44 protein-coding genes, 5 tRNA genes and 1 pseudogene (1 of these 50 running past the window's edge) are annotated in these 57,671 nt (G+C 73.2%); 5 read left to right on the top strand and 45 right to left on the bottom strand.

The genetic code is table 11. The annotated features are described in order from the left end of the window. From AB0D08_RS12670 to AB0D08_RS12655, 4 genes are all read right to left on the bottom strand, one after another. On the bottom strand, nt 1–2,010 hold the 5' portion of the coding sequence (locus AB0D08_RS12670; RefSeq protein WP_359888284.1) for a ComEC/Rec2 family competence protein. The gene continues 774 nt to the left of window position 1, outside the view; 2,010 of the gene's 2,784 nt are visible here — the first part of the coding sequence; the start codon lies at nt 2,008–2,010; its stop codon lies off the left edge, out of view. Between the two features lie 58 nt (nt 2,011–2,068). Further along, a complete protein-coding gene (locus tag AB0D08_RS12665; protein WP_359888281.1) occupies nt 2,069–3,094 on the bottom strand; it encodes a ComEA family DNA-binding protein in 1,026 nt (341 codons plus the stop codon). A 140-nt stretch (nt 3,095–3,234) separates the two neighbouring features. After that, nucleotides 3,235–4,080: a DegV family protein gene (locus AB0D08_RS12660; RefSeq protein WP_033820966.1), complete on the bottom strand. Its 846-nt coding sequence runs from the start codon at nt 4,078–4,080 to the stop codon at nt 3,235–3,237. 102 nt (nt 4,081–4,182) lie between these two features. Then, entirely contained in the window at nt 4,183–4,977 is a 795-nt protein-coding gene (locus AB0D08_RS12655; RefSeq protein WP_359888278.1) for a hypothetical protein, read from the bottom strand. 220 nt (nt 4,978–5,197) lie between these two features. Between AB0D08_RS12655 and AB0D08_RS12650 the strand changes: the two genes are divergently transcribed. Continuing rightward, nucleotides 5,198–6,205 (top strand): YafY family protein, encoded by a 1,008-nt coding sequence (locus AB0D08_RS12650; protein ID WP_033820968.1) that lies wholly within the window; start codon nt 5,198–5,200, stop codon nt 6,203–6,205. Between the two features lie 81 nt (nt 6,206–6,286). On the opposite strand, the gene leuS is transcribed toward AB0D08_RS12650, so the two are convergent. The 3 genes from leuS to AB0D08_RS12635 all read right to left on the bottom strand — a co-directional run bounded on the left by leuS (nt 6,287) and on the right by AB0D08_RS12635 (nt 10,986). Continuing rightward, the gene (gene leuS / locus AB0D08_RS12645; protein WP_033820969.1) at nt 6,287–9,169 is read right to left on the bottom strand and encodes a leucine--tRNA ligase; all 2,883 of its coding nucleotides are present in this window, start codon (nt 9,167–9,169) and stop codon (nt 6,287–6,289) included. Between the two features lie 300 nt (nt 9,170–9,469). Beyond that, nucleotides 9,470–10,759 (bottom strand): hypothetical protein, encoded by a 1,290-nt coding sequence (locus tag AB0D08_RS12640; RefSeq protein WP_051812634.1) that lies wholly within the window; start codon nt 10,757–10,759, stop codon nt 9,470–9,472. 154 nt (nt 10,760–10,913) lie between these two features. Then, nucleotides 10,914–10,986 (bottom strand) — tRNA-Ala (locus AB0D08_RS12635). 309 nt (nt 10,987–11,295) lie between these two features. Here AB0D08_RS12635 and AB0D08_RS12630 point away from each other — a divergent pair. Continuing rightward, the gene (locus AB0D08_RS12630; protein WP_359888274.1) at nt 11,296–12,237 is read left to right on the top strand and encodes a helix-turn-helix transcriptional regulator; all 942 of its coding nucleotides are present in this window, start codon (nt 11,296–11,298) and stop codon (nt 12,235–12,237) included. A gap of 69 nt (nt 12,238–12,306) precedes the next feature. On the opposite strand, the gene AB0D08_RS12625 is transcribed toward AB0D08_RS12630, so the two are convergent. The 8 genes from AB0D08_RS12625 to AB0D08_RS12590 form a co-directional block, all read right to left on the bottom strand. Then, nucleotides 12,307–12,379: transfer RNA gene (locus AB0D08_RS12625), tRNA-Ala, on the bottom strand. Nucleotides 12,380–12,415: 36 nt separating this feature from the next. Further along, nucleotides 12,416–12,488: transfer RNA gene (locus AB0D08_RS12620), tRNA-Ala, on the bottom strand. A gap of 107 nt (nt 12,489–12,595) precedes the next feature. Continuing rightward, complete coding sequence (locus AB0D08_RS12615; protein ID WP_033820979.1) at nt 12,596–13,243, bottom strand: histidine phosphatase family protein; 648 nt, start codon at nt 13,241–13,243, stop codon at nt 12,596–12,598. Next, nucleotides 13,240–13,686: a ribosome silencing factor gene (rsfS, locus tag AB0D08_RS12610; RefSeq protein WP_033820980.1), complete on the bottom strand. Its 447-nt coding sequence runs from the start codon at nt 13,684–13,686 to the stop codon at nt 13,240–13,242. The genes AB0D08_RS12615 and rsfS overlap by 4 nt, the downstream gene beginning before the upstream one ends. A gap of 110 nt (nt 13,687–13,796) precedes the next feature. Further along, nucleotides 13,797–15,683 carry a LytR C-terminal domain-containing protein gene (locus AB0D08_RS12605; RefSeq protein ID WP_359888271.1) on the bottom strand — a complete coding sequence of 629 codons (1,887 nt, stop codon included), beginning with the start codon at nt 15,681–15,683 and terminating at the stop codon, nt 13,797–13,799. Between the two features lie 16 nt (nt 15,684–15,699). Further along, nucleotides 15,700–16,326 carry a nicotinate-nucleotide adenylyltransferase gene (gene nadD / locus AB0D08_RS12600; protein ID WP_033818956.1) on the bottom strand — a complete coding sequence of 209 codons (627 nt, stop codon included), beginning with the start codon at nt 16,324–16,326 and terminating at the stop codon, nt 15,700–15,702. A 98-nt stretch (nt 16,327–16,424) separates the two neighbouring features. Beyond that, the gene (locus tag AB0D08_RS12595) at nt 16,425–16,580 is read right to left on the bottom strand and encodes a hypothetical protein (protein ID WP_199520276.1); all 156 of its coding nucleotides are present in this window, start codon (nt 16,578–16,580) and stop codon (nt 16,425–16,427) included. 186 nt (nt 16,581–16,766) lie between these two features. After that, nucleotides 16,767–16,913, bottom strand: coding sequence for a hypothetical protein (locus tag AB0D08_RS12590; RefSeq protein WP_199520277.1), 147 nt, complete (start codon nt 16,911–16,913; stop codon nt 16,767–16,769). Nucleotides 16,914–17,169: 256 nt separating this feature from the next. Here AB0D08_RS12590 and AB0D08_RS12585 point away from each other — a divergent pair, with 256 nt between their 5' ends. Further along, the gene (locus AB0D08_RS12585) at nt 17,170–18,255 is read left to right on the top strand and encodes a M48 family metallopeptidase (RefSeq protein ID WP_033818957.1); all 1,086 of its coding nucleotides are present in this window, start codon (nt 17,170–17,172) and stop codon (nt 18,253–18,255) included. A 70-nt stretch (nt 18,256–18,325) separates the two neighbouring features. On the opposite strand, the gene AB0D08_RS12580 is transcribed toward AB0D08_RS12585, so the two are convergent. From AB0D08_RS12580 to AB0D08_RS12470, 23 genes are all read right to left on the bottom strand, one after another. Further along, entirely contained in the window at nt 18,326–19,381 is a 1,056-nt protein-coding gene (locus AB0D08_RS12580) for a hypothetical protein (protein WP_033818958.1), read from the bottom strand. A 129-nt stretch (nt 19,382–19,510) separates the two neighbouring features. Next, nucleotides 19,511–20,095: a hypothetical protein gene (locus AB0D08_RS12575; protein WP_033818959.1), complete on the bottom strand. Its 585-nt coding sequence runs from the start codon at nt 20,093–20,095 to the stop codon at nt 19,511–19,513. A 156-nt stretch (nt 20,096–20,251) separates the two neighbouring features. Further along, nucleotides 20,252–21,562: a glutamate-5-semialdehyde dehydrogenase gene (locus AB0D08_RS12570; RefSeq protein WP_033818960.1), complete on the bottom strand. Its 1,311-nt coding sequence runs from the start codon at nt 21,560–21,562 to the stop codon at nt 20,252–20,254. An 85-nt stretch (nt 21,563–21,647) separates the two neighbouring features. Next, complete coding sequence (locus AB0D08_RS12565) at nt 21,648–22,151, bottom strand: hypothetical protein (RefSeq protein ID WP_033818961.1); 504 nt, start codon at nt 22,149–22,151, stop codon at nt 21,648–21,650. Between the two features lie 78 nt (nt 22,152–22,229). Further along, entirely contained in the window at nt 22,230–23,366 is a 1,137-nt protein-coding gene (gene proB, locus AB0D08_RS12560; protein WP_033818962.1) for a glutamate 5-kinase, read from the bottom strand. Between the two features lie 126 nt (nt 23,367–23,492). Beyond that, nucleotides 23,493–24,968: a GTPase ObgE gene (obgE, locus tag AB0D08_RS12555; RefSeq protein ID WP_359888266.1), complete on the bottom strand. Its 1,476-nt coding sequence runs from the start codon at nt 24,966–24,968 to the stop codon at nt 23,493–23,495. Nucleotides 24,969–25,079: 111 nt separating this feature from the next. Beyond that, nucleotides 25,080–25,337 carry a 50S ribosomal protein L27 gene (gene rpmA / locus AB0D08_RS12550; protein WP_033818964.1) on the bottom strand — a complete coding sequence of 86 codons (258 nt, stop codon included), beginning with the start codon at nt 25,335–25,337 and terminating at the stop codon, nt 25,080–25,082. A gap of 12 nt (nt 25,338–25,349) precedes the next feature. Beyond that, nucleotides 25,350–25,667, bottom strand: coding sequence for a 50S ribosomal protein L21 (gene rplU, locus AB0D08_RS12545; protein WP_033818965.1), 318 nt, complete (start codon nt 25,665–25,667; stop codon nt 25,350–25,352). A gap of 232 nt (nt 25,668–25,899) precedes the next feature. Further along, entirely contained in the window at nt 25,900–29,508 is a 3,609-nt protein-coding gene (locus AB0D08_RS12540) for an Rne/Rng family ribonuclease (protein WP_359888263.1), read from the bottom strand. Nucleotides 29,509–29,961: 453 nt separating this feature from the next. Further along, the gene (locus AB0D08_RS12535) at nt 29,962–30,726 is read right to left on the bottom strand and encodes a TIGR03936 family radical SAM-associated protein (protein WP_033819998.1); all 765 of its coding nucleotides are present in this window, start codon (nt 30,724–30,726) and stop codon (nt 29,962–29,964) included. Between the two features lie 155 nt (nt 30,727–30,881). Continuing rightward, nucleotides 30,882–32,198, bottom strand: coding sequence for a hypothetical protein (locus tag AB0D08_RS12530; protein ID WP_359888259.1), 1,317 nt, complete (start codon nt 32,196–32,198; stop codon nt 30,882–30,884). 147 nt (nt 32,199–32,345) lie between these two features. After that, complete coding sequence (locus AB0D08_RS12525) at nt 32,346–34,271, bottom strand: TIGR03960 family B12-binding radical SAM protein (RefSeq protein ID WP_033820000.1); 1,926 nt, start codon at nt 34,269–34,271, stop codon at nt 32,346–32,348. Nucleotides 34,272–34,390: 119 nt separating this feature from the next. Continuing rightward, on the bottom strand, nt 34,391–35,590 hold the full coding sequence (gene rodA, locus AB0D08_RS12520) for a rod shape-determining protein RodA (protein WP_033820001.1): 1,200 nt from the start codon (nt 35,588–35,590) through the stop codon (nt 34,391–34,393). Continuing rightward, the gene (gene mrdA, locus AB0D08_RS12515; RefSeq protein ID WP_033820002.1) at nt 35,587–37,830 is read right to left on the bottom strand and encodes a penicillin-binding protein 2; all 2,244 of its coding nucleotides are present in this window, start codon (nt 37,828–37,830) and stop codon (nt 35,587–35,589) included. Before mrdA ends, rodA begins: the two co-directional genes overlap by 4 nt. 28 nt (nt 37,831–37,858) lie before the next feature. Continuing rightward, nucleotides 37,859–38,506, bottom strand: a complete 648-nt coding sequence (mreD, locus tag AB0D08_RS12510) for a rod shape-determining protein MreD (protein WP_033820003.1) — start codon at nt 38,504–38,506, stop codon at nt 37,859–37,861. A 2-nt stretch (nt 38,507–38,508) separates the two neighbouring features. Then, complete coding sequence (gene mreC, locus AB0D08_RS12505) at nt 38,509–39,453, bottom strand: rod shape-determining protein MreC (protein ID WP_359888254.1); 945 nt, start codon at nt 39,451–39,453, stop codon at nt 38,509–38,511. A gap of 121 nt (nt 39,454–39,574) precedes the next feature. Next, on the bottom strand, nt 39,575–40,600 hold the full coding sequence (locus AB0D08_RS12500) for a rod shape-determining protein (RefSeq protein ID WP_033821861.1): 1,026 nt from the start codon (nt 40,598–40,600) through the stop codon (nt 39,575–39,577). A gap of 397 nt (nt 40,601–40,997) precedes the next feature. After that, on the bottom strand, nt 40,998–41,411 hold the full coding sequence (gene ndk / locus AB0D08_RS12495) for a nucleoside-diphosphate kinase (RefSeq protein WP_033821856.1): 414 nt from the start codon (nt 41,409–41,411) through the stop codon (nt 40,998–41,000). A gap of 110 nt (nt 41,412–41,521) precedes the next feature. Next, on the bottom strand, nt 41,522–41,857 hold the full coding sequence (locus AB0D08_RS12490) for a DUF4233 domain-containing protein (protein ID WP_033821855.1): 336 nt from the start codon (nt 41,855–41,857) through the stop codon (nt 41,522–41,524). A gap of 2 nt (nt 41,858–41,859) precedes the next feature. Further along, a complete protein-coding gene (locus AB0D08_RS12485) occupies nt 41,860–43,224 on the bottom strand; it encodes a folylpolyglutamate synthase/dihydrofolate synthase family protein (protein ID WP_033821860.1) in 1,365 nt (454 codons plus the stop codon). Between the two features lie 328 nt (nt 43,225–43,552). Further along, nucleotides 43,553–46,339: a penicillin acylase family protein gene (locus AB0D08_RS12480; protein ID WP_359888251.1), complete on the bottom strand. Its 2,787-nt coding sequence runs from the start codon at nt 46,337–46,339 to the stop codon at nt 43,553–43,555. Nucleotides 46,340–46,486: 147 nt separating this feature from the next. After that, on the bottom strand, nt 46,487–47,014 hold the full coding sequence (locus tag AB0D08_RS12475; RefSeq protein WP_033821853.1) for a hypothetical protein: 528 nt from the start codon (nt 47,012–47,014) through the stop codon (nt 46,487–46,489). Between the two features lie 539 nt (nt 47,015–47,553). Beyond that, complete coding sequence (locus AB0D08_RS12470) at nt 47,554–50,208, bottom strand: valine--tRNA ligase (protein ID WP_359888249.1); 2,655 nt, start codon at nt 50,206–50,208, stop codon at nt 47,554–47,556. Between the two features lie 194 nt (nt 50,209–50,402). On the opposite strand from AB0D08_RS12470, the gene AB0D08_RS12465 reads away from it, so the two are divergent. Continuing rightward, nucleotides 50,403–51,290, top strand: a complete 888-nt coding sequence (locus AB0D08_RS12465; protein ID WP_359888247.1) for a hypothetical protein — start codon at nt 50,403–50,405, stop codon at nt 51,288–51,290. Nucleotides 51,291–51,359: 69 nt separating this feature from the next. Here AB0D08_RS12465 and clpX read toward each other — a convergent pair whose 3' ends face one another. From clpX to AB0D08_RS12440, 5 genes are all read right to left on the bottom strand, one after another. Beyond that, nucleotides 51,360–52,649 carry an ATP-dependent Clp protease ATP-binding subunit ClpX gene (clpX, locus tag AB0D08_RS12460; protein ID WP_033821851.1) on the bottom strand — a complete coding sequence of 430 codons (1,290 nt, stop codon included), beginning with the start codon at nt 52,647–52,649 and terminating at the stop codon, nt 51,360–51,362. A 346-nt stretch (nt 52,650–52,995) separates the two neighbouring features. Then, entirely contained in the window at nt 52,996–53,655 is a 660-nt protein-coding gene (locus AB0D08_RS12455) for an ATP-dependent Clp protease proteolytic subunit (protein WP_033821850.1), read from the bottom strand. Nucleotides 53,656–53,711: 56 nt separating this feature from the next. Next, nucleotides 53,712–54,335: an ATP-dependent Clp protease proteolytic subunit gene (locus AB0D08_RS12450; RefSeq protein ID WP_359888243.1), complete on the bottom strand. Its 624-nt coding sequence runs from the start codon at nt 54,333–54,335 to the stop codon at nt 53,712–53,714. A 237-nt stretch (nt 54,336–54,572) separates the two neighbouring features. Next, nucleotides 54,573–55,970: a trigger factor gene (gene tig, locus AB0D08_RS12445; RefSeq protein WP_359888240.1), complete on the bottom strand. Its 1,398-nt coding sequence runs from the start codon at nt 55,968–55,970 to the stop codon at nt 54,573–54,575. Nucleotides 55,971–56,306: 336 nt separating this feature from the next. Continuing rightward, a tRNA-Pro gene (locus AB0D08_RS12440) sits at nt 56,307–56,380 on the bottom strand. Between the two features lie 178 nt (nt 56,381–56,558). On the opposite strand from AB0D08_RS12440, the gene AB0D08_RS12435 reads away from it, so the two are divergent. Next, nucleotides 56,559–56,632: transfer RNA gene (locus AB0D08_RS12435), tRNA-Gly, on the top strand. 63 nt (nt 56,633–56,695) lie between these two features. Here AB0D08_RS12435 and AB0D08_RS12430 read toward each other — a convergent pair. Both AB0D08_RS12430 and AB0D08_RS12425 read right to left on the bottom strand, forming a co-directional pair. Next, the gene (locus AB0D08_RS12430; RefSeq protein ID WP_359888237.1) at nt 56,696–57,364 is read right to left on the bottom strand and encodes a hypothetical protein; all 669 of its coding nucleotides are present in this window, start codon (nt 57,362–57,364) and stop codon (nt 56,696–56,698) included. Between the two features lie 103 nt (nt 57,365–57,467). Continuing rightward, nucleotides 57,468–57,671: pseudogene (locus tag AB0D08_RS12425) on the bottom strand (hypothetical protein); the annotation flags it as partial.

Below are 57,671 nucleotides of genomic sequence, written 5' to 3'. Positions count from 1 at the left end.
CACCAGCCGCCAATCCGGCGGCGGCCAGCCGGTGGCGAGCCTGCTGAGAACCGGCGGGCGCAGCAGCGCGATCGGCAACAGCAGCGCGCAGACGACCGCCGGTAGCCAGCGGAGCATGGGGCTTCGATGCCCTGGCTGCGCCGGCCACGGCCGACGTCGGTGCCGGGACCAGAGCCGGAGCCGGAGCCGGGCCCGGCGCCGGGGTTCGGGCCGGCGATCCGAACAGAAGTGGTCCGGACGGAGGTGGTCCAGACGGAGGCGATCCGGACGGAGCTGGCCCGGACGGAGCTGGCCCGGACGGCGGCCGGCGGACCCCGGTAGCAGGGCCGGTGCGGCCCAGACGAGTGCCAGGACCGTCCCCGCCAGCAGAGCGGCGCCGGGCAGGCCCGCGGGCCAGGCCAGTTCGGCGCCCGGTAGGTCCGCGCCGTGGCGGGCGACGAGGAGCAGCCAGCCGGTGGGCACCGCCGCCAGGTCCGCGAGCAGGGCGGCCGCACGGTGGGAGACCGGATCAACGACGAGCGCGGCGAAGCCGAGGAGTGTCGCGGGTGCGACCGCGGCTTCCGCGAGCAGGTTGCAGGGGATGGCGATCAGGCTGACCCGCGGCGCCAGCAGAATGGTGACGGGTGCACAGAGTGCCTGCGCGGCGGCCGTCGCGGCGGCCGCGGCGGCGAGGTGGTGCGGCCAGCGGCGGGCGAGCAGCGCCGCCGTCCACCGCGGCCCGAGGGTGAGCAGGCCGCTCGTGGCGAGGACGGACAGCAGGAAGCCGAACGAGCGGGCCAGCAGCGGATCCCAGAGGAGCAGGACCAGGACGGCCCCGGCCAGCGCGGGCAGCGCCTGGCGCGGGCGGCCGCAGGCGAGCGCGAGCAGGCCCACGAGGCCGGTGGCGGCGGCGCGCAGCACGCTCGGCTCCGGTCGGCAGACCGTGACGAAGGCGAGCGTCAGCGCGGTGCCCAGCAGGGCGGTGGTGCGCAGCGGGATTCCGAGCCGCCGGGCCAGCCCGCCCCGCTCGGTGGTGCCGGACCGCCCGGGGACGCCGAGCAGAACCGCCAGCACGATGGCGAGGTTGCCGCCGCTGACGGCCGTGAGGTGCCCGAGGTCGGTGGCCCGGAAGGCGTCCGCGAGGTCGTCCGGGATGTGTGAGGTGTCGCCGACGACCAGTCCGGGGAGCAGACCGCCGACGTCGGGCGGCAGCTGGGCGCAGGCCGCTCGCAGGCCGTCCCGCAGCTGGGCGGCGACCCGTTGTGGGAGGGCCGGCGGCGCGAGCAGCCGTGGCGGGCCGTGGGCGAGCAGGAGTGCGGCGGTGTCGTACCGGCCGGGGCCGGCGGGCAGCACCCGTACGTCGGCGCTGAGCCGGGTGGACGGGACCAGCCGTTGCCAGGCGGCGGCGTCCTGGACCCGGACCATCAGCGTGACCGGGGTACGGGTGGTGACCGTGCGGGGTTGCCCGGGCCCGTCCTGGCGGACCTGGTCGACGACGGCCGCCACGGTGAGCACGGAGCTGGCCGCCGCCGTACCGCGGGACGGGGAGTTGTGGGAGCGCGGGTCCCCGGCCACGGTCAGCTCCACCGTCACGTCGGGCGGCACCGGGGGAAGGTCGGACGGGCCGGAGGCGTCAGGGACGGAGGACGCGGGCACGGGGACGGCGGGTGGGTCGGCGAGCGCGGGGAGTGGGCCGCGGTGCAGGTCGGCGGTGTGCAGCACGGTGGTCGTGGTGGTCGCGGCGCCGGTGAGCAGGGTGGCGGCGAGCAGCAGACGTACCGGTTGACGCCGACGACGGGACGGAAGGGCCAGCAGGACGAGGGCCAGCGCCGCGCCCAGGGCTGCGGCGAGCAGCAGGAGCGGGTGGCGGCGCGGATCGCTGTCGAGCACGGCCGCTGTGACGGCCCAGGCCGAGACGGCCGGGAGGAGCAGCCGGAGATCGGCGGCGGGAAGGGGCCGGGTGGCGGTGGGCAGGGCGGTGCGGAGGGCGGCAGTGGGAGGGGTGATGGCGGGCAGGGTGATGGCGGGCACCTCGCTGCGGTCCGAGGCGGTTGGTGAGGGGGGTGGACCGATGGCTGACGGCACGCCGTCAGAGGGCGAGCAGGGCTTTGAGCTCCTCGTACTTCCGGGCGCCGATCCCGCTGACCTGGCGGAGCTGGTCGATGGAGCGGAAGGACCCGTGCTCCAGCCGGAACTGGACGATGCGCTGCGCCAGCGTCGGGCCGACCCCGGGCAAGGTGTCGAGTTGCTCGACAGTGGCGCGGTTGAGGCTCAGCGGACCGGCTCGGGCTGCCGGGCCGGTCGCGGCGCTCTGGACGGCCGGGGCGCCGACCAGGATCTGCTCGCCGTCCGTCAGCATCCGGGCCAGGTTGAGGCTCTGGGTGTCGGTGTCCGGCAGCGGACCGCCGGCGGCTGCCAACGCGTCGGCGACCCTGGCACCGGCCGGAAGCCGGCGCAGGCCGGGGTGGGCGACCCGGCCCGCCACGTCGACCACGACGCCGATCCCGGGGCCCGTGGCGGCGGCGGCGGTGGCGGTGGCGGTGGCGGTGGCGGTGGCGGTGGCGGTACCCCCACCAGGGCCCAGGTCCTCGGCGGGCGCCGCCCCGGCGCGGGTGGCGGGCGGCGGTCCGGCTCCCGCGGGCCGCTCCGGTCCCTCGGCGACCGTGCTCGTGGGCACGGTCACCGGCTGCGGGCGGCCCAGCCAGAAGTGCTGGACGGCGTACCCGACGGCGAGCAGCAGGAGGACCGTCAGCCCGATGACCGCCCGCCGGTCGAGCGTGACCCCGGGAGGCAGCGGCGGCAGCAACCGGCGCGGGCCGGGCGGGGACCCCGGGGGCTGGTACGGACGCGGACGCTCCGGCCGGGGATCCGGGACCGCGTCCGCCAACTCCTGGGAACCCGCACCCACGCCCTCGTCGTCGTCCGCAGCGGGTGGTGACGCCTTGCTCCGCCACGGCGCCCCTGGTCTCCCCGGTGCCGGCGCGGACGTCAGGACGGACGGGTGGGGCGGGTGGTACTCCGCGTCCTGTGCTGCGGCGAACAGGTTGGCCATCCGGTGGCGGACGGTCTCGGTGGTCTGGCGGCGACGGGCTGCACCCGGGGTCATGGTCCTCATGCCCAGGACGGTAGACCCGCCGCCGGCACCTCACGGAGAACACCGAATTCCCTGTGGAAAACCCGGGGTTGTGGATAACTCAGGTACCTCGGACGAGTGAGTTTGCGGCCCGGCAGGCCACGGCTCCCGGTGCCGGGGGCTCAGCGCGGCGAGACCACGACCGCCAGCAGTCCCGGCCCGACATGCGCGCCGATCACCGCACCCACCTCCGCCACCTGGAGGTCGCGCAGCCCGGGCACCCGCTCGCGCAGCCGCTCCGCCAACGGTTCGGCCCGGTCCTCGGCCGCGAGATGGTGGACCGCGATGTCCACCTCCCGCTCCCCCGCCTCGGCCACGGCGATCTCCTCCAGCCGGGCGATCGCGCGGGAAGCGGTCCGGACCTTCTCCAGCGGCTCGATCCGCCCGCCGGACAGGTGCAGCAACGGCTTGACGGCCAGCGCGGAACCCACCAGCGCCCGGGCCGCGCCGATCCGACCGCCCCGGCGCAGGTACTCCAGGGTGTCCACGTAGAAGAAGCCCCGGGTCAGCTCGGCCCGCCGCCCGGCCTCCGCGGCGGCCTCGTCGGCGTCCGCGCCCGCCTCGGCGGCCTCGGCGGCAGCCAGGACACAGTGTCCGAGGGCCATGCCCACCAGGCGGCTGTCGACCACCCGGACGGGGATGCCCACCTCGGCGGCGGCCAGCCGGGCGGCCTCGAAGGTGCCGGACAGCTCGGAGGAGATGTGCACCGAGACGATGCCGCTCGCTCCTGCCTCGGCGGCGGCCCGGTAGGCCGCGGCAAAGGTCTCGGGACCGGGCCGCGAGGTGGTGACCCGCTGCTTGCCGCGCAGCGCCTCGGCGACGTCCTTCGGCGAGATCTCGACACCTTCGGCCAGTACCTCGTCACCCACGACCACACTGAGCGGGACGATCTCGATCCCGTGCCGGTCCACCGCGTCCTGCGGCAGGTAGGCGGTGGAATCGGTGACAAGAGCGAGGTGGCCGGGCATGAGCCGGAGGTTACTCCCCGTTGGTCGCGGAGGACAGCGCGGCCGTCCCCCGCGGGCCGGGGCCCGCACCACGCACCACCCGCAGCACCCACCCCACCCGCGCTACCCGGCGGACGAACCGCCGGCGTTCGGCTTGCGCAGGCGGTCGGCCAGCCGGGCCAGCGGCTCGGCGAGACCGAGGACCTCCTCGGCGCTCGGCCGGCGCCCGGCGGCAAGCCCCTTCCGTCCGTCCGCCCCGGCCCCACCGCCATCACCGGCACGAACACGAGCATCGCCATCACCGGCACCCGCACCCGCACCCGCACCCGCACCCGCACCAGCACCCGCGTCACCGGCCCCGCCCCCGGTGTCCCAGTGCCGCAGCGCGCCCGCCTCGTTGGCGCACTCGTCGGTCAGCCGGCTCAGCTCGTCGTCGGCGAAGCGTCGCATCCGGTCCTGGGCCGCCCAGCGCAGCGACTCCGCGGAGTGCGTGATGCGCCCGGCCCGCTCGCGGAGTTCGGCCAGCTTGGCGGTGACCCGGGCGGCGTCCGGTTCGCGTTCCAGCATCCGCATCTCGGCGTCGAGTTCGGCGGCGTGCGCGTCGAGCCGGGTGAGCAGCTGCATGGCTTCGCCGAGCTGGCCGTCCTGCGGCAGGCCGCCCGCGAGCACCTGCCGGGTGCTGTCCAGTGCGGTGCGCAACGACAGCCGGACGGCGGCGAGTTGGCCGTGCGGGCCCGGCTTGGTGAAGGTCTTCGCCTTCAGCGTGACGTTCTCCACGGCACGGCGGGCGTTCGCCTCGTGGCGTTCCAGCTTCACGGCCGCGGCCTTGGCCGCCTTCACCGTCCCGATCACCGCGGCCGCCACCACCGCGGCGCCGAGCAGCAGGACCATCACGACCACGATTCCGAGCGCGTCCATGGCGAGCCCACCTTCCTCCACCGCTGCCACCGGGCCCGGCCGCCCGTGCGGTCCGCCGTGCTCTGCCGAGACCTCCACCGTAGCGGTCCGGCAGCAGGGCGAGGGCGGTGGAAGCCCTCGGCCGCCGCAGAATCAGGGAAGGCTCAGGGCTGCCGGGGGCGGGTCTCGGGGTCGCCACCGAGGACAGCATCCGTCCGCGATCGGTGCCAGACTGGCCGGCATGCTGGAGACCTCGGCCCGACTGCTACGGCTGCTCTCACTCCTCCAGGTCCGCCGGGACTGGCCCGGTGCGGACCTCGCGGACCGCCTCGGTGTGGACGTCCGCACCGTCCGCCGGGACGTCGACAAGCTGCGCAGCCTCGGCTACCCGGTGGACTCCACGCCCGGCGTGGCCGGCGGCTACCGGCTCGGCGCCGGTGCGCAGATGCCGCCGCTGCTGCTGGACGACGAGGAGGCGGTGGCGGTGGCCGTCGGCCTGCGTACGGCGGCGGGCGGCACCGTGTCGGGGATCGAGGAGTCGTCGGTGCGGGCGCTGGCCAAGCTCCAGCAGGTGATGCCGTCGCGGCTGCGGCACCGGGTCGACGCGCTCGCCGCCACCACGGTGGCGCTGGCCTCGAACGGTCCGGCCGTGGACGCCGTCGTCCTGACCGGTATCGCCGCCGCCTGCCGGGCGCACGAACGGCTGCGCCTCGACTACCGCTCGCACGACGGCAGCGAGAGCCGGCGCGATGTCGAACCGCACCGGCTGGTGCACACCGGCACCCGCTGGTACCTGGTCGCCTGGGACACCGGGCGCGCCGACTGGCGCAACTTCCGGGTCGACCGGATCACGCTCCGGCCGCCCGCCGGGCCGAGGTTCGCCCCTCGACGGCCGCCCGACGAGGACGTCCGCTCGTTCGCGTCCTGGGAGATCGCCGTCGGCCAGTACCGCTATCAGGCCCGGGTCACCGTCCGGGCGCCCGCCCACGTCCTGGCGGAGCGGATCCCGCCGACCTCCGGCCTGGTGGAGCCGCTGGACGAGCACAGCTGCACCCTGCGGGCGGGTTCCAACTCCCTCGACGGGCTGGCCGTCCACCTCGCGGTCCTCGGGTTCGGCTTCACCGTGCACGAGCCGCCGGAGCTGGTCGAGCACGTCCGTACGCTGGCCGACCGCCTCGCCGCGGCCGCACCCGCGGCCCCGGCACCGGCCACGCCCCCGCCCCCGCACGCGCCCGCGGAGGAGCCGTGAGTCAGGAGTGAGTCAGCCGCGCACGGACGGACCGGCCGCCGCTCCCCGAGGAGCGGCGGCCGGTCCGGTTCCCACGACGCGTCAGCCGGTGACGATGTTCACCAGCTTCGGCGCCCGCGCGATCACCTTGCGGACCTGGGCGTCGCCGATGGCGGCGACCACCGCGGGCTCGGCCAGCGCCAGGGCCTCCAGCTCGGCGTCGGAGATCGACGGCGCGACCTCCAGGCGGGCCTTGACCTTGCCCTTGATCTGGACCACGCAGGTGACGGTCTCGTCCACCACGTACGCCGGGTCGGCGACCGGGTAGTCGGCGAAGGCCAGCGAGTCCTCGTGGCCCAGCCGGCGCCACAGCTCCTCGGCGATGTGCGGCGCCAGCGGGGCGATCAGCAGGACGATCTGCTCGGCCACCGGGCGGGGCGTGGAGCCTCGCTTGACCAGGAAGTTGTTCAGCTCGATCGCCTTGGCCACGGCCGTGTTGAAGCGCAGGCCGGCCAGGTCCGCGCGGATGCCGTCGATCGCCTTGTGCAGGGCGCGCAGGGTGGCCTCGTCGGGCGTCTCGTCGGTGACCACCAGCTCACCGGTGGACTCCGAGACGATGTTGCGCCACAGCCGCTGCAGGAAGCGGAACGAGCCGACCACCGCGCGGTCGTCCCAGGGGCGGGAGACGTCCAGCGGGCCCATCGACATCTCGTACAGGCGCAGCGTGTCGGCGCCGTACTGGTCGGCGATGGCGTCGGGGGCGATGGCGTTCTTCAGGGACTTGCCCATCTTCCCGGCCTCGCGGGTGACCGGCTCGCCCTGCCAGAACCAGGCGCCGTCGCGCTCCTCGACCTCGGCCGCGGGCACCGGGAAGCCCCGGTCGTCGCGGTACACGTCGGCGGTGATCATGCCCTGGTTGAACAGCTTGTGGAACGGCTCGACCGAGGAGACGTGGCCCAGGTCGTGCAGCACCTTGTGCCAGAAACGGGCGTACAGCAGGTGCAGCACCGCGTGCTCGGCACCGCCGACGTACAGGTCGACGCCGCCGGCCGGCTTGCCCTCCGTCGGGCCCATCCAGTAGGCCTCGTTGGCCGGGTCGACGACCTTCTCGCTGTTCACCGGGTCGACGTAGCGCAGCTCGTACCAGCAGGAACCCGCCCAGTTGGGCATGGTGTTGGTCTCGCGGCGGTAGGTCCTGACGCCGTCGCCCAGGTCCAGCTCGACGTTGACCCAGGCCTCGTTGCGCGACAGCGGGGTCTTGGGCTCCGAGGTGGCGTCGTACGGGTCGTAGGTGTGCGGCGAGTAGTCGTCGACCACGGGGACCTCGACCGGCAGCATCGACTCGGGCAGCGCGTGCATCACGCCGTCCTCGTCGTACACGATCGGGAAGGGCTCGCCCCAGTACCGCTGACGGCTGAACAGCCAGTCGCGCAGGCGGTAGTTGACCGTTCCCTCGCCGATGCCGCGCTCGGCCAGCCAGGCGGTGGCGGCGGCCTTGGCCTCGACCACGCCCAGGCCGTTCAGGGACAGTCCGTCGTGGGCCGAGTTCACGATCACCGAGTCGTAGGTGTCGAAGGCGTCGTCCCAGGTGTGCGGGTCGTCGCCGCGGCCGTCGGTCGGCTGCACGACACAGCGCATCGGCAGCGCGAAGGCGCGGGCGAAGGCGAAGTCGCGGTGGTCGTGGGCGGGCACGGCCATGATGGCGCCGGTGCCGTAGCCCATCAGCACGTAGTCGGCGATGAAGACCGGGACCGGCTCGCCGCTGACCGGGTTGGTCGCGTACGCGCCGGTGAAGACGCCGGTCTTGACCTTGGCGTCGACCTGGCGCTCGACGTCGGACTTGGCGGCGGCCTCCGCGCGGTACGCGGCGACGGCCTCGGCCGGGGTGGCCGCGCCGCCCGTCCAGTCGTCGTGGGTGCCGGCCGGCCAGGCGGCCGGGACGATCGCGTCGACCAGCGCGTGCTCGGGCGCCAGCACCATGTAGGTGGCGCCGAACAGGGTGTCGGGGCGGGTGGTGAAGACGGTGATCGCCTGGTCGCCGGGGACGGCGAAGTCGACCCGGGCGCCCTCGGAGCGGCCGATCCAGTTGCGCTGCTGCAGCTTGATGGCCTCGGGCCAGTCCAGCTGGTCCAGGTCCGAGATCAGGCGGTCGGAGTAGGCGGTGATCCGCATCATCCACTGCCGCAGCTTCGACTTGAAGACCGGGAAGTTGTCGCGCTCGGAACGCCCGTCGGCGGTGACCTCCTCGTTGGCCAGCACGGTGCCCAGGCCGGGGCACCAGTTGACCGGCACCTCCTTGGAGTACGCCAGCCGGTACTCGCTCAGCACGGCCTCGCGCTCGGTGGCGGACAGCGCCTCCCAGGTGCGGCCGTCCGGGGTCGGGCGGGTGCCGTCGGCGAACTGGGCGACCAGCTCGGCGATCGGGCGGGCCTTCTGGGCCTCGGTGTCGTACCAGGAGTCGAAGATCTGCAGGAAGATCCACTGGGTCCAGCGGTAGTACTCCGGGTCGATCGTGGCGATCGAGCGCCGCGAGTCGTGACCCAGGCCCAGCCGGCGCAGCTGGCGGCGCATGTTGGCGATGGCCGCCTCGGTGGTGATCCGGGGGTGCTGGCCGGTCTTGACCGCGTGCTGCTCGGCGGGCAGGCCGAAGGCGTCGTAGCCCAGCGTGTGCAGCACGTTGTGACCGGTCATCCGCTGGTAGCGGGCGTAGACGTCGGTCGCGATGTAGCCCAGCGGGTGGCCGACGTGCAGGCCGGCGCCGGACGGGTACGGGAACATGTCCATGATGAAGCTGTGCGGCTTCGCGGAGACCTCACCGGCCGAGGGGTCGGCCAGCGGGCCGACCGGGTTGGGGGCGTCGAACGTCCCCTCCTTCTCCCACAGGTCCTGCCAGCGGGACTCGATCTCGGCGGCCAGCGCGGCGCCGTAGCGGAAAGGCTCGGTGGCGGCGTCGGCCGCGCCGGAAGCAGGGGTCGTCTCGCTCATGGTCCTTCGGGCTCCATCGTCATCGTTAAGCGAACCGGGCAGCGTCCCCGGGCAGGCCACCGGGCCTCGAGCCGGGCCTGAAAACAAAAATGCCCCTCGCAGGAGGGGTCGCCACGCCGACTCCGGCCCCCGCCCGGGCTCGTCGGCCGGTCCTGGTCAGCGCGGCCGGCTAAGGAGCAGGCGCACGGTTCGCATGGGGTCAGGGTACCGCAAGGCCGGCCGCCCGCCGGGCCGATGTCCGGCCCGTGGAGGCCCGGCCGCCCGCGCCCGCTCCACTCCGGGCGCCCCGCGGCGCCGCTGCTACCCGGCGCGCACCGCCGCGTCGAACTCCCGCAGCGCCCGCGCCACCCGCCCGGACTGCATGCCGGCCGCCAGCAGCCGGGCCTCGTCCGCGATCCGGTCGGCCTCCTCCTGCTCCCCGGTGCGCCGGTAGGAGTCGGCCAGCCGGACCATCAGCAGCGCCCTGGCCCGGGCCCGCTCCGGCGAGAGCGCGTCGACGGCCGAGGTGAGCAGCCGGCGGGCCGGCTCGTGCTCGCCCAGGAACAGGTAGCCCTCCCCCACCATGCCCTCCAGGTCTGCCTGTTCCTGGACGTGGTCCGGTTCGCCGTCGAGGACCTGGAACGCCCGCTCGGCGACCGCCTCCGCGCTGATCTGCTCGCCCTTCTTGCCGTGCGCCCGGGCGATCCGGCCGAGCTGCAGGGCCCGCTCACGGGGGGTCAGCACCTCGTCGGCGGCGCGCAGCGCGGTGGAGAGCATGGCGACCGGGTCCAGTCCGCGCCCGCCGGAGTTGTAGGTGGCCTGCACGGCGAGGCAGCCGACCACGCTGACCCCGAGCCGCGGGTCCCCGGAGACGTGCGCGGCGCGCAGCGCCGCCACGAAGGCCCGCTGGGCGGCGGCGTCGTTGCCCATGTCGTAGCTGGCCCAGCCGACCAGCCGGGCCAGCCGCCCGGCCGCGCCGTACAGCTCCCGGCCGAGGCCCTCGCCGTAGCGGCCGAGCTCCAGCAGCTTGCCGACCATCGCCAGCTCGGCCCGGGCCGGGCCGAGGATCAGGCCGCCGCCGTAGGCGCGCTCCAGGCGCTGCTTGCTGTCGTACGAGAGCCGCAGGTCGGCAAGCTGCTCGGGGGCGATCCGCAGGGCGCCCTCGCCGCCGGTGACCTCGGGCGGCGGGGAGGCCCAGTGCCGGGCCGCCTGCTCCAGCTCGTCGCCGCGGAACAGGTCGGTGAGCCGGACCGGCGCCGCGTCGGCGCCCGCCTCGCGCAGCGCGGTCTGCGCGGTGTCCGCCGTCCACGGGTCGGTCAGCAGCCGGGGCGAGAGCACCTTGGCGCCGCGGCTGCCGCCCATCTGGCCCCAGAGCTGCTCGTAGGTGACGGCGATGCCGACGGTGCGGCTGAGCACCTCGCAGACGGTCTGGTCGTGCGGGGAGCGCGGCACCATACCCCGGTCCCGCCACTTGTACGGTGCGGTGGAGCTGATCGCGAGGCCGGGCGGCAGCATGGCGCTCACCTCGCGGGCGAGCCGCTCGGGGCTCCAGCCCAGCTGGTGGAGTATCCGGGCCAGCTCTTCGTTCCGTTTGCGCGCCAGGTCGGCCATGGCACGACCGTATCCGGCGCACCGCGCGCGCCGGTAGGGCCCCCACCACGCCCTGCCGGAGCCCGGTGGACGCCGAACGGCGGTCTGACGGGCCGGCCGGCTGACGGAACGCCAGAAGGGCCGCCTCCCGCAGGAGACGGCCCTTCCGGAACTGTGGAGCTATGGAGAATCGAACTCCAGACCTCCTGCATGCCATGCAGGCGCTCTACCAACTGAGCTATAGCCCCTCGTTACCGCTGTCCCCGGCGTTTCCCCCGGCGACATCGCCAACAATACACGGTCCCGGGGGTGCCTCCCTAATCGCTTTCCGACCCTCCCGCACCCCTCTGATCAGCACCCCGAGGGCCCGCCCCCGCCGCGGCGAGCGCACGCGACGGTGCCGCCGGGGACGGCGGGGGCACGGGGGGCACCGGGGCGGGACTGAAGGTCCGTCAGGGAACACGCCCGCGGGGCTGCCGTGACCGGTGGTGAAGGCCTGCCGGCCGGGCTGCCGCAAGCGCCTCTCGCACCGCACCGCGGCGGGAGAGCATGGGTGGATGACGACGACGTCGGACCACCTCACCGCCGGTACCCGGCCGCCGCCGCGCCGGGAGCAGCGGCGGGACGAGCTCGCCACCTTCCTCAGGGCCCGCCGGGCGCGGATCCAGCCCGAGGACGTCGGCCTGCCGGCCGGGCAGCGCCGCCGGACCCCGGGGCTGCGCCGGGAGGAGCTGGCGCAGCTCGCGGGGGTGGGGATCACCTGGTACACGCGGCTGGAACAGGGCAGGCCGGTCGACGCCGCCGAACGGGCGCTGGACGCGGTGGCCCGGACGCTGCGGCTGGACCGGGTCGAGCGCGAGCACCTGTTCCGGCTGGCCGGGGTGGAGCCCGCCGGACCGGCCGGACCGCGGCGACCGGCGCCGGACCCGGCGGTGGAGCTCACCCTCGCCCAGCTGGACCCGCTGCCCGCGGCGGTCGGCAACAGCCGCCACGACCTGCTGCTCACCAACCGCTCGTACGACCTGCTGTTCCCCCGCACGGTCGCGCCCGCCACCCCGGACGGCCGCCGCAACAGCATCTGGTGCGCGTTCACCACGCCCGCGTGCTGCACACCGTTCGTGCGGCCGGACGAGGAGCTGTCCCGCATGGTGGCGGCCCTGCGCGCCGCGTACGGGCGGCACGTCGGCGAGCCGGCCTGGGAGGGCTTCCTCGGGGCGCTGGCGGGCGTCAGCGCCCGGTTCCGCACCCTGTGGGAGCGCCGGGACGCCGCGCCGCCGTACGACGGGCCGACGGTCCTGCGGCACCCCGGGATCGGCGAGGTGCGGCTGCGGGCGGCCCGGCTCGGGGCGCCCGCCGGGCCGGAGGGCCGGCTGACCGTCTACACCCCGTGGACGCCCGGCGACCGGGCGCTGCTGGAACGGCTGCACCTGCGCCCGCCGGCGGCACCGGCCCCGCACGCGCACGGACCCGAGCACGGCCTGGCGCCCGACGCGGGGTGAGCACGGGAGCGCCGGCCGGGTACGACGAAGGCCGCCACCCGGATCGGGTGGCGGCCTTCGGCTCCGCTGTGGAGCTATGGAGAATCGAACTCCAGACCTCCTGCATGCCATGCAGGCGCTCTACCAACTGAGCTATAGCCCCGCGACGTGTGCGCCCTTGCGGACCACCGGTGCGGAGTGGAGCTATGGAGAATCGAACTCCAGACCTCCTGCATGCCATGCAGGCGCTCTACCAACTGAGCTATAGCCCCGCGTTCCCGCGATTCCCGCTTCCCTTTCGGTCTGCGTTCCTCGCCTGCGAACGAGGAAGACTCTAGCTGGTCAGAGCCGGAACTGCGAAATCGCCCCTGGTTCACCCTCAGGTCTCGTCGCCGATGACCGGTTGCGGGAGGGTGCCCGCGTTGTGCTCCAGCAGCCGCCAGCCGCGTGCGCCCTGTCCGAGCACCGACCAGCAGCAGTTGGAGAGGCCGCCGAAGCGCTCCCAGTGCACCGGGTCGAGGTCGAGCAGCCGCCCGAGCATGGTGCGGATGGTGCCGCCGTGGCTGACCACCACCAGCGTCCCGTCCTGCGGCAGCTTCTCGACCGCGGCCAGCACCACCGGCACCGCGCGGTCGGCGACCTCGGTGGCCAGCTCGCCGCCCCCGCGGCGGACCGGCTCCCCCTGCGCCCAGGCCTCGAACTGCTCCGGGTAGCGGGCCCGGATCTCGGCGTTGGTCAGCCCCTGCCACTCGCCCGCGTAGGTCTCCCGCAGGCCCTCGTGGTGGTCCACCCCGAGCCCGGTGACCTGGGCCAGCTCGGCGGCGGTGTGCCGGGCGCGCTGGAGGTCGGAGGAGATCAGCAGGTCGGGCTGGAGGCCCGCCAGCAGCCGGGCGGACCGCCGGGCCTGCTCGACGCCCTGCTCGGTCAGCGGGATGTCGGTGCTGCCCTGGAACCGGGACTCCAGGTTCCAGGACGTCTGGCCGTGCCGCCAGAAGACGATGCGCGGCCCCCGCGCGGCGCGGCTCAGCTCTCGTCCTCGGGGCCGGCGGACACGGCGTTGCCCGCGGCGTCGGTGACGGCGTCCTCGGGCCGGTTGCGGGTGGCCACCGCGTCGGCCGGCAGCGGCACCTCGGGGCAGTCCTTCCACAGCCGGTCGAGGGAGTAGAACGAGCGCTCCTCGGAGTGCTGGACGTGCACCACGATGTCCAGGTAGTCCAGCAGGATCCAGCGGCCCTCGCGCTCGCCCTCGCGGCGCACGGGCTTGATGTCGAGCTGCTCGCGCAGCTGGTCCTCGATCTCCTCGGCGATCGAGCGGACCTGGCGGTCGTTGGCCGCCGACGCGATCAGGAACGCATCGGTGATCGACAGCACCTCGCTCACGTCGAAGGCGATGATGTCGTGCGCCAGCTTGTCCGCGGCCGCCTGGGCGGCGACGTTGAGGAGCTGCTGGCTGTGGTCTGTGACGGTCACGGTGTACTTCCCGCTCGATGGCATTAACGCCTTCCAGGATCTCACGAACGGGCCGGGGCCCGGATCGCACGGATCCGGGCCCCGGTCGGGCACCTCGACGGCGGCTGCCGCTACGCCTTGGGCGCCTGGTAGTCCTTGCCGAGGACCACCACCAGGTCCGCGTTCTGCGGGTCGGTGACCTTCTTCACCACGGTCTCCGGCAGGCCGAGCGCACCCGCCAGGGCCTTGGCGTCCGAGGCCTTCGCGTCGTCGGTGTAGCGGATCTCGCTGGCCGCCTGGGCGGCGGCCTTCGCGGTGCTGGGCACCAGCTCCAGGCCGGCGTTGGTCACCTGGACACCGGCGGCGGTGGCGTTCTGGTCGTTGCCCGAGGCGTTCACCACCGACACCCGCGAGGTGCCGCCGGTGCTGGTCACGGCCCCGGCCTTCACCGTCCCGCCGAGGATCTCCTTCACCTGCTGGCCGGCCGTCGCCTCGTCCAGGGTGCCGTCCGGCTTCGTCTTCAGGGTGCTGCCGGACAGGTGTCCGGCCTTGGCCTGCCCGGCCAGCAGCGCCAGCACCCCGCCGAGCTTCTTCTCCGGCAGGGACGGGTCCAGCACCGCGTTCATCCGGTGCACGTCGTCGGTGGACTCCGCCAGGTCGGTGGGCATGGTGCGCAGCACCGCCTCCATCACCTTGCCGAAGCGGGCGAGCTGGGCGTCCCGGCCCTCGGTCGGCGCCTGGTAGGTGGCGTACGCCACCGAGGCCTTCCCGCTCAGCATCACGCCCTTGCCGGCGGGCGCCAGCACCCTGCCGTCCGGCTTGTTGCCGTCGCGCACCTCGACGTCGGTGTCCACCGCCACCCCGCCCAGCTGGGCGACCAGCAGCTCCAGGTACGGGGTGTCCAGCCGCCAGGTGCCGGCCACCGGGGCGCCGAGCACCGTGCTCAGGCCCTCCCGGGTGGCGGAGGCGCCGATGGCGTCCAGTGACTGGCCGACCGTGGTGACACCGGTGTCGCCGGTGCCGGGCAGCTTGAGGGTGTCCGGCAGCATCAGCACCGAACCCTTGTGACCGGCCGCGTCGTTCACCAGCAGCGCGGTGGAGACCTTCCCCTGCAGGTCGCGCAGGTGCACCACGGTGACCTGCCGGTCGCCCGCGACCGCGGCCGCGTCGCTCCCGCCGAACCGGCCGTCCCACCACAGGTAGCCGAAAACGCCGCCGGCCAGCACCGCGAGCACCACCAGCACGCCGACCAGCCGGTTGCGCAGCCGGCGGCGCCGCTCGGCCCGGACCTCGCTGCGCGACTCGGCGAACTTCAGCCAGTCGATGACGTCCTCGGACTCCTCCGCCTGCTCGTCCACGAAGGTGAACTCGCCGGTGGCGTAGTTGTCCTTGCTGTCCTTGCCGTCCTGGGGCGGCCGCGCGTTCCGGCGTCCGCCGACCTGCTCGGACGGCTGCTCGGGCGCGGCCGGGGCGGCGGGCGCCGCCGGGCGCGGCCGCGGCGGCGCCTGCTGCGGTACCTGCTGCGGCACCTGCTGGGCCGGGGGCGCCGCCTGCGCGGCCTGCTGCGGCGGAGCCGCCGCGTACGGGTCCTGCCCGTACGCCTGCGGCTGGACCTGCTGCTGGACCTGCTGGTGGGCCTGCCGCTGCCCGTACTGCGGGTAGCCGCTCTCCTGCCGGTAGGCCTCCGGCTGGTACGGCTGCTGCTGGTACTGGCCCTGGGGGTAGTGGCCCTGCTGGTAGTGGTCCTGGGCGTACCCCTGCGGCTGGGCGGGCTGCTGACCGTACTGCGGGTAACCCTGGTCGGGCTCGGGCCGGTAGGTCTGCGGCTGCTCGTAGTACCCCTGCTGGTACTGGTCCTGGGCGTACCCCTGCCCCTGGTAGGGCTGCTCCTGGTACGCCCGGTCCTGGTAGTGGTCCTGGTACGGCTGCTGCTGGTAGGGCTGCTGCTGGTAGGGCTGCTGCTGGTGCGGGTACCAGGCCTCGTCGTCCTGGCCGCCTCGGTTCGCGGATCCGGTCACGCCGCCCCTCCCGGGTTCATGGCTGGGCCGGCGCGTAGAGCGCCCGCTTGTCGATGTAACGGACGACGCCGTCCGGCACCAGGTACCAGACCGGTTCGCCCTTGGCGACCCGCAGGCGGCAGTCGGTGGAGGAGATGGCCAGCGCGGGCACCTCGACCAGGGAGACCCCGCCGACCGGCAGTCCGGCGTCGGAGAGAGTGTGCCCCGGGCGGGTGCAGCCGATGAAGTGGGCGAGCTCGAAGAGTTCTTCGGAGTCCCGCCAGGAGAGGATCTGCGCGAGGGCGTCGGCGCCGGTGATGAAGAACAGCTCGGCGTCGGGGTGGAGCGCCCGCAGGTCGCGCAGGGTGTCCACGGTGTAGGTCGGTCCGGTGCGGTCGAGGTCGATCCGGCTGACCGAGAACTGCGGGTTCTCCGCGGTGGCGATGACCGTCATCAGGTAGCGGTCCTCGGCGGCGGAGACCGTGCGCTCGGACTTCTGCCACGGCTGCCCGGTCGGCACGAAGATCACCTCGTCGAGGTGGAACGCGCTCGCGACCTCGCTGGCGGCGACCAGGTGGCCGTGGTGGATGGGGTCGAAGGTGCCGCCCATCACGCCGAGTCGCCTCTTCGCCGCGCGCTCCGCGGTCCCGGCCTGCTCTCTCATGGCGCCACACCTTACGCGACCCGGATGACCACCGGGACAGCCCGAGTCCGTACCCGGCCCGCGGGGCCCCGGACCGGGGCCCCGAGCGGCCGCCCGGATCAGCGGTCGCGGTTGAAGCGGGTGGTCACGAAGAGCAGGAGCAGCAGGATGAACAGCGCGGACCCGCCGGTCAGGTACGGGTTGAGGCTGTCGTGGTTGCCCCCCTCGGACTCGGCGGCGAGCTGGGTGAGGGCGGACAGTGCGGCGTGGCTCATGGTCGGCAGGACCTTCTCGGCTCGGTGACGGACCAGGGGTGCGGGCCGGGTCGGCCTGCGGGCTCATCGTACGGGGGCCGTCACCGCAACCGCTCGGCGGCCCACCGCGTCCACCCGGTGGAGCGGGTGTGCTGGCGGACCGTCGGCCCGACGGGCCGTCAGTGCGGACCGGGCGGCCCGCGGGGTTCAGTTGTCGCGGCCGGCCCGGACCAGCAGCCAGGCCAGCAGGCCGACGCCGACGAAGGACGCCACCACGATGATCCGCAGGAACAGGCCCGGGCCGTTCTCGGTCGAGATCGGGCCGGCCAGGTGGGCCAGGGTGGCAGGGGACATCGTCGGGCTCCTCGGGCTTGCTACGGGCTGCTGCCCGGCCGCCCGGTCGGGTCACCGGGGCCGGCCCTGCCAGGGTAGACGGGTTTACGGCGGCCCGGCGCCCGGGCCCCGCACCGGGCTCCGCGCGCCGCACCGGCCGGGCGTAGCGTGTCGGGCCGGGGACGAGTACACGCCCACGGGCGTTGAAGCCAGTTGGAGCCAACAGCAGCGGGGGCCGGGGAGCCGGTGCCGGCATCGACCAGGAGGTACTCAGAGCATGTCCGATCTCACCAAGGAGACCGCGCCGAGCCGGCGCCGCCAGCGCTTCCCGGAGATCTCGACCCGGGCCTGGGAGCACCCGGCGGACCGTTCGGCGCTGGTCGCCCTGCGCCGGCTGAGCGGCTTCGACGACGTCCTGAAGAAGCTCGCCGGCCTGGTCTCCGAGCGCAGCGTCCGGCTGATGTTCCTGGCCACCGCCGTGAAGGCCTCCGAGCGGCAGTTCCCCGAGCTGTACGACATGGTCCGCGACGCCGCGTACGTGCTGGACCTGGAGCAGGTCCCGGACCTGTACGTGACCCAGGACCCGGCGGTCAACGCGATGTGCATCGGGATGGACACCCCGATCATCGTGCTGACCAGCGGTCTGGTCGACCTGCTCGACGAGGAGGAGCTGCGCGCCGTGGTCGGCCACGAGGTCGGGCACGCGATGTCCGGCCACGCCGTCTACCGGACGATGCTGCTGATCCTCACCAACATCGCGGCCCGGATCGCCTGGCTGCCGCTGGGCAACCTGGCGATCACCGCGGTCATCACCGCCCTCAAGGAGTGGTTCCGCAAGGCCGAGCTGTCCTGCGACCGGGCCGGCCTGCTGGCCGGCCAGGACCTCCAGGCCTCGATGCGCGGCCTGATGAAGCTGGCGGGCGGCCACAACCTGGCCGAGATGAACGTGGACGCGTTCCTGGAGCAGGCCGAGGAGTACGACCGGGCGGGCGATCTGCGCGACGGCGTGCTCAAGCTGCTGCAGGTGCTGCCGCAGACCCACCCGTTCGCGGTGGTGCGGGTGGCCAAGCTGAAGAAGTGGGCGGAGAGCGAGGAGTACCGCTCGATCCTGGCCGGCGCCTACCCGCGCCGCGGCGACGACCCGAACACCTCGGTCGGCGCGCAGTGGAAGGCCGCGGCCGACTCCTACTCGCAGTCGGTCAAGGACAGCAAGGACCCGCTGATGGGCCTGCTGCGCGACGTCGCCGGCGGGGTCGGCACGGTCGGCGGCAAGCTGCGCGACACCTTCGCCGGTGCCCGGGGCGCCGCCGGCTCCCCGGCCGGGGACGGGCGCCAGGGGGACGGCGCCGACAGCGCCGGCTGACCACCGCCGCGCCACCGCGGGCCCGGGAGCGGCTGCTCCCGGGCCCGTTCGCGTCGTGGTTCCGCCGGGGTCAGCCCGTCGGCGGCCCGAGCACCCCGCACACCTGCCACGCCGGGTGGGTGTGGTCGGCCGGGCTGACCGGCACCGGGGCGGTCCCCGCCGCACCGGCCGGCAGCGGCTGCAGGTAGCCCGCCGTGAACGCGCCGCAGGAGGTCGGCCCGGCCTGCACCACCGCGTCGACCAGCCGCAGCCGGGCCACCGCGACGTCGCCGTGCTCGAACTCGAAGCGCAGCTCCCGCCGGACCGTGAACAGGGCGGCGGACGACTGCGCGGTACCGGCCGGCCGCAGCGCGTACACGAAGGTGTGGTCGGCGGCCACCTCCAGCGTCCCGCTGTCCGCCTCGGTCACCACCATCGAACCGGCCGCCTTCACGGTCTGCGACGCCAGCGCCACCTGGCCCGGGTCGAACCGCACCAGCCAGCCGGTGGCGGCGTGGCGGCGGTCGTCCCGCGGCGCCTTGACGCTGTCGTCGTACTGGGTCAGCTCCCCGGCCGTCACCAGCGCCCTGGCCTGCGCCGTGTCCGACTGCACCAGCGTCGCCGGGGAGAGCGCGGAGGCCACCAGGTAGCTCTGCACGGTGTCCAGCGCCCGGGCCACCTCGGTGCGGGTGAAGTGCGCGGTCGCGGAGGCGGCCGGCACCCCGAGTCCGGCGGCCCCGTCGGCGTACCCGGTCGGCAGGCCGGCGAACGGGTCGGCCTGGTCGGCGACGGCCGGGACCGGGACCGGCGGGCTGAGCGCCACCATGGTCGAGGAGAGCTGGCTGCCGCTCGGCACCACACCGGCCCGGTGCGGGGAGCTCACCCCGAAGTACACCGCGGCGGCGAACGCCAGCACCACGACGAGCAGCAGCGCGACCGCCTGTCGGGGCAGCGAGCCCATCGGGCCGAAGCCGATCCGGGGCCGGGTCGCCCGCGGGTGGTCGGGCCCCAGCCGCTCCTGGGCGGACAGCTCCTGGATCCGGGCAGCGCGGACGAACGATTCGTCGAAGACCACGGATCGGAACTCGTCCTCGTTGCCGGAACCGCCCTCGGGGGTACCCTCGGGAGGCTCGCGCGGGTCACCCATACCACCAGGGTAGACGCGGGCCCCGCGCGGTACGAGGGGCCGTGCAGAACTTCCGGCCGCACCGGTGACGCCCGCCCGGCGCGTCCGCGACCGGGCGGACCGGCGGGCCGGCCGGACCGGCGGGTGCGGTCAGCCGGACCGCACCACGGCCACCGCCGGGGCCGGCGTCGGGTCGACCGCGGCGCCCGAGCTGCTGCTACCGCCCTCCGGCCGCAGCGGGGACCCGCCCGTGCCGCCGCCGGTGCCCCGGTAGATCGCGGCCACCGCCACCGCCACCACCCCGACGCCCATCACCACCGCCAGCACCCAGGCCACCGGCCGGTGCCAGCGCTGCTGCGCGACGTCCCGGCCGCGGTGGGCGGCCGAGGGGTGCGGGCGGACCGGGCGCCCCCAGCGCGAACGGCGCCTGGAGCGGTCCAGCCCGGACCACGGATCCGGGTACAGCCGGTCGTCGTCGAGACCTCGCGGGTGCGGGCGCAGCTCGAGCGGCAGCCCCTCCCCCGAGGTCGTCAACTCGTAGCCCCGGCCGGTGCCGACCGCGTCCGGCTCGAACCGCGCCTCGGCGGCGGCCAGCTGCCGCTCCAGCGCGCTCGGCTCGTGGACCGCGGCGGACCGGACGAACGCCTCGTCGAAGACCACGGTGGCGAACTCGTCGTCCGCACCACCGTGATCGGCGCCGTCGGGGTACGGCGAACCCCCCACATCGTCAGCCACGGATTCAGCGTATTACCGGGCGGCCCGTTTGTCCGGGTCTCCGGCCAGTTGCTCCGTCACAAGGATGTCCCGATCAGCCGGTTCTCCCCGCCCGCGGGTCCCGTCCGACGGGTCCGGCGGGCGGGCCCGGCAGGGTCCGGCCCGGTCCGGCCGGTCTCAGGAGCCGGAGCCGACCGTCTGGGTCGCCTCGCCCCGGACATGGCCGTCACCGGTCACGATGTACTTGGTCGAGGTCAGCTCCGGCAGGCCCATCGGACCGCGGGCGTGCAGCTTCTGGGTGGAGATGCCGATCTCCGCGCCGAAGCCGAACTCACCGCCGTCGGTGAACCGCGTCGAGGCGTTGACGGCCACCGTGGTGGCGTCCACCAGCTGGGTGAAGCGGCGGGCCGCCGCCTGCGAGGTGGTCACGATCGCCTCGGTGTGGCCCGAGGACCAGCGGCGGATGTGCGCGACCGCGGCGTCCAGCGACGGCACCACGGCGGCGGCCAGGTCCAGCGACAGGTACTCCGCCGCCCAGTCCTCGTCGGTGGCGGGCACCACGGTCGCCGCCGACCCCTCGGCGGCCTTGAGCACCGCCTCGTCGCCGTGCACGGTGACCCCGGCCGCGGCCAGCGCGGCGAGCGCCGGCGGCAGGAACTCGTCCGCGACGTCGGCGTGCACCAGCAGCGTCTCCGCCGAGTTGCAGACACTGACCCGCTGCGCCTTGGAGTTCAGCAGGATGCCGACCGCCATCGCCAGGTCGGTGTCGGCGTCGACGTAGACGTGGCAGTTGCCGGTACCGGTCTCGATCACCGGCACGGTGGAACCCTCCACCACGGCCTTGATCAGCGCGGCGCCGCCGCGCGGGATCAGCACGTCCACCAGGCCGCGGGCGCGCATCAGCTCCTGCACCGAGTCCCGGCTCTCGCCGGGCACCAGCTGGACCGCGTCGGCGGGCAGGCCCGCGGCGCCGAGCGCGTCCCGGACGACGGCGACCAGCGCGGTGTTGGAGCGGTACGCGGAGGCGGAGCCGCGCAGCAGGACTGCGTTGCCGGACTTCAGGCACAGCGCGGCGGCGTCCACCGTGACGTTGGGCCGGGCCTCGTAGATGATGCCCACCACGCCGAGCGGGACCCGCACCTGGCGCACGTCCAGGCCGTTGGGCAGGGTGTAGCCGCGCACCACCTCGCCGACCGGGTCGGGCAGCGCGGCGACGTCCCGCACGTCGGCGGCGATGGCGGCGATCCGCTCCTCGGTGAGGGTGAGCCGGTCGATCACCGACTCGGCGGTGCCGGCCTGCCGGGCGCGGGCGACGTCCTCGGCGTTGGCCGCGGTGATCTCGGCGCTGCGGGCGGTCAGGGCGTCCGCGACCGCCAGCAGCGCGGTGTCCTTGACGCGGCGCGGCAGCGGGGCGAGCTCGGCGGCCGCCTCCCGGGCACGGCGCGCGGCGGCGAGGACGGGGCTGTCGGTGGTGGCGTGGTCGCTCATGCCGAAAGGGTAGCGACTGCGCCGCCCGGACCCACGATCCGTCCTGTCCGGTGAGACGGCCGCCGGGCCCGCCACGGGCCCGCGCTCAGTACGGGTGCACGCCGCCCAGGTGCGGCGGCGGATCGCCGAAGCCCTCGGCGACCCGCTTGTGGTACGTCGGGCGGTCGACCACCTCGAGGCCGACGATCTCCCACGGCGGCAGGTTGGCCGAGCCCTTGTGCTCCCCCCACAGCCGCAGGGCTATCGCCGCCGCGTCGTGCAGGTCGCGGGCCTCCTCCCAGTAGCGGATCTCCGCGTGGTCGGTGGCGTAGCGGGCCGTCAGGAAGAACGAGTGGTCGTACGCGAGACGCTCCAGCGCCGCCCGCAGCTCACCGAGCGGGGTGGCCCGGCCGGCCACGCTGAGCACCACGTGCCACAGCCGGCCCTGCTCCGGCTGCGGCTGCTCGTCCTCCTCGCGCGGGTGCAACTCCCGGACGGCCTCGCGCGGTTGCAGCTGCGGCGCCTGGTCCGCGCGGCGGCCGCCCTCGATGCTGGTCAGTCTCCGCTGCGCCGTCTCTCCGGGCAGTGCTCCCTGGAGCCTGCGTCCCACCGGCGGCCTCCTGTTCGGCGACGACACTGTCCGGACCCGGCCGGGCCCGCCTGACCCACTCCCCCTCGGGGCCTTCCGTCAGCCGCGCAGGACGACCAGGTCGTCACGGTGGACGACCTCGCGCTCGTACTCGGCTCCGAGCTCCTGGGCCAGTTCTCGGGTGGACCGGCCGAGCAGACGGGGCAACTCCCTCGCATCAAAGTTGACCAGTCCGCGGCCCACGATGTGGCCGTTTTCACCAAGAAGGTCCACCGGATCACCCGCGGTGAAGTCGCCGTCCACCCGGGTCACCCCGGCGGGCAGCAGCGACTTCCCTCCGTGCACCACCGCCTCCACCGCACCGGCGTCCAGGTGCAGCGCGCCGCGCGGGGTCGAGGCGTGCTCCAGCCACAGCAGCCGGTCCGCGGAGCGGCTGCCGGTGCGCCGGAACAGGGTGCCGGTGGGGCGGCCGGCCAGGGCGTCGGCGGCGTGGCTGGCGGCGGTCAGCACCACCGGGATGCCCGCGCCGGTGGCGATCCGGGCGGCCTCGATCTTCGTCACCATGCCGCCGGTGCCCACCCCGGCCTTGCCGGCGCTGCCGATCTCGATGCCGTCCAGGTCCTGCGGGCCGCGCACCAGCTCGATCCGGCTGGTGCCGGGCCGGCTCGGGTCGCCGTCGTACAGGCCGTCCACGTCGGAGAGCAGCACCAGCAGGTCGGCCCGGACCAGGTGGGCGACCAGGGCGGCCAGCCGGTCGTTGTCACCGAACTTGATTTCGGCGGTGGCGACGGTGTCGTTCTCGTTGACGACCGGCATCGCGCCCATCGCCAGCAGCTGGTCCAGGGTCCGGTAGGCGTTGCGGTAGTGCGCGCGCCGGCTGGCGTCCTCGGCGGTCAGCAGCACCTGGCCGACCCGCACGCCGTACCGGGCGAAGGAGGCCGTGTACCGGGCCACCAGCAGCCCCTGGCCGACGCTGGCGGCGGCCTGCTGCCGGGCCAGGTCGCTGGGGCGCTTGTCCAGGCCGAGCGGGGCCAGGCCCGCCGCGATGGCGCCGGAGGAGACCAGCACCACGTCCGGCGCGTCCGGGCGGCTGCGGACCTTGGCGAGGGCGTCGACCAGCGCGTCCACCCGGTCGGCGTCCAGGCCCCCGGCCGCCGTGGTGAGGGAGGAGGAGCCGACCTTGACGACGATCCGCCGTGCGGCCAGGACCTCCTGCCGCAGTGTCTGATCCGTCATCAGTGCCCTCCGGTCGTACTGGATCGAGCCCGCCGCTCGGACCGCAATCTACGCGATCCGGGCGACGGGCCCGTACGGCATTTCACCCCTCAGGACGAGGCGGCCACCGCCCCGGCCCGCCCGGGGTCAGTAGTCCTCGTCGTCGCCCTCGAGGGCCTGCCGGCCGGAGGAGAGCGCCTCGTAGGCGAGGTACTCCGCCTCGGCGGCGTCGCGGGTCTTCTGCTTCTCCCGGCGCCGGTCGACGGCCGGGCGCTGGGTCTCCATCCGGTGGTCCTCGCCGCGGCGGCCGAGCATCTCCGCACCGGCGGCCATGGTCGGCTCCCAGTCGAAGACCACGGCGTTGTCCTCGGGACCGATGATGACGGTGTCGCCCTCCTGGGCGCCCACCTTCCACAGCTGGTCCTCGACGCCGAGCCGGGCCAGCCGGTCCGCGAGGTAGCCGACCGCCTCGTCGTTGGAGAAGTCGGTCTGGCGCACCCAGCGCTCCGGCTTGGTACCGCGGATGCGGTACGCGCCGTCCTCCTCGGTGATGGTGAAGCCCGCGTCGTCGACGGCGGCGGGCCGCAGCACGATCCGGGTCGACTCCTGCAGCGGCTTGGCGGCCCGGGACTCGGCGACGATCTGCGCCAGCGCGTAGTTCAGCTCCCGCAGGCCCTTGTGGGCGAGCGCGGAGACCTCGAAGACGCGGTAGCCGCGCTCCTCCAGGGAGGCCCGGGTGAGGTCGGCGATGTCCTGGCCGTCCGGGACGTCGGTCTTGTTCAGCGCGACCAGTCGCGGCCGGTCCTCCAGCCCGCCGTACGCGGCGAGTTCGGCCTCGATGGTCTCCAGGTCGGTCAGCGGGTCGCGGCCGGGCTCCAGGGTGGCGCAGTCCAGCACGTGCACCAGCACCTCGCAGCGCTCGACGTGCCGCAGGAACTCCAGGCCCAGGCCGCGGCCCTGGCTGGCGCCGGGGATCAGACCGGGGACGTCGGCGATGGTGTAGACCGTGTCGCCGGCGGTGACCACGCCGAGGTTGGGGATCAGGGTGGTGAACGGGTAGTCCGCGATCTTCGGCTTGGCGGCCGAGAGGACCGAGATCAGCGAGGACTTGCCCGCGCTCGGGTAGCCGACCAGGGCGACGTCGGCGACGGACTTGAGCTCCATCACGATGTCGCCGGCCTCGCCGGGCTCGCCGAGCAGCGCGAAGCCGGGGGCCTTGCGGCGGGCCGAGGACAGCGCGGAGTTCCCGAGGCCGCCGCGGCCGCCGGCGGCGGCGACGTAGCTGGTGCCGTGGCCGACCAGGTCGGCGAGCACGTTGCCCTTCTTGTCGAGGACCACGGTGCCGTCCGGGACGGGCAGGACCAGGTCCTGGCCGTCCGCGCCGGTCCGGTGGCCGCCCGCGCCGGGCTTGCCGTTGGTGGCCTTGCGCTTGGGCGAGTGGTGGTACTCGAGCAGGGTGGTGACCTGCGAGTCCACGGTGAGGATGACGCTGCCGCCCTCACCCCCGTTGCCGCCGTCGGGACCGCCGAGCGGCTTGAACTTCTCCCGGTGCACGGAGGCGCAGCCGTGGCCCCCGTTACCCGCGGCGACGTACAGCTCGACGCGGTCCACGAAGGTGGTCATGGGATGTGCCTCCAGTGCGAAGAAATGGGGTCCTGCGGTAAAGCATGAAGGGTGGACCGGGTCATCCCCGGCCCACCCTTCACTGTGAGTCTTGACCCAGGGTCAGCAGACTCAGGCCTCGACGGCCACGATGTTGACGACGCGGCGGCCACGACGGTTGCCGAACTGGACCGCACCGGCGGTCAGCGCGAACAGGGTGTCGTCGCCACCGCGGCCGACGCCGGCACCCGGGTGGAAGTGGGTGCCGCGCTGGCGGACGATGATCTCGCCGGCGCTGACGACCTGGCCGCCGAAGCGCTTGACGCCGAGGCGCTGGGCGTTCGAGTCACGGCCGTTACGGGTAGAGCTTGCGCCCTTCTTGTGTGCCATCTCGCTATCCCCTTACTTGCTGACGGAGTCGATGCTGGTGATCCGCACAGCGGTGTGCTGCTGACGGTGACCCTGGCGGCGGCGGTAGCCGGTCTTGTTCTTGTAGCGCAGGATGACGATCTTCTCACCCTTGGTCTGGTCCACGACCTCGGCGTGAGCCTTCACGCCGGCGAGCACCCACGGGTCGGAGGTGACAGCGTCACCGTCGACGATGAGGATGGTCGAGAGCTCGACCGAGTCACCCGCCTTGGCCTCAATACGGTCAATCTCCAGCACGTCGCCGACGGCGACCTTGTGCTGGCGGCCGCCTGCGCGAACGATCGCGTACATGCGGTACCCACTTTCTGTACTCGGTCGGAACTCGCCGATGCCAGCCACCTGGGTACGGACACAGGGGCCTCCCCCGGGCCAGCAGGGCTGAACCCGGGAGGTGATCTGCTCGGGAGCGCGGCGTCAAACACGCCAAGGGTCAAGAATACGGACCGACCGCCCTACGGGCAAACCGGACCCTACCCGGCGCCGGCCGGGCCCCGCGGAACGGGACCCGGCCGGCACCCGGGGCTTACTCGGACGCCGTATCACCTTCGGCGGCCGCGGCCTTCTTGGCCGCCGCGCCGGTCCGCTTGGTGGCGGTCTTGCGGGCGGTGGTCTTCTTGGCCGCGGTCGTCTTCTTCGCGGCCGTGGTCTTCTTCGCAGCGGCCTTGCGGGGCGCCCGCTTCTTCGGAGCGGGGGCCTCCTCGGCCTGCTCCTCCGCAGCCTGCTCCTCGGCGGCCTCGACGGCCGGGGCCTCGACCTCGACGGCCTCGACCTCGACGACCTCGGCGACCGGCGCCTCGGAGGCCGGCTCCTCGGCCGGGGCCGCCGGCTCCGGCTGCACCTGGGCCGCGGCCGTCAGCGCGGCCTCGACCACGGCGTCGGCCCGCGCCTGCAGCACCACGATCTCGGCTCCGCCCGGCGCACCGGCCGGAGCCGTCGCCTTGCGGACCGCCCGGCGGCGGGTGCGGCCGGCCGCCGGCGCGGCGGCCGGGATCTCGACCAGGCTCGGCCGGGCGACGGGCTCCGCAGCCTCGGCCGGCGCGGCCGGCTCCTCGGCCACGGGCTCCGGCTGCGCCGCGGGCTCCCGCTCGACCAGCTCGAAGGTCTCCTCGGCCTCGGCCTCGGACTCGAACGGCGCCTCGGACTCGGTGCCGGCGGCCTCCAGGCCCTCCGGCTCGCCCTGGCCCGCGCCGCCCTTGCCGCGACGGCGGCGCTTGCTGCCGCCCGCGGCGGCGCTCTCGCCGGCCGCCGCGGTGTGGCCGCCACCGCCGTGGGTGTGCGGCTGGTCCATGTGGACGATGACGCCGCGCCCGTTGCAGTGCACGCAGGACTCGGAGAAGGACTCCAGCAGGCCCTGGCCGACCCGCTTGCGGGTCATCTGGACCAGGCCCAGCGAAGTGACCTCGGCCACCTGGTGCTTGGTCCGGTCCCGGCCCAGGCACTCCAGCAGGCGCCGCAGCACCAGGTCGCGGTTGGACTCCAGCACCATGTCGATGAAGTCGATCACGATGATGCCGCCGAGGTCGCGCAGCCGCAGCTGACGGACGATCTCCTCGGCCGCCTCGATGTTGTTGCGGGTGACGGTCTCCTCGAGGTTCCCGCCCTGGCCGACGAACTTGCCGGTGTTGACGTCGACCACGACCATCGCCTCGGTCCGGTCGATCACCAGCGAACCGCCGCTGGGCAGCCAGACCTTGCGGTCCAGCGCCTTCATCAGCTGCTCGTCGATCCGGTAGGTGGCGAACACGTCGACGTCCGAGGTCCAGCGCTGCAGCCGGTCCGCGAGGTCGGGGGCCACGCCGCCGACGTACTCGTGGATGGTGCTCCACGCCTCGGCGCCGCTGACGATGACCTTGCTGAAGTCCTCGTTGAAGATGTCGCGCACGACCCGGACGGTCATGTCCGGCTCGCCGTACAGCAGCGCCGGGGCGTTGCCGGTGGCGGCCTTCTTCTGGATCTCCTCCCACTGCGCCTGCAGGCGCTGCACGTCGCGGGTGAGCTCGTCCTCGCTGGCGCCCTCGGCGGCGGTGCGCACGATGACGCCCGCGTCGTCCGGGACGATCTTCTTGAGGATCTGCTTCAGGCGGGCGCGCTCGTTCTCCGGGAGCTTGCGGCTGATACCGGTCATCGAGCCCTCGGGCACGTAGACCAGGTAGCGGCCGGGCAGCGAGATCTGGCTGGTCAGCCGGGCGCCCTTGTGGCCGATCGGGTCCTTGGAGACCTGGACCAGCACGGACTGGCCGGACTTGAGCACCGACTCGATCCGGCGCGGGCCGCCGTGGCCCAGCGCACCGAAGTTGACCTCACCGGCGTACAGCACCGCGTTGCGGCCCTTGCCGATGTCGACGAAGGCGGCCTCCATCGACGGCAGCACGTTCTGGACCTTGCCCAGGTAGACGTTGCCGACGTAGCTGGTGGCCTGCTCCTTGTTGACGTAGTGCTCGACGAGCACGCCGTCCTCCAGGACGCCGATCTGGGTGCGCTGGCCGTTCTGGCGGACCACCATCACCCGCTCGACCGACTCCCGGCGGGCCAGGAACTCGGCCTCGGTGATGATCGGCACCCGGCGGCGGCCCAGCTCACGGCCCTCACGGCGGCGCTGCTTCTTCGCCTCCAGACGGGTGGAGCCCTTGATGGACTGCACCTCGTCCGGGTCGAAGGCCGGCTCGGTGGAGCGGCGGCGCGGCTCGCGCACCTTCACCACGGTCCGGACGCCGTCCTCGGTGGTCTCGGCGGCCACCTCGACACCGCTCTCGCCACTGCGGCGACGGCGGCGACGGCGCGACGAGGACAGGCCGGCCGCGAGGTCGTCGTCGTCCTCGTCGTCCTCGTCCGCCCCGGCGGCGGCAGCGGCCGGCTGCTCGTCCGCGGTGTCCGCGGTCACCGTCTCGGTGTCGCCCTCGGTCTCGTTCTCGCTCTCGTCGCTCTCACCGCGGCGGCGACGGCGGCCACCACGACGGCGGCGGCGGGACGGACGACCGTCCTCGTCCCACTCCGCCTCGGTGTCCGGGCCGGTCGCGGGAGCCTCGGCGGGCGCCTCGACGGCGGCCGGCTCCGGCTGCTGCGCCCGGACCTCCTGGCGGGGCTCCTGGCGGGGCTCCTGCCGGGGCTCGGCCTGCGGCCTGCCCTCCGGGCGGACCCGCACCGAGGTGCGGACGCGGCGGCGGCGGCCGACGCCGCTGTACTCGAACTCGTCGTCGCCCTCGGCGGCCGGCGCGGGCGCGGCCTTCGCCGGGGCGGCCTTGGCAGCCTTGGCGGCCTTGGCCGGCTGCACGGACGCGCCGGCGGGCTGGGCGGCGGCGGCCTGCGCGGCCGGCTGGCCGGGCGCGGCGACGAACGGCGTGGGCTCCTGGAAGACCGGCGCCTGGAAGATTGCGGTGGACGGGCGCACGGCGCGGCGGCGGACCCGCTGCGGCGGCTCCGCCTCGGCGGGCGCGGCGGCCGGCGCGGGGGCCTCGGCCTGCGCGGCGGCCTGCTCCTCGGCCTCCTCCTCGGTCTCCTCGACCGGCTCCTCGACGGGAGCGGCGGGCTCGACGACCGCGGCCGGCGGGGCCTGCTCGGCCACCACGGGGGCGGCCTCGACGACCCGGCGACGGCGCGGACGGCGGGCCGGGGCCTCCTCGGCGACCGGCTCGGCGACCGGCTCCGGCGCGGCCTCGGCGGCCGGCTCGGTGACGGCCTCGGCGGCCGGCGTCCGGACCGGGGCCTCGGCGCGCTTACGGGTACGGCGGGCGCGGGCGGGCTTCTCCGGCGCGGCCTCGGCCTCGGCGGCGGGCGCCTCGACGGCGGGTGCTTCGGTGGCCGGCGCCTCGACCGCGGGGGTCTCGGTGGCGGCGGCCTCGGCGGCCTCCGGCGCACCGGCCGGGGCCTCGACGCGCTTACGGGTACGGCGGGCCCGGACCGGCTTCTCCGGCGCGGCCTCGGCGGCGGGCGCCTCGGGCTCGGCGGGGGTCTCGGCGCCGGGGGCGTCGGCAGGGACGACCGTCTCGGCGGTGTCGGCGGCGGCCCCCTGCGGCGCACCGGCCGGGCGGGAGACCGCCCGGCGGCGACGGCGCGGCGGAGCGGCCGCGGCGGAGCCGTCGGCGTCGTGGTCGGCCGGTTCCGCAGCGGACTGCGGGTCGGTGTTCTCGAGCATGCGGGTGGATCTCCCGTCAGGCCCCCGGGCTCCGCATCCGAGCACGGCGGGGCACCGGGGTTCCGGTCGGTCGCGATGCTCGCGGACCGACTCCCACGGTGCCGCCGTGCGGACGCGAGGCCGCACAGGGGCTCGTAGTCTCGCTCGGCGCCCCGCACGGTGCGGGGTGTCGAAAGTCTTCTGGTCTGGGCCAGTCTTCTCAGTTGTCCGGGCCACTCCGGAGCCGGCCTGGTTGGCTGCCAGGCGGGCCCTCCGGCCCGGTTGCGGGCCGGAGGAAGGATCCTCGGGCCGGCCGACCATCCGGGTCGGCCGGCCGCAAGGGCTGGCCTTCATGTGCGACGGCGCTCGCTCCCCTGGGGAGCCGCGGGGCCCGGGGAGCCGCAGGACCGGAGTTGCTCCGGACCGGGGCTCCCGCCCGCCCGGCGGACGCGGATGCGCGCAGCCAGGAGGCCGCTACTGGCCGTCCGTGGCCGCTGCGCGGTCGAGCGCCAGCGGGTCGGTCACCGTGCCGGACTCCTCGTCGAGCGGCCCCTGCGCCAGCCTGGTCACCTCAGCGGGGACCGGCGGCGCCAGGTCGGCCGTCGCACGGAGACCGGACAAAACGTCGTCGGGTCGTACGGCGGGTGTGGCGTGTCGTACTACCAGCCGCAGTATCGCACAGGGACCGGTGGTCCGAACATCACCGGTACCGTCCGTACCGGTGTCGTTACCATTCCCCGTCTGCGGCGGAACAACCTCCAGACCGGCGACGGCACCGCGGGCGTCGAAGACCCGCATGCCGTTCTTGGTCTGGCGCTGGACCTCGACGGCGTCGGCCGCGAGGAAGGCGGAGACCGCGCGGCCGGCCTCCTCGTGCGCCACGCCGTCAAGGCGCAGCTGCCACACCGAGGCCTCCAGGCGCTCCACGAAGTGCGGGGTGCGCACCTCGACCGCGTCGATCACGTCCAGGCCGGGCGGGAGCGACTCGTCGAGCTGCGCGCGCAGCTGCTCCGGGTCGCGGAACTCGGCCAGGCCGATCTCCAGGTACTCGGCCTCGCTGGCGACCCCGGTCGGGGCGGCGTTGGCGTACGAGACCTTGGGGTGCGGGGTGAAGCCCGCGGAGTACGCCATGGGGACGGCCGAGCGGCGCAGCGCGCGCTCGAAGGCGCGTTGGAAGTCCCGGTGGCTGGTGAATCGCAGACGGCCGCGCTTGGTGTAGCGCAGACGGATGCGCTGCACCGTCGGAGCGGGCGGCGGACCGTCGGGCGTGCGGCGTGCCAGGGTCGCTCAGTCCTTAGTCAGTTGGCCAGTCCGGCGCGCCACCGTGTCGGGGCATCGGCCGGACTTCTGTCAGGACAAGGGTACGCGGCCCGCGGGCCGCGCCGGCGCCCAGCTCACCCCAGCAGCGCACGGCGCAGCTCCCGGCGGATCTCCCGGCTCGCCCGGCGGACCTCGGCGGCGGCCCGGCGCAGCTCCGCCTTGACCGGCCACCACACCTCGCGCCGGACCCAGCGGCACGGGCGCACCACCAGGGCCCGCCACGCCCGGCCGGCCAGCCGCCAGGCTCCCAGCAGGACCCGCCACAGCCCGCGCAGCAGCGGGCCGAGCAGCGTCCGCCAGAGCCAGGCCAGCGGCAGCACGACCAGGTGGCCGAGGACCGTGCCGACCACCACGCCGAGCGCCCGGGCCAGCCACTCGATGCCCCGGCCGAGGCCGCGGACCGCCCGCACCATCGCCCGTCCGAGCGGTACCAGCAGGTGCCGCACCGTCCAGCGGCAGGCCGCCGCGGTCGCCCGCGCCGCCGTCCGCACGGCGGCAGCACCGCCACGGGCCAGCCGCGCCACCACCCGCGCCAGCGGGAGCAGCCCGTACCGGTACAGCCCGACGACCGGCAGCACCACCAGGTGCCGCACCGACCACCGCAGGGCGGCCGCACCCCGGCCGGCCAGCCGCACCGCGGCACGTCCCAGCGGCACCAGCCCGTACCGGTACAGCCCGACCACCGGCACCACCAGCAGGCTGCGCAGCAGCCGGCGCAGTACCGCGCCGACGGCGGCCGAGGCGGTCAGCAGCGCCCGGCCGAGCGGCCGCAGGACGTGCCGGCCCAGCAGGGTCAGCGGGGCCGCGACCAGGGCGGTGCCGAGCCACCGCAGGAGGCGCACGGCGGCGCCCGCGGGCAGCACCACGGCGTACCGCAGCAGCGCGCGCAAGGCCGTCAGCAACGCACCGCCGAGCCACCCCGCGGCCCGCTGGGCCAGCCTCAGCGCCGCCAGGAGGGCGCGGACCGGCGGCGTCACCGCGTACCGCCACAGCCACCGCAGGGCCTTCCCGGCGCCGGACAGGGCCGCCGACAGCAGGCGGCCGAGCGCGCGGGCCACCGCCGCCGCACCCGCCGCCAGGGCCTTCGCCAGCACGCCGAGCAGCCGGCCGAGCGGGCGGACGGCGTGCCGGTACAGCCAGCCGGACGGCCGGACCACCAGCCAGGTGGCCAGTGCGCGCAGCAGTCGTCCGAGCGGGACCAGCAGCCACCGGTGCAGGGCCTTCGCCGGCCGGACCAGCAGCAGGTCGAGTGCGCCGAGGAGCACCCTGCGGGCCGCCCGTCCGGCCGCCACCAGTGCCTCCCAGGCGAACCGCAGCGGCAGGACCACCACCAGCGCGACGGCCCGTGCCACCCAGGTCAGGCAGCCCGCGGGCTGCTGCATCTCGTCCATCTGTTCCCCCGCCCGCGACCGTCCCGAGGCCGTGATCGTAGTGCAGCCCCTCCCGGGCCGGTGCCCGGCGGTGTCCGGGAACGGCGGAACCCGCCCCCGGCCTCGCGGGCCGGGAGCGGGTTCCTTCGAACGGCTGGGCGGGCGGCGCTACTTGACGACCGTCAGCGGCAGCAGCTTCTTGCCCGTGGGGCCGATCTGGATGCTGGTGTCCATCTGGGGGCAGACGCCGCAGTCGAAGCACGGGGTCCAGCGGCAGTCCTCGACCTCGACCTCCTCGAGGGCGTCCTGCCAGTCCTCCCAGAGCCAGTCCTTGTCGAGGCCGCTGTCCAGGTGGTCCCAGGGCAGCACCTCCTCGTAGGTGCGCTCACGGGTGGTGTACCAGGCCACGTCCACGCCGGTGCCGGCCAGGCCCTTGTCGGCGCAGGCGATCCAGCGGTCGTAGGAGAAGTGCTCGCGCCAGCCGTCGAACCGGCCGCCGTCGTCGTACACGGCGCGGATGACGGCGCCGATCCGGCGGTCGCCGCGGGAGAGCAGGCCCTCGATGATGCCGGGCTTGCCGTCGTGGTAGCGGAAGCCGATGTTCTTGCCGTACTTGCGGTCGCCGCGGATGGAGTCGCGCAGCTTGGCCAGCCGGGCGTCGGTGTCCTCGGCGCTCAGCTGCGGGGCCCACTGGAACGGGGTGTGCGGCTTGGGCACGAACCCGCCGATGGAGACGGTGCAGCGGATGTCGTTCTGGCCGGTGACCTCGCGGCCCTTCTGGATCACGTTCTTGGCCATCGTGCCGATCTGCAGCACGTCGTCGTCGGTCTCGGTGGGCAGGCCGCACATGAAGTACAGCTTCACCTGGCGCCAGCCGTTGCCGTACGCGGTGGCGACCGTGGTGATGAGGTCCTCCTCGGACACCATCTTGTTGATCACCTTGCGGATCCGCTCGCTGCCGCCCTCGGGGGCGAAGGTGAGCCCGGAGCGGCGGCCGTTGCGGGACAGCTCGTTGGCGAGGTCGATGTTGAAGGCGTCGACCCGCGTGGAGGGCAGCGACAGGCCGACCTTGTCCTCGGCGTAGCGGTCGGCCAGGCCCTTGGCGATGTCACCGATCTCGGTGTGGTCCGCGGAGGACAGCGACAGCAGGCCGACCTCCTCGAAGCCGGTCGCCTTCAGGCCGCGCTCGACCATCTCGCCGATGCCGGTGATGCTTCGCTCCCGCACGGGGCGCGTGATCATGCCGGCCTGGCAGAAGCGGCAGCCGCGGGTGCAGCCGCGGAAGATCTCGACGGACATCCGCTCGTGCACCGTCTCCGCGAGCGGGACCAGCGGCTGCTTGGGGTACGGCCACTCGTCGAGGTCCATCACGGTGTGCTTGGAGACCCGCCACGGCACGCCGGCCCGGTTGGGCACCACGCGGCCGATCCGGCCGTCCGGCAGGTACTCGACGTCGTAGAAGCGCGGCACGTAGACGGCGCCGGTGCGGGCGAGGCGCAGCAGCACCTCGTCCCGGCCGCCGGGGCGGCCCTCGGCCTTCCAGCCGCGGATGATCTCGGTCATGTCGAGCACGGCCTGCTCGCCGTCGCCGATCACCGCGCAGTCGATGAAGTCCGCGATCGGCTCGGGGTTGAACGCGGCGTGGCCGCCGGCCAGCACGATCGGGTCCTCGACGGTGCGGTCCTTGGACTCCATCGGGATGCCCGCGAGGTCGAGCGCGGTGAGCATGTTGGTGTAGCCGAGCTCGGTGGAGAACGACAGTCCGAAGACGTCGAAGGCCTTCACCGGGCGGTGGGCGTCGACCGTGAACTGCGGCACCGCGTGCTCGCGCATCAGCGCTTCGAGGTCCGGCCAGACGCTGTAGGTGCGCTCGGCGAGCACGCCCTCGCGCTCGTTGAGCACCTCGTAGAGGATCATGACGCCCTGGTTGGGCAGGCCGACCTCGTAGGCGTCGGGGTACATCAGGGCCCAGCGCACGTCGCAGGCGTCCCAGTCCTTGACGGTCGAGTTGAGCTCGCCGCCGACATACTGGATCGGCTTCTGGACGTGCGGGAGGAGGGCCTCCAGGCGTGGGAAGACCGATTCGACTGGCATGCGGGGAGCCTTTGGCGACGGGAACAGGACGACTCTCAAGGGTAGCCGAATCGCGACCTTCGAAATTCTGACGCCCGCGGCCCCGGTTGGAGGGGTCGCGGGCGTCGGAGCGGCCGGGGTCAGATCCCTATCGGCCGCTGGGAGCGGACGGACTGCAGCAGTCCGATGGCGATCCAGACCGCGAACATCGAGGACCCGCCGTAGGAGACGAACGGCAGCGGGATGCCCGCCACGGGCATGATGCCGAGGTTCATGCCGATGTTCTCGAAGGCCTGGAAGGCGAACCAGATCACCACGCCCGCCGCGATGACCGTGCCGTACAGGTCGGTGGCGTGGCGGGCGATCCGGCAGGCCCGCCAGAGGATCACGCCGAGCAGGCCGAGCAAGGCCATCCCGCCGATGAAGCCGAGCTCCTCGCCGGCCACGCTGAAGACGAAGTCGGTCTGCTGCTCGGGGACGAACTGGCCGGTGGTCTGGGTGCCGTGGAACAGGCCCATGCCGCTCAGCCCGCCGGAGCCGATCGCGATCCGGGCCTGGGCGGTGTTGTAGCCGACGCCGCCGGGGTCGAGGGTCGGGTCGGCGAAGGCGGCGAAGCGGTCGATCTGGTACTTGCTCAGCACACCGAGCTTCCAGATCGCCGCCGCGCCGCCGGCACCGACCGTCAGGAGGCCGATCACCCAGCGGTTGGCGGCGCCGGAGGCGAGCAGGATGCCCATCACGATGACGGCCATCACCATCACCGAGCCGAGGTCCGGCATCAGCATGACGACGCCCATCGGGACGGCGGCCACCACCAGCGACTGGATCACGCTGCGGCTGGGCGGGAACTCCCGCTCGCCGGCGTCCACCCGGGCGGACAGCACCACGGCCATCCCCAGCACGATGCCGAGCTTGGCGAACTCGGCGGGCTGGATCGAGAACCCGCCGCCGAACTGGATCCAGGAGTGCGCGCCGTTGATGGTCGAGCCCAGCGGGCTGAGCACGGCCAGCAGCATCAGCAGGACGGCGATGTAGACGAAGGGCACGGCGGTCCGCAGCCGCCTCGTCCCTATCACCACCACCACGCCGCACAGCACCAGGCCGATCACCAGGTTGGTGAGGTGCCGGTAGAGGAAGTACTGCGGGTCGCCGTGGGTGAGCGAGTCCCGGCCGCGGGTCGCCGACCAGACCAGCAGCGAGCTGCCGAGCGACAGTGCCAGGGCGGCCAGGATCATGATCCAGTCCACCCGGCGCAGCGGGGCGTCCTTGGTCAGCGCCCGGGAGATGGAGCCGCGCTGCGGGCTGAGCCGGACCTGCCGGTACGAGCCGTAGGAGGTCATGCCCGGGTCCTTCCGCCGGTGCGGACGGGTTCGAGGGCGGCGAGGGCCACCGGGTACGGGGCGAGGCCGCCGCCGGCCGGCGGGGCCGGGTCGAGGAAGGTCGAGCCGGCCGGGTAGCCGGCGCCGTCCTGGAAGGAGGCGGGCTTGATGATCGCGGTGCCGTCCGGGTTGAACTTGGGCAGTTCGGCCTGCGGCTTGGGCAGCAGGGCCTTGCCGTTGTCCACGTTGCCCTTGTCGTCGACGCCGTACAGCGCCTGGTAGATCCGTCGCACCGAGTCGCCGGAGCCGCCGGAGCCGGTGCCGCCTTGGCTTATCGTCATCACGACCGCGTAGTCGCCGCTGTAGGTGGTCAGCCACGAGGTGGTCTGCTTGCCGGCGACCTCGGCGGTGCCGGTCTTGGCGTGCAGCTCGATCTTGCCCTGCGGCCAGCCCGCGCCGGTGAACTTCCAGGCCGCGGTGCCGCTGGTGATGACGCCCGCGGTGGCCTGGTTGATGTAGCTGAGCAGCTTGCCGTCGGCGGGCAGCTTGCCGTCCTCGTGCGGGGCGATGTCGCGGACCAGGGTGCCGTCCGGGCTGACGATCGCCTTGCCGATGGTCGGCCGGTAGAGGGTGCCGCCGTTGGCGAGGGCCGAGTAGATCCGGGCCATCTGGACCGGGGTGACCAGGGTGTCGCCCTGGCCGATGGCGAAGTTGACGCTGTCACCGGCGCGCATCTGGTTGCCGTCGACGCAGTTCTCGCGGGCGATCTCGTCGGCGTACTCATGGCCGCCCCTGGCCGCCTGGGCGCACCAGGCGTCCTTGTTGGCGTCGAAGAAGGACTGCTTCCACTGCCGGTCGGGGACCCGGCCGGTGACCTCGCCGGGCAGGTCGATCCCGGTCTTGGCACCGAGACCGAACTGGTGGGCGGTCTTGAAGAACCAGTCGGCCGGGTTCTTCGGCTTGATGCCGCCGTCCTTCATCCACTGGTCGTACGCGAGACCGTAGAAGACGGTGTCGCAGGAGACCTCCAGCGCCTTCTCCAGCGTGATGTCGCCGAAGCTCTCGCTCTCGAAGTTCTTGAACTCGCGGCCGCCGATGGTGAGGCTGGTCGGGCAGGGGTAGTGGCCGTCGAGCGAGTAGCCGGCCTGGACGGCCGCGGTGGTGGAGATGACCTTGAAGGTCGAGCCGGGGGCGGACTGACCCTGTATGGCCCGGTTGATCAGCGGGTAGTTGGAGTCCTTGCTGTTGAGGCTCGCGTAGTCCTTGGCGGAGATGCCGCCGACCCAGAGGTTCGGGTCGAAGGTGGGCGCGCTGGCCATCGCGATGATCCGGCCGGTGTGCACGTCCATCACCACGGCGGCGCCGGAGTCGGCCTCGTAGTTCTTCTTGGTCTCCTTGTCGTACACCTTGCGGGCGTCCGTCATGGCCTGCTGGAGCTGGTCCTCGACCACCTTCTGGACCCGGGCGTCGATGCTGGTGACCAGGTTGGCGCCGGGCTGGGCGGGGGTGCGGCCGGCGCTGCCGATCACCCGGCCGAGGTTGTCCACCTCCAGCTTGTCGACGCCGGTGGTGCCGCGCAGGTCGTCGTCGTAGACGGACTCCAGGCCGGCCCGGCCGATCTGGTCGGAGGGCAGCCGGCGGTCCCGGCCGGTCTTGTCGGCGGTCCTGGTGACCTCGTCGTCGGTGACCGGCGAGAGGTAGCCGAGCACCTGCGAGGCGTTGGCGCCCTCGACGCCGGTGTAGCGGCGGACCGCGGTCGGCTGGGCGGTGACGCCGGGGAAGTCCTCGCGGCGTTCCATTATCTGCATCGCCTGCTGGGTGGTGGCCTGCTGGGTGACCGGGATCGGCTGGTACGGCGAGCCGTTCCAGCAGGGCTGCGGCGTCTTGGCGTCGCAGAGCCGGACCTTGTCCTGGACGTCCTTGGCGGGCAGGCCGAGCACCTCGGCGAGCCGGGTCAGCACGCCCTTGCCGTGGTCCTTCTGCTGCAGCAGCGAGGTGCGGCTGACCGAGACGACCAGCTTGGTCTCGTTGCCGGCCAGCACCCGGCCGGAGGCGTCCAGGATCTCGCCGCGGACGGCGGGCTCCACCACCTCGCGGATGTGGTTGCCCTCGGCCTTGGCGGCGTACTGGTCGCCGGTGCGGATCTGCAGGTACCAGAGGCGGCCGCCGAGGGTGGCGAGCAGCGACAGGACCAGGATCTGCAGCACCACAAGACGGATCGTCACCCGCTGGGTGCGGCCGGTCTCCGGGATGTTGCTCACGGGGCAGTGACTCCTATCACCGTGCGGCTCAGGGGCGCTTGGCGAGGTTCAGCGGACGCTTCTTGCGGGTGTTGACGGGCATCGGCGAGGCCTCCCGGGTGGTCCGGTAGCGGGCCAGCGAGCCGAGCCCGGAGCCGCCGCCGTCACCGCTGCCGGCCGCGACGGCGGCCGGGCCCTGGTCGTAGCGGCGGGCCACCAGCATCACGGCGGGCACCACGAACGGGGCCAGCAGCACGTCGTACAGCAGGGCGCTGAGCACCAGCCCGGTGAGGCCGACGTGCCGGGCGGCGGTGTCGCCGACCAGGGCGCCGACGGTGGCGTACAGCAGGGTGGAGACGACCGCCGCGCCGGCCACCACCAGCAGCGCGCTGAGCGCCGAACGCTGCCGGCCGCCCTCCGGGCGCAGCAGGCCGGCGGCGTAGCCCACCAGGCAGAGCACCAGGGCGTAGCGGCCGATCGCGTGGTCGGACGGCGGGGCGAGGTCGGCGAGCAGGCCGCCGGCGAAGCCGACCAGGCAGCCGCCGGACGGGCCGTAGACCAGGGCGAGGCCGACCACGACGAGCATCAGCAGGTCGGGGGTGGCGCCGGGCAGCTGGAGCCGGCCGAGCACGCTGACCTGGATCACCAGGGCGACCAGCAGCAGGACGGCGGGCAGGACGATCCGGTTGGCGCGCATGGTCAGTTCCCCCCGGCGGGCTTGGTGGGCGAGGCGGCGGCGCCGGGCTGGGCCGGCGCGGCCGGGGCGGCCGCGGCGGTCGGGGCGGGCGCGGGCGGCAGGACGGCGTCCCGGGGGTCGGTGCGCGGCGGGACGACCACCACGCCGACCAGGTCGAGGCGGGTGAACTGGACGAACGGTTCGACCAGCACGGTCTTGGTGAGCTGGCCGGGAGTGGCCTCGACCTCGACCACCTTGCCGACCGGGACGCCGGGGACGAACGGGCGGCCGCTGTGCGAGCCGAAGGTGACCAGCCGGTCGCCGGCCTTGACCTGGGCCTTGCCGTTGAGCAGCTGGACCTTCATCGGGCCGGTGCCCTGGCCGGCCGCGAAGCCGATCTCCTCGCTGCTCTCGATCCGGGTGCCGGCGGTGAAGCCGGGGTCGGAGGCGAGCAGGACGGTGGCGGTGGTGGGGGCGACGGTGGTGATCCGGCCGACCAGGCCCTGGCTGTTGATGACCGTCATGTCCCGGGTCAGCCCGTCGTCGCTGCCGGCGTCGATGGTGATGGTCCAGGAGAAGCCCTGGGCCGCGCCGATCGCGATCACCTGGGCGGCCTTGACGGTGTAGCCGCCGGCCCCGGCGGTGCGGAGCATCTCGTCGAGCTGCTTGGTGCGGCCGGCGGCGGCGTCGGAGGAGGCGAGCCGCTGGCGCAGTTCGGTGTTCTCCCGGGTGATCAGGTCGAGCCGCTGCTGGTGGGTGCCGGCGTCGCGGACGGCCCTGATGTAGCCGGCCACCGGGTCGACCACGCCGGCCGCGCCGCGCTCGGCCGGGCCGAGCACGCCGGCCGCGGCCCGGCGGGCGCCGCCCAGCGGGGAGGACTCGCCGCCCTTGATGTCCACGGTGATCAGTGCGAAGGCGACAGCCACCAGCAGGATGAGCAGTAGTCGGCTCTCTCGTGTGTCCCTCACGGTGCTGGAACTGCCCTTCGGTACCGGGTCCCCCTCCGGAGGGGCGGGGGAGCCATTCAGTTGACGAACTGTCCGTACGTTTTAACGACCGGCCTGGCCCGAGGTCGCGGCCGGTCCGCCGTCAGCGCCGGGGCTGGGCGTCGAGCACCTGCTGCAGCGCCTCGAACTCCTCGACGCACTTGCCGGAGCCCAGGGCGACCGAGTCCAGCGGGTTCTCCGCGATGTGGATCGGCATGCCGGTCTCCCGGCGCAGCCGCTCGTCGAGGCCGCGCAGCAGGGCGCCGCCGCCGGTGAGCACGATGCCGCGGTCCATCACGTCGCCGGCCAGCTCGGGCGGGCACTGGTCGAGGGTGGTCTTGACGGCGTCGATGATCGAGTTGACCGGCTCGTCGATCGCCTCGCGGACCTCGGCGGCCGAGATCACCACGGTCTTCGGCAGGCCGCTGACCAGGTCGCGGCCGCGGATCTCGGCGTGCTCGTCCTTCTCCCCCTCCAGCGCGAAGGCGGAGCCGATGGACATCTTGATCTGCTCGGCGCTGCGCTCACCGAGCAGGAGGCTGTACTCCTTCTTGATGTGCTGGACGATCGCGTTGTCGAGCTCGTCGCCGGCCACCCGCAGGGACTGCGCGGTGACGATCCCGCCGAGCGAGATGACCGCGACCTCGGTGGTGCCGCCGCCGATGTCGACGACCATGTTGCCGGTCGGCTCGTGCACCGGCAGGCCGGCGCCGATCGCGGCCGCCATCGGCTCCTCGATGATGTGCACCTGGCGCGCGCCGGCCTGCGAGGACGCCTCGATCACGGCGCGGCGCTCGACCCCGGTGATGCCGGAGGGCACGCAGACCACGACCCGGGGGCGGGCCAGGTAGCGGCGGCGGTGGATCTTGAGGATGAAGTACCGCAGCATCCGCTCGGTGATCTCGAAGTCGGCGATCACGCCGTCCTTGAGCGGGCGGATGGCGACGATGTTGCCGGGGGTGCGCCCGATCATCTTCTTCGCCTCGGCACCGACGGCGAGGATGCCGCCGGTGTTGGTGTTCACCGCGACCACGGACGGCTCGTTGAGCACGATCCCCTTGCCCCTGACGTACACCAGCGTGTTGGCAGTGCCGAGGTCGATCGCCATGTCACGGCCGATGAACGACAGGTTGTTGGCCATGGGGTGTGGTGTGCCTTCCCGGGTTCGGAATGGAGGGCGGGGCGGGAGCGGGCCGACCGCGGCGCCCGCAGCAGGGCTGACATCAGCTGAGCAGCCGTACCGGGCCCGTGAGTTGTGCCCATCGTAGCGACGCCGGTCGACGCGGTCCGGCGGGCCACGGCACGGTGCCCATTCTCCGGGGGCGGGTCGGCTTCTCGCAGGATTGGGACGCCGTGTCGGGGTCCGCAGTTCCGTATTTGACGATGAAAAGGTGAGATTCGCCCGGTCGGATCAGCGACTGGAGTGCAGGTCGGAGCCGGTCCGGGCGGGGTCGGGGATACCGTACCGGCCGCCGCCCGCGCGTGTCGCGACGGACTGCGGCCGGGGTGTGGAAGCAGTGTGGAGATCAGGCGTGCGCGGGGAAGAAGATCTTGATCTCGCGCTCGGCCGACTCCGGCGAGTCGGAGGCGTGGATCAGGTTCTCGCGGGTGATCGTCGCGTAGTCGCCGCGGATGGTGCCGGCCCCGGCCTGCAGCGGGTCGGTGGCACCGGCCAGCGCGCGGATGCCGGGGACCACGTTCTCGCCCTCGACGATCAGCGCGATCGACGGGCCGGAGGTCATGAACTCCAGCAGCGGCTCGTAGAACGGGCGGCCGACGTGCTCGGCGTAGTGCTGCTCCAGCGTCGCCCGGTCGAAGGTCCGGAGCTCGACGGCGGCCAGCCGCCAGTTGGCCTTGCGCTCGATGCGGCTGATGATCTCGCCGGCCAGGCCACGCTGGACGGCGTCGGGCTTGAGCAGGACGAGAGTGCGCTGGGACACGGTGCAGCTCCTGGGGATGGGGTTCGGCGGAGTGTGTGCGGCCACCGCAGACACTACCCCGTGTGAGCAGCACGTACGTGCGGCCGGGGGTCCCCGGCCGCACGCGGGGCTCAGGCGGCGGCCGCGGCCCGGGCGGCCTTGATCTCGTCGATCCGGCGGCCGTAGTGCACCGAGCACCACCACAGCGCGGCGAAGATCAGGCCGAGCCCGTACATGGTGGGCAGCACCAGGCCGCTGGCGATCAGGCCGAGCTGCAGCGCCCAGCCGACCGCGACCGCGCCGGGCCGGGTGATCGCACCGCAGAGCAGGACGCACAGCAGGATGGCGATACCGCTGACGGTCCAGATCGCCGTGGTGGAGACGTCCGACAGCTGCATGGCCACCAGGCCCGCGAACATGATCAGCAGGGCCTCGCCGATCAGGGTCGAGGAGCAGAGGGTGCGCATGACTACTTCCTTCCGAGCAGCAGGCGGGCCTCGCCCACCGTGATCACCGAGCCGGTCACCAGGACCCCGGTGCCGGTCAGGTCGCCGTCCTCCTCGGCCAGCGTGATGGCGGCCTCGATCGCGTCGTCCAGCCGGGGCTCGACCTGGACCCGGTCCTCGCCGAAGACCTCCACCGCCAGCGCGGCCAGCTGGTCGACCGGGGTCGCCCGGTGGGTGGTGTTCTGGGTGACCACCACCTCCGCCAGGATCGGCTCGAAGGCCGCCAGCAGGCCGGAGACGTCCTTGTCACCGCTGGTGCCGATCACGCCGACCAGCTTGGAGAAGCCGAAGGACTCGTTGATCGCCGCCACCGAGGCCTCGGCGCCGTGCGGGTTGTGCGCGGCGTCCAGGATGACGGTGGGGCTGCGCCGGACCACCTCCAGGCGGCCCGGCGAGCTGACGCCGGAGAAGCCCTCGCGGACCTTGTCCACGTCGAGGTTGCCGCCGCGGGCGCCGCCGACGCCGAAGAAGCCCTCGACGGCGGCCAGTGCCAGCGCCGCGTTGTGCGCCTGGTGGGCGCCGTGCAGCGGGATGAAGACGTCCTCGTACTCGTGGCCGCCGAGCCCGCGCAGGGTGACCAGCTGGCCGCCGACCGCGATCTCGCGGCGGACCACGCCGAACTCCATGCCCTCGCGGGCGACCGTGGCGTCCACCTCGACCGCGCGCCGCAGGATCGCCTGCGCGGCGTCCAGCGGCTGCTGGGCCACCACGGCCAGGCCGCCCGCCTTGATGATGCCGGCCTTCTCGGTGGCGATCTCGCCGGTGGTGTTGCCGAGCCGGTCGGTGTGGTCCAGGCCGACCGGGGTGATCACCGAGACGGCGGCGTCGATCACGTTGGTGGCGTCCCAGCTGCCGCCCATGCCGACCTCCACGATCGCCACGTCCACCGGGGCGTCGGCGAAGGCCGCGTAGGCCATGGCGGTGAGCACCTCGAAGAAGGAGAGGGCGATCGGCTGCTGCTCGTCGACCATCCGGACGTAGGGCTCGATGTCCCGGTAGGTCTCGACGAACTTCTCGACGCTGATCGGGGTGGAGTCCAGGCTGATCCGCTCGGTCACCGACTCCACGTGCGGGCTGGTGTACCGGCCGGTGCGCAGCTCGAAGGTGTTGAGCAGCCGCTCCACCATGCGGGCGGTGGAGGTCTTGCCGTTGGTGCCGGTGATGTGGATCGACGGGTAGGCCCGCTGGGGCTGGCCCAGGATGTCCATCACGGCGTTGATCCGGTCGAGCGAGGGCTCCAGCTTGTTCTCCGGCCAGCGCCGGGACAGCTCCGCCTCGATGGCGCGCAGGTCGTTGTCGTCCGCGGAGTCCGCGCCGGCGGGTCGGATGGTGTACGGGTTCTGCCCGGCTGCCTTGTCGCTCACGCGCCCAGTGTAGGGAGGCGGACGGCCCGCGCGGACCACGGGGATCCGGTGTCCCCGGCACCACTGGGGACGTGATGGTGGACACGTTCACCGACCCGGCCGATTTGTCCCACTTGTCATGGATGGCCGACTTGGTCCCGCCACGGGCCCGGGCCGGCCCTCCCGATCGCCCGCCGCCGGCCTTTCCGCGCCTTCCGGCGGGGCAAGTCGTCCTGCGGGAGAGCGACTTGGACGGCGGGAGCGGGGCCTGGGACCGGCGTGCGCCGGACCCGGACCCCGTGCCGGGCGGAGCTCAGCGGTGCGAGCGGAACTGGACGACCTGCTGGTAGGTCGGCCGGTTCTGCCAGGTGGTCCTGGCATCCGTCACGCCGCCCAGCGGGCGCTGGATGACGGTGTCGGCGCACCACTGGTCGCCCGCCGAGCAGTCCGCGTCCCCGGGGTAGACCTGCGCCGGGGTCTGCGCGGCCGCCTTCTTCAGGCTGTCCAGCAGGACGCCCCGGCAGGCCTCCAGGTCGCCGCCGCCGCAGTACGGCCGGGCCAGCGGGCCGGCCACCTGGTCGCCCAGGACGCCGCGCAGGTCCTTGTCCAGATAGCTCCACCAGCCGTACTGGAAGGCCGAGCCCTTGTGCGGGATGGACTCGTTGGCGCTGGAGGTGCCGCTGGTCGGACCGGTCTGGCCGCCCGAGGGCGACTCGTTGATCTGCAGGGCGCCGGTCAGTGCGGCGAACAGCGGGTCACCGAGGCCGGGCCGGAACACCCCGTCGGCCAGCAGCGGCCACCAGGCGTCCATGGTGCGGATCGCGTCGGCGTTGGCGTAGGCGTGGCTGCCGTTGGAGGTCTCCCGGCGCTGCCCGCCGGCCGTCAGCCAGGCCTCCAGCTTCTGCACGGCCGCCGCGGTGGCCGGGTCGGTGACGGGGGCGCTGCGGATCACCCGCAGCAGGTCGGGGAGCACGTCCTCGGCCCGCAGGTCGGCGGTGGCCGCGGACTCCATGGCCTGCACCAGCGACACCCGGGTGACCTTGGTCCCGCTGTTCACCAGTGCCTTCACCCGGTCGTCCAGCAGGTTCCCGCGGTGCACCGAGCCGTTGCCGAAGCCGGCCGCGGCGAAGGACTTCGCCTGCTTGTTGTTCCAGGAGATGTAGTAGTCCTGGTCGGCCGACTGCGGGTGCTCGGCCGGCGGGGTGTACCGGGCGGTGTTGGCCACCGGGTCGAAGTCCCGCCACTCGTAGGCGGCTTCGGCCTTCACCGGCAGGCCCGGGTCGACCCCGGGGGCACGGACCGGATTGCTGCCGGAGTTGTAGTACGCCGTGTGGGCGGCGTCCGCGTAGAACCAGTTGAAGGTGTAGTTGATGTTCTGCGCGGCCTGCTGGAAGCTCGCGGCGTCGTGCACCGCGCCGGGGTCGTTGAGCATCTGGAAGCCGATGATGGAGTCGGCCTCGTGCCGGTAGGTGGAGCGCAGCGCGGTGAAGGCGACCGGTTTGCCGCCGACCGTGCCGCGCGCCGTCACCAGGCCGTAGGCGGTCCGGTACATCACCAGGGTGTAGGAGCCCGCCGCGGTGGAGTCGGCGGTGGTCGGGCTCCAGGAGTTCTTCCGCTCCAGGCGCTCCAGCGGGACGCAGCTGCCGTGCCACAGGTAGGAGGCGGAGGCGGTGGTGGGGGGCGAGCCGTCGGCGTTGCAGAGCGGTACCGCGTAGCTGTCGGTGATGTCCTGGCCGGCCGAGGTGGCGCTCCAGGCGTAGTCCTGGCCGCGGCCGAGCTGGACGTAGAAGCCGAGCCCGGCGAAGGCGGCGCCGCGGGCGCTGATGCCCGGGCCCTGCAGTTCCTCCAGCATCAGCAGCTGCGGTGCGAAGTACCCGGTCTGCGGGCCGAACACGGCCACCGGGTGGCCGTCGTCGGTGTGGCTGCCGGAGACCACCAGGGCGTTGGACATGCCGTGCTTGGCGGTGAGCAGGTTGCCGGGCAGCACACCCTGGGCGGCGGTGGTGGCCAGGCCCGCGGAGCCGGTGGCGTCGTAGATCATGCGCTCGGGCACCACCGAGCCCGGGTCGGGCAGCGCGACGCCCTGCGGGTCGTCCGGCGGCAGCGCGTACGGGAACTGCTGCCCGTCGTGCAGGGTGAGCGCGGCCTCGGGGTCGTCCGCCTCGCGCAGCGACTTCCAGACCGCGTCGCCGGCGTCCTTGCCGTACCTGGCCTCGGCGGTCAGTTTGACCTGGGCGGAGGCGAGTTCACCGCCGCCGCCGGCCCCGAACAGCGCGCCCACCACCGAGGCCAGCGCGACCAGGTCGGTCAGCTTGAACGGTTCGATGGAGCCCGCGTTGGTGATCGGGTTGATGTGCCCGGTCAGGTCGTACTCGCCCGGGAAGTAGCGGCCGTTGTAGGACTCGGTGATGTACTGGTTGATGCCGTCCAGGTAGGCCCTGGCGTCGTCCAGCGCCTGCCGGGCCCGGTCGCCCTGGCCGGCGATGGCGTCGATCTGGCTCTGCAGTTCGGCCTCGGTGTACGGGGCGGCCTGCCAGAAGCTCTGCTCCAGCTCGCGGTTGGCGGCCGCGCCGCCGGCGAACCCGGACAGCTGTCCGCGGCCGACGTGGCGGAACAGGTCCATCAGCCAGAGCCGGTCCTGCCCGGCGGCGTAGCCCGCGCCGAACTCGGTGCCGTAGCGGGTGGTACCGGTGATGTGCGGGACACCGGTGGCCTTGTCACGGACGATGGTGACGTCCGCGCGGGGGCGGGCGGTGCTGGCCACCTGGTCGGCGGGGACGCCGAAGGAGGCGTCGTTGAAGAAGCTGCGCAGGGTGGTCTCGGTCAGCCCCGGGTAGGCGGCGGCGAGGTTGGCGTACGGGCCGAGCTGGTCGTCGGTGTGCGCGGGGCGGGTGCCGAAGACCTTGTTGGCGAGGATGTCGGCGAGGGTGGCGTTGCCGTTCTCGCCGGGCGGCAGGATGTCGAGGCAGCGGCCGCCGCAGTAGTCGTTGGCGGCGGCCGGAGCGGCGGGGGTGGGGGCGGCCGCCAGGGTGGCGGCGGCGAGGAGGGCCGCCGCGAGACCGGCGGCGGGGAGCCTGAGCGCGTGGGGGCGTCGTTGCATACCAGCTCCTCCGTCGAAGCTGTCCGAAGCTGAGGCGCGATTGACAGTTCTCGACGGTAGGGCGGTTACCGACCGGTTGCCTAGTGGCGTGCATGCCACTTCTGACGCTCACTGACAAATTGTCAGCAAAGCTGCAGGCCGGCGGAACTACCGCTGCCGGGCCTCCGGCACCTGGGGCGGCACCCGGCCGCTGTGCCGGCGGCGCAGCTCCGCCGCGATCTCCTCCGCCTCGCCGTCCGGCAGCAGCGGCAGCATCATGGCGACCGCCTGCAGCACCCCGCCGAGCAGGTACGTGGTGTCCGGGGTGCTGGCGACCAGCGCGCGGACCGTCCCCACGTCGCCCGCGGCCACCGACTCCAGCAGCAGGGCGGCGTCCACCGAGTCCTCGTCGATCACCACGGCCGAGGTGTCGGCGGGCGCCCGGCGGACCAGACCGCGCAGCACCCGGTCGCCGACCTCCGGGGCGTACGCCTTGCGGACCGCCTCGGCGGCGATCCACACCAGCAGGGTGGCCACCTCGCGTTCGGCCTGCTCGGCGAGCAGCCGGTCGAGTTCCCGGTCGAAGGCCAGCTGGTTGCCGTGCCGGAAGGCGAGCAGCAGCACCGCCGCACGGGCCTTGGCCGCCGCCACCTCCGCCGCAGGCAGTTCGTCGGCCAACTCCGTGGTCACCGTCATGCTCGCGCCCTCCCGCCAGTCGCACCGCCCGAATGGGAACGTGGGCAACACCGTACACATCCGAACTCGGAACTTCCGTGAACCCGCGCATGCCCGGCGGCGGGGACAATCCCCGTGCCATTGCCGGTGAAGCCGCCGGAGAGTTTCCGCGTCCTTGCCACCCGACCCGCCAAATGCCTTGAATGGAGCTGGACATCGGTCTTGGTGCAAGAACCCTTCCACCCCCGCACCACCGTGAATCCTCCGAATTTCCACCACCGCCCCGGCGGCCGGAAGCACCCACCGACACGCCGGTGGCTTCGGCGGCCCGCTCTTCCCGCAGTTCCATATCCTCCCCCGCGGCGCCCGGAATACCGCCGAACGAGGGATCAAATCCCCACCAGGAGCGGGCCGGTGTCCGTCCCGCAGCACCATTCCCGAAAGCACCCGGCGCAGTTATCGACGCTTTGCCCGGGACACGAAACGGCCGGGGGCCCGCCACCCCGGTACGGGATGACGGGCCCTCGGCCGCGTACGGGCGCTCGGAGCGCGCCGGGCGCTCAGCCCCGCGGCAGCGCGTCCAACTGTGCGGTGATCCGGGCGATGTCGGCCTCGGCCGCCTCCTGACGGGCGCGGATCTTGGCCACCACCTCGTCCGGCGCCTTGGCCAGGAAGCCCTCGTTGCCGAGCTTGGCGGTGGTCTGCGCCTTCTCCTTCTCGGCCGCCGCGAGGTCCTTGGCGAGCCGCTTGCGCTCGGCCGGGACGTCGATGGTGCCGGAGAGGTCCAGCGCGACCGTGGCGCCCGCGACCGGCAGCGAGGCGGTGGCCGCGAAGCCGGCCTCCGGCACGGTCAGCCGCAGCAGCGAACGGATCGCCGCCTCGTGCGGGACGAGTGCGGTACCGGCCAGCTCCAGCTGGGCCGGGACCCGCTGACCGGGCTTCAGGCCCTGGTCCGAACGGAACCGGCGGACCTCGGTCACCACCTGCTGCAGCGTGGCGATCTCGGCCTCGGCGGCCGCGTCCCGGAAACCGCTGTCCTTCGGCCACTCGGCGACCACCAGCGACTCGGCGCCGGTCAGCGTGGTCCACAGGGTGTCGGTGACGAACGGGACCACCGGGTGCAGCAGCCGCAGCGTCACGTCCAGCACCTCGCCGAGCACCCGGCGCGAGGCGTCCGCCTGCGGGCCGCCCGCCGCCAGGGTGGTCTTGGAGAGCTCGACGTACCAGTCGAAGACCTCGTCCCAGGCGAAGTGGAACAGCGCGTCCGACAGCTTGGCGAACTGGTAGTCGTCGTACAGGCCGTCGGCCTCGGCGACGGTGGCGTTCAGCCGCGACAGGATCCAGCGGTCGGCCGCGGTCAGCTCCTCGGGGGCCGGCAGCGGGCCCTCGACGGTGGCGCCGTTCATCAGCGCGAAGCGGGTGGCGTTCCAGATCTTGTTGCAGAAGTTGCGCGAGCCCTGCACCCAGTCCTCGCCGATCGGCACGTCCGCACCGGGGTTGGCGCCGCGGGCCAGGGTGAAGCGGACCGCGTCGGCGCCGTAGGCGTCCATCCAGTCCAGCGGGTCCACCGCGTTGCCGAAGGACTTGGACATCTTCTTGCCGAACTGGTCGCGGACCAGACCGGTCAGCGCGATGGTGTGGAACGGGGCCTGCCCGTCCATCGCGTACAGGCCGAACATCATCATCCGGGCGACCCAGAAGAAGATGATGTCGTGGCCGGTGAGCAGGACGTCGGTGGCGTAGAACTTCTCCAGGTCCGGGGTCTGCTCCGGCCAGCCCAGGGTGGAGAACGGCCACAGCCCGCTGGAGAACCAGGTGTCCAGCACGTCGGTGTCCTGGGTCCAGCCCTCGCCGGTGGGCGCCTGCTCGTCCGGTCCGACGCAGACGACCTCGCCGTTCGGGCCGTACCAGACCGGGATCCGGTGGCCCCACCAGAGCTGGCGCGAGATGCACCAGTCGTGCATGTTGTCGACCCAGCTGAAGTAGCGGCCCTCCAGCTCCTTGGGGTGGATCTGCACCCGGCCGTCGCGGACGGCGGCGCCGGCCTCGGCGGCCAGCGGCGCGACCTTGACCCACCACTGCAGCGACAGCCGCGGCTCGACCACGGTCTGGCAGCGCGAGCAGTGGCCGACGGCGTGCATGTAGGGGCGCTTCTCGCCGACGATGCGCCCCTCGGCGCGCAGCGCGCCGACCACGGCGGAGCGGGCCTCGAAGCGGTCCAGGCCGAGGAACGGGCCGTGCACGGTGATCACACCGCGCTCGTCCATCACGGTCAGGTTCTCCAGGCCGTGGCGCTGGCCGATGGCGAAGTCGTTCGGGTCGTGGGCCGGCGTCACCTTGACGGCGCCGGTGCCGAACTCCGGGTCCACATGCTCGTCGGCGACGACCGGGATCCGGCGGTCCGTCAGCGGCAGCGCGATGGTGGTGCCGACCAGGTGCCGGTACCGCTCGTCGTCCGGGTGGACCGCGACCGCGGTGTCACCGAGCATGGTCTCGGCCCGGGTGGTGGCGACCACGATCGACTCGTCCCCGTCGCCGTAGCGGATCGAGACCAGCTCGCCGGGGACCTCCTCGTGCTCCACCTCGATGTCGGAGAGCGCGGTCAGACAGCGCGGGCACCAGTTGATGATGCGCTCGGCGCGGTAGATCAGACCGTCGTCGAAGAGCTTCTTGAAGATGGTCTGGACGGCCTGCGAGAGGCCCTCGTCCATGGTGAAGCGCTCGCGCGACCAGTCCACGCCGTCGCCGAGCCGGCGCATCTGGCCGAGGATCTTGCCGCCGTACTCCTCCTTCCACTGCCACACCTTCTCGACGAAGGCCTCCCGGCCCAGGTCGTGGCGGGACAGCCCGGAGGAGGCGAGCTGCTGCTCCACCTTGTTCTGGGTGGCGATGCCGGCGTGGTCCATGCCGGGCAGCCACAGCGCCTCGTAGCCCTGCATCCGCTTGCGGCGGGTCAGCGCGTCCATCAGCGTGTGCTGGAAGGCGTGGCCCAGGTGCAGCGAACCGGTCACGTTCGGCGGCGGGATGACGATGGTGTAGGCGGGCTTGTCGCTCTTGGCGTCGGCGGTGAAGTAACCGCGCTCCACCCAGCGCTCGTACAGCTCGCCCTCTACCTCCGCCGGGGCGTAGGTCGTCGGGAGGGTGGCTGCGTCGTCCCCGGGGACTGCGGTGAACCCCTCGGGGCTCTCGGGGCGCTGGTTCGTCGTGTCGGTCACGACGCACAGTTTACGTAAGAGCGGGCCCCCGGTACGAACCGCATCGGCGCGGCCCGGTCGGCCGCGGGCCCGGACCCGTGCGATAGCGTGCCCGGATACTCGCACGCAGATTCCGTGCGCGTGCCCATCGGGAGCACGCCCAGCGCACGCCGCAACGAGGCCGCTCCCGGGAGCGGCGGGGGAGATCGACGCCGATGTACGGCCAGGGTCAGCAGTATCCGCCAGGTCAGCCGCAGCAGCCTCCGCCGCCGTACGGCCAGCCGCCGCAGTACGGCGTCCCGCAGCCCGGCGTCCCGCAGCCCGGCGTCCCGCAGCCCGGCTACGGCCAGCCCCAGTACGGCGCCCCCGCGCAGCAGCCGCCCGGCTACGGCTACCCGCAGGCCCCCCAGCCGCAGTACGGCGCCCCGCAGGGCGGCTACCCGCAGGCGCCGCAGCAGCAGTACGGCGGCGGCTACCCGCCGCCCGCGCCGAACAAGAGCAACACCGGCCTGGTGGTCGGCCTGGTGATCGGCGCGCTGGTACTGGTCGGCGGCGGCCTGGTGGTCGCCACCCAGCTCGGCAGGGACGGCTCCGGCAGCGGCGGCGGCGCCTCGGCCGTGGCCGGCAAGTACAAGCTGAGTGCCCCGCCCACGCTGCCCGGCGGCTACACCAAGAAGTCCGCCCAGGACGCCCCGACCGGCAGCAACCCGGCGACCAAGATCGAGGGCGCGATGTCGGCGGTCTACCAGAAGGGCCTCGGCGACCTGGTCAGCGTCGCGGGCAGCTGGGGCACCATCGACGACCCGGGCGCGACCCTGACCGCCAACGCCGCCGCCATGAAGATGACCTGGAAGACGCCGCTGGCCGAGGTCCCCGCCAACGACGCCAAGGACCCGGGCGGCAAGATGCAGTGCGGCGTCGCCACCAGCTCCGCCGCCGCCAGCGCCATCGAGACCCCGATCTGCATCTGGGCCGACCACTCCGCGATGGGCACGGTGGTCTTCAGCGGCGTCTCGATGACCGGCAGCGGTACCAGCATGTCGGCGGCCCAGGCGGCCGAGAAGTCCCGGCCGATCCGCGACGCGGTGCTGGTCGCGAAGTAGGCCCGGGGCGCAGGTACGACAGCGGCCCCGCACCGTCCGGTGCGGGGCCGCTCCACGTGGCGGGGGCGGTCAGGCGCTCTTCTCGCGCCGCTCGCGCTTGATCATGTCGCGCGGGACCAGGGTCGGGATGGCGTGCTTGGAGACCACGTCCCCGGTGACGACCACCCGGGCGACGTCCTGACGCGAGGGCACCTCGTACATCACCGACATCAGCACCTCCTCCATGATGGCCCGCAGCCCGCGTGCGCCGGTGCCCCGCAGGATCGCCTGGTCGGCGATGGCCTCCAGTGCGTCCCGGGTGAACTCCAGCTCCACACCGTCGAGTTCGAAGAGCTTGCGGTACTGCTTGACCAGCGCGTTCTTCGGCTCGGTGAGGATCTGCAGCAGCGCCTCGCGGTCCAGGTTGTGCACGCTGGTGATCACGGGGAGGCGGCCGATGAACTCGGGGATCATGCCGAACTTGACCAGGTCCTCCGGCATCACCTGACGGAAGTGGTCGCTGGCGTCCTGCTCGCGCTTGGAGCGGATGTTGGCACCGAAGCCGATGCCCTTGGCGCCCGCCCGGCCCTCGATGATCCGCTCCAGGCCCGCGAACGCACCGCCCACGATGAACAGCACGTTGGTGGTGTCGATCTGGATGAACTCCTGGTGCGGGTGCTTGCGGCCCCCCTGCGGCGGCACCGAGGCGGTGGTGCCCTCCAGGATCTTCAGCAGCGCCTGCTGGACGCCCTCGCCCGAGACGTCGCGGGTGATCGACGGGTTCTCGCTCTTGCGGGCGACCTTGTCGATCTCGTCGATGTAGATGATCCCGGTCTCGGCCTTCTTGACGTCGTAGTCGGCCGCCTGGATCAGCTTGAGCAGGATGTTCTCGACGTCCTCGCCGACGTAGCCGGCCTCGGTCAGCGCCGTGGCGTCCGCGATGGCGAACGGCACGTTCAGCATCCGGGCCAGGGTCTGCGCCAGCAGCGTCTTGCCCGAACCGGTCGGGCCGAGCAGCAGGATGTTCGACTTGGCCAGCTCGATCGCGTCCTCGCGGCCGTTGCCGCCGGAACGGCCGTTCTCACCGGCCTGGACGCGCTTGTAGTGGTTGTAGACCGCGACCGACAGTGCCTTCTTCGCCGCTTCCTGACCGACCACGTACTGGTCCAGGAACTCGTAGATCTCGCGGGGCTTCGGCAGCTCCTCGAAGCGCACCTCGGAGCTCTCGGCGAGCTCCTCCTCGATGATCTCGTTGCACAGGTCGATGCACTCGTCGCAGATGTACACACCTGGCCCGGCGATCAGCTTCTTCACCTGCTTCTGCGATTTGCCGCAGAACGAGCACTTGAGCAGGTCGCCGCCGTCTCCGATGCGTGCCACGAGGTGCTTCCCCTTCGCCAGGGGCCCCGCGGGGGTTCCGGGGCCTGGTGCTGTGGACCGGCTGCGCCGAACGGCGGCCGGTCTCGCTATCCGACGGTACTCTGCCGAGCCGGGAATTCCGGTGTCTTCGGCAGCTCTGCCCTACGCCCTGGGCGAATTGATACCGAACAGATGCCGTCCTGCGGGCATGGACCCGCACTCCAATTGTGCCGGGCCGACGGCCGTACCGGAACGGCTCGGGGCGGGGCGCAAGGTCACACCTCCGCAGAGGATGCGCCCGCGTCCCGCCCCGGGAGCCGCCGGACCGCGTCCGGATCTGCCGGTCGAGCCGGTGGGCCCGGCCGGATCAGTCGGTCAGCGAGGTCTTGCGGGTCGAGATGATCTGGTCGATCAGCCCGTACTCCAGCGCCTCCTCGGCGGTCAGGATCTTGTCCCGCTCGATGTCGTCGCGAACCTGCTCGACCGCCTTGTTGGAGTGCTTGGCCAGCATCTCCTCCAGCTGCTCGCGCATCCGGAAGATCTCCTTGGCCTGGATCTCCAGGTCCGAGACCTGGCCGCGGCCGGTCTCGGTGTACGGCTGGTGGATCAGGATCCGGGCGTTCGGCAGCGCCATCCGCTTGCCGGGGGTGCCGGCCGCCAGCAGCACGGCCGCGGCCGAGGCCGCCTGGCCCATGCAGACGGTGGTGATGTCCGGCTTCACGTACTGCATGGTGTCGTAGATGGCCGTCAGGGCCGTGAACGAGCCGCCGGGCGAGTTGATGTACATCTGGATCTCGCGGTCCGGGTCCATCGACTCCAGGCACAGCAGCTGCGCCATGATGTCGTTGGCCGAGACGTCGTCCACCTGGGAGCCGAGGAAGATGATGCGCTCCTCGAACAGCTTGGCGTACGGGTCGTACTCGCGGATGCCCTGCGAGGTGCGCTCGACGAAGCGCGGGACGATGTAACGGCCCTCGGCGCGGGCGCCGTAGTACTCACCGCGCGGCATGTTGGGGGTGGTGTTCATGGGTTGGTCCGTCCTCCGACGAAGCGTGCGGTCTGGGGGTCTCTTACGGGCGGCGCTCAGGCGCCCGTGCCGCCGCCGCCGGGAACGTCCGCGGCGCTGTGCATGATCTGGTCGATGAGGCCGTACTCCTTGGCCTCCTCCGGGGTGAACCAGCGGTCCCGGTCGGAGTCCGCGGTCACCCGGTCGAAGGTCTGGCCGCTGTGGTGCGCGATCAGCTCCGACATCCGCTTCTTGGTGCGCAGCAGCTGCTCGGCCTGGATCCGGATGTCGGTGGCGGAGCCGCCGAGGCCGGCCGAGGGCTGGTGCATCAGGATGTTGGCGTTGGGCAGCGAGAACCGCTTGCCCGGGGTGCCGGCCGTCAGCAGGAACTGGCCCATCGAGGCCGCCATGCCCATCGCGATCGTGACCACGTCGTTCTTGATGTACTGCATGGTGTCGTAGATCGCCATGCCGGCCGTGATCGAGCCGCCCGGGGAGTTGATGTAGAGGTAGATGTCCTTGTCGGGGTCGGCCGCCAGCAGCAGGAGCTGGGCCGTGATCTTGTTGGCGATGTCGTCGTCGACCTGCTGGCCGAGGAAGATGATCCGCTCGTTGAGCAGCCGGTTGTAGACCTGGTCGCCCAGGCCGCCGAGCACGTCACCAGCGGCGGCGTGCGGCGCCATCAGGCCAGGCATCTGCATCTGCGGGAACGTCACTTAGCCACCTGCTCAGTCGATCTGCTTGTGTGTCGCTGTCTATGGACCCTAACGCCCGGGCGGGGCCGCAGAATCCCCCACGCAGAACTGTTCGCTGTGAGCGCAGGGTCCGGTGGTGCGAACGCACAGCGAACGCCAGTGGGCCCGGACACCTCACGGCGTCCGGGCCCACTGGGCCTGTCACTGCTCAGGCCGCGGACTGCTGTCGCGGCCGGCCGGGGCTCAGGCCTCGGTCGACTCGGCGGCCTCGTCGGCGGCGGCCTCGGTACCGGCCTCGGCCGACTCCTCGGTCTCCTCGTCGTCCTCGAAGGTGACGACCTCGCCGTTGGTGTCCTTGACCTCGGCGCCCTCGACCACCAGGGCCAGCGCCTTGCCGCGGGCGACCTCGCCGACCAGCAGCGGAACCTGGCCGCCCTGGACGACCTGCTGCGCGAACTGGTCCGGGGTGAGGCCGGAGCCGGCGGCGCGGCGGATCAGGTGCTCGGTGAGCTCCTCCTGGTTGACGCCGAGCTCCTCCTTGCCCACGATCTCGTCCAGCACGAACTGGGTCTTGATGCCCTTCTTGGCCTGCTCCTCGGTCTCCGCCAGGAAGGCCTCCAGGGTCTTGTCCTGGGTGGCCAGGTAGGCCTCCAGGGTCAGGCCCATCGGCTCCAGCTGGTGGTGCTCGAGGTTGTGGCGGCGGGTCTCGATCTCGTCCTTGAGGAGCTTCTCCGGGTACTCCATCTCGACGAGGCCGAGCAGCTCGTCCAGGACCTTCTCCTGCGCCTGGGTGGCCTGGTCGAACTCCTTCATGCGCTCCAGGCGCTTGCGGGAGTCGGCACGCAGCTCCTCCAGGGTGTCGAACTCGCTCGCCAGCTGGGCGAACTCGTCGTCCAGCTCGGGGAGCTCCTTCTCCTGGACGGCGGTCACGGTGACGGTGACCTCCGAGTCCTTGCCGGCCTGGGTGCCACCCTTGAGGGTGGTGGTGAAGGTCTTGGACTCACCGGCGGACAGGCCGACGACGGCCTCGTCGATGCCGTCCAGCAGGCGGCCGGAGCCGATCTCGTAGCTCACGCCGGTCGCGGTGCCGTCCTCCGGCACCTCGCCGTCGACCTTGGCCTCGAGGTCCACGACCACGACGTCCTCGGCCGCGGCGGCGCGCTCGACGTCCTTGACCGAGGAGAAGCGCTCGCGCAGCTGCTCCAGCGACTTGTCGATGTCCTCGTCGGTGACGACGACCGGGTCGACGACCACGCTGATCGAGGAGTAGTCCGGCAGGGCGATCTCCGGGCGGACGTCGACCTCGGCGGTGAACTTGAGGTCACCACCGTCGACGAGCTTCTCGACACCCTCGATGTCCGTGATGTCGGGCTGGCCGAGAACCTCGATCTTGCCCTCGTCGACGGCCTGCGTGTAGAAGCGCGGCAGCGCGTCGTTCACGGCCTCCTCGAGCACCGCGGCACGGCCGAAGCGCTGGTCGATCACCTTGTTCGGGATCTTGCCCTTACGGAAGCCCGGCACGGTGACCTGCTGGTTGATCTTCTTGTACGCCGCGTCGAGGCTGGGCTTGAGCTCCTCGAAGGGCACCTCGACGGTGAGTCGAACCCGAGTGGGGTTCAGAGTCTCGACGGCGCTCTTCACGGTTGGGTCTCCTAGGGGGCTTGCGGTCGGGTTGTCTCCGCCCGGCCCGGTACGGCCGAGGTGGCCGAGCGAGCGGGCGAGACGGGCGATGGGCGGTTGGAGCTGCATCTCCCGTGGTGGGCCGGACGGTGAGCGTGACTCCTCGCCCTCGGGCGGTTGACCTGCGAGCATGCCACAGGGACTACCGCCAGCAGCCCATCCTACCGGTACGGCGAAAGACGGACGAAAGACGGACTCCCGGGTGCACCCGCCGGGGCGCCGCGGCGCCCACCGCAGGGGCACCGCCCACGACGACAACAGGGCCCCGTCCGGTGGACGAGACCCTGCCGCACACTGTCGGGGTGACCGGATTCGAACCGACGGCCTTCCGCTCCCAAAGCGGACGCGCTACCAAACTGCGCCACACCCCGTGGTGCCGAGAGGAAGCGTACACGGCGGTCTCCCCCCGTCCGGCGCATTATCAACCCCCGCCGGAGCGGAAGCGACGTGCACTCCACCGCCCCGACCAGGTAGGCTGGGCCCGACCTCGCGGCCGCACCGTCGGCCGGGCGGTCGCGTACGATCCGACGTGCCGTCAACTGCACGCACGCGGGTGTAGCTCAATGGTAGAGCCCCAGTCTTCCAAACTGGTCACGCGAGTTCGATTCTCGTCACCCGCTCCAACACTTCGGCCCCAGGTCAGCGAGTAGATCGCCGACCTGGGGCCGAAGTCGTATGAGGGCCCGTCAGCTCTCCGCGCCCGGTCCGGGCCGCCCGGTCGGCGGGCCGTCATCACCCAGGTGCGTCCGCCGCCAGATCTCGCTCCAGCCCCGAGGGGCGACCGGCACGAGCCGGTGCTCCCGCTCGCACGGGCACGGCGACGGCGCCCACCCGCACCGGCCGCACAGCTCGACCCGGCCGTGTCCGGTCGACTGCAGTTCCGGCGGCCCCTCGTCCCCGCAGGCCGGGCAGCCGGGCAGCTCGGCCCCGTCCAGCAGCGCGTTCCGCCGCCGGACGTAGTCGGGCAGCCGCAGTGACGGGTGGCGGTTCGGATCGTCGTACCAGGCACGGGGCGGGCCGTCCTCCCTCACCCAGCCCCGCAGCCACCACGGCCGGGGCTCCGGTACGGCTCGCCGCCCGGCCCACTTCTGCGCCCGGCGCCGCGCCTCGAACTCATCGGCCCGGGTGCGCCACAGCTCCCGCGCCTCGTGCAGTTCCTCCACCGCCCGCACCAGCGCGGCCGGATCGTCCTCCAGTCGCCGGGGGATCCGGGCGCTGAGCGTGAGGTGGTGGTAGGTCGCCCGCAGGCCGTAGGGGGCGAACCGGGTGAGGCAGGTGCGCAGCGCGCTGTGCCGCCGGTAGATGGGGAGCCGGGCGTCGTGCACGCGCGCCCGGTGGGTCAGGAAGCTGGTCATGCGGTGCGCCCCGGGTCCACCGGACCGGGAGCCGCCGGGGCCGACTCCCATCCCGGCGCGGGGTCGTCGGGCGGGCGGGTGCCCGGTACGGCCGGCAGTGGCGTCATCCGGCGATCATGCCGGGCCGGGCGGCCGGACCACGAGGGGTTTTCGGGGGCGGCGCCGCGCCCGCGGGCGGGCGAACCGTGGAGCGCGGAGGCCGGAGCGGGGGCGGCCCGGACATGCCGCGGGCCCGGCCCCGGACGTGGTGTCCGCTCAGCAGCGCGTCGAACGCCACGTCCTCGGTGACGGTGCCGGCCGCGACGTG

Source organism: Kitasatospora sp. NPDC048540 (genome assembly GCF_040651175.1).
Taxonomy (GTDB): domain Bacteria; phylum Actinomycetota; class Actinomycetes; order Streptomycetales; family Streptomycetaceae; genus Kitasatospora.
The sequence above is the reverse complement of the archived record's forward strand: the minus strand, read 5'-3'. Positions and strand labels throughout refer to the sequence as shown.

Coding starts and splice junctions, on each gene's coding strand:
- AB0D08_RS12665 (WP_359888281.1), bottom strand. CDS start 3,094: ATGAGGACCATGACCCCGGGTGCAGCCCGTCGCCGCCAGACCACCGAG.
- AB0D08_RS12660 (WP_033820966.1), bottom strand. CDS start 4,080: ATGCCCGGCCACCTCGCTCTTGTCACCGATTCCACCGCCTACCTGCCG.
- AB0D08_RS12655 (WP_359888278.1), bottom strand. CDS start 4,977: ATGGACGCGCTCGGAATCGTGGTCGTGATGGTCCTGCTGCTCGGCGCC.
- AB0D08_RS12650 (WP_033820968.1), top strand. CDS start 5,198: ATGCTGGAGACCTCGGCCCGACTGCTACGGCTGCTCTCACTCCTCCAG.
- leuS (WP_033820969.1), bottom strand. CDS start 9,169: ATGAGCGAGACGACCCCTGCTTCCGGCGCGGCCGACGCCGCCACCGAG.
- AB0D08_RS12640 (WP_051812634.1), bottom strand. CDS start 10,759: ATGGCCGACCTGGCGCGCAAACGGAACGAAGAGCTGGCCCGGATACTC.
- AB0D08_RS12630 (WP_359888274.1), top strand. CDS start 11,296: ATGACGACGACGTCGGACCACCTCACCGCCGGTACCCGGCCGCCGCCG.
- nadD (WP_033818956.1), bottom strand. CDS start 16,326: ATGAGAGAGCAGGCCGGGACCGCGGAGCGCGCGGCGAAGAGGCGACTC.
- AB0D08_RS12595 (WP_199520276.1), bottom strand. CDS start 16,580: ATGAGCCACGCCGCACTGTCCGCCCTCACCCAGCTCGCCGCCGAGTCC.
- AB0D08_RS12590 (WP_199520277.1), bottom strand. CDS start 16,913: ATGTCCCCTGCCACCCTGGCCCACCTGGCCGGCCCGATCTCGACCGAG.
- AB0D08_RS12585 (WP_033818957.1), top strand. CDS start 17,170: ATGTCCGATCTCACCAAGGAGACCGCGCCGAGCCGGCGCCGCCAGCGC.
- AB0D08_RS12580 (WP_033818958.1), bottom strand. CDS start 19,381: ATGGGTGACCCGCGCGAGCCTCCCGAGGGTACCCCCGAGGGCGGTTCC.
- AB0D08_RS12570 (WP_033818960.1), bottom strand. CDS start 21,562: ATGAGCGACCACGCCACCACCGACAGCCCCGTCCTCGCCGCCGCGCGC.
- proB (WP_033818962.1), bottom strand. CDS start 23,366: ATGACGGATCAGACACTGCGGCAGGAGGTCCTGGCCGCACGGCGGATC.
- obgE (WP_359888266.1), bottom strand. CDS start 24,968: ATGACCACCTTCGTGGACCGCGTCGAGCTGTACGTCGCCGCGGGTAAC.
- rpmA (WP_033818964.1), bottom strand. CDS start 25,337: ATGGCACACAAGAAGGGCGCAAGCTCTACCCGTAACGGCCGTGACTCG.
- rplU (WP_033818965.1), bottom strand. CDS start 25,667: ATGTACGCGATCGTTCGCGCAGGCGGCCGCCAGCACAAGGTCGCCGTC.
- AB0D08_RS12540 (WP_359888263.1), bottom strand. CDS start 29,508: ATGCTCGAGAACACCGACCCGCAGTCCGCTGCGGAACCGGCCGACCAC.
- AB0D08_RS12530 (WP_359888259.1), bottom strand. CDS start 32,198: ATGGACGAGATGCAGCAGCCCGCGGGCTGCCTGACCTGGGTGGCACGG.
- AB0D08_RS12525 (WP_033820000.1), bottom strand. CDS start 34,271: ATGCCAGTCGAATCGGTCTTCCCACGCCTGGAGGCCCTCCTCCCGCAC.
- rodA (WP_033820001.1), bottom strand. CDS start 35,590: ATGACCTCCTACGGCTCGTACCGGCAGGTCCGGCTCAGCCCGCAGCGC.
- mreD (WP_033820003.1), bottom strand. CDS start 38,506: ATGCGCGCCAACCGGATCGTCCTGCCCGCCGTCCTGCTGCTGGTCGCC.
- AB0D08_RS12490 (WP_033821855.1), bottom strand. CDS start 41,857: ATGCGCACCCTCTGCTCCTCGACCCTGATCGGCGAGGCCCTGCTGATC.
- AB0D08_RS12480 (WP_359888251.1), bottom strand. CDS start 46,339: ATGCAACGACGCCCCCACGCGCTCAGGCTCCCCGCCGCCGGTCTCGCG.
- AB0D08_RS12475 (WP_033821853.1), bottom strand. CDS start 47,014: ATGACGGTGACCACGGAGTTGGCCGACGAACTGCCTGCGGCGGAGGTG.
- AB0D08_RS12465 (WP_359888247.1), top strand. CDS start 50,403: ATGTACGGCCAGGGTCAGCAGTATCCGCCAGGTCAGCCGCAGCAGCCT.
- AB0D08_RS12455 (WP_033821850.1), bottom strand. CDS start 53,655: ATGAACACCACCCCCAACATGCCGCGCGGTGAGTACTACGGCGCCCGC.
- AB0D08_RS12450 (WP_359888243.1), bottom strand. CDS start 54,335: ATGCAGATGCCTGGCCTGATGGCGCCGCACGCCGCCGCTGGTGACGTG.
- AB0D08_RS12430 (WP_359888237.1), bottom strand. CDS start 57,364: ATGACCAGCTTCCTGACCCACCGGGCGCGCGTGCACGACGCCCGGCTC.